General features: G+C 49.9%; 47 protein-coding genes (1 of these 47 running past the window's edge). 30 read left to right on the plus strand and 17 right to left on the minus strand.

The features are described from left to right. Positions 1-86 precede the first annotated feature (86 nt). The 5 genes from hemW (at position 87) to rfbB (ending at position 5,048) form a co-directional block, all read left to right on the plus strand. Positions 87-1,229 carry a radical SAM family heme chaperone HemW gene (gene hemW / locus NGM62_RS10325; protein WP_262247723.1) on the plus strand — a complete coding sequence of 381 codons (1,143 nt, stop codon included), beginning with the start codon at positions 87-89 and terminating at the stop codon, positions 1,227-1,229. 153 nt (positions 1,230-1,382) lie between these two features. Beyond that, on the plus strand, positions 1,383-2,366 hold the full coding sequence (locus tag NGM62_RS10330; protein ID WP_262247724.1) for a UDP-glucuronic acid decarboxylase family protein: 984 nt from the start codon (positions 1,383-1,385) through the stop codon (positions 2,364-2,366). Next, positions 2,367-3,395 (plus strand): UDP-glucose 4-epimerase GalE, encoded by a 1,029-nt coding sequence (galE, locus tag NGM62_RS10335; RefSeq protein ID WP_262247725.1) that lies wholly within the window; start codon positions 2,367-2,369, stop codon positions 3,393-3,395. A gap of 10 nt (positions 3,396-3,405) precedes the next feature. Then, a complete protein-coding gene (locus NGM62_RS10340; RefSeq protein ID WP_262247728.1) occupies positions 3,406-3,987 on the plus strand; it encodes a hypothetical protein in 582 nt (193 codons plus the stop codon). Continuing rightward, entirely contained in the window at positions 3,984-5,048 is a 1,065-nt protein-coding gene (rfbB, locus tag NGM62_RS10345) for a dTDP-glucose 4,6-dehydratase (RefSeq protein WP_262247730.1), read from the plus strand. Before NGM62_RS10340 ends, rfbB begins: the two co-directional genes overlap by 4 nt. Here the strand turns inward: rfbB and NGM62_RS10350 are convergent. Then, entirely contained in the window at positions 5,045-5,668 is a 624-nt protein-coding gene (locus NGM62_RS10350; protein ID WP_262247731.1) for an LEA type 2 family protein, read from the minus strand. The two genes, rfbB and NGM62_RS10350, sit on opposite strands and share 4 nt — an antisense overlap. A gap of 295 nt (positions 5,669-5,963) precedes the next feature. Then, entirely contained in the window at positions 5,964-6,209 is a 246-nt protein-coding gene (locus NGM62_RS10355; protein WP_262247733.1) for a DUF6364 family protein, read from the minus strand. Positions 6,210-6,411: 202 nt separating this feature from the next. On the opposite strand from NGM62_RS10355, the gene NGM62_RS10360 reads away from it, so the two are divergent. The 4 genes from NGM62_RS10360 (at position 6,412) to NGM62_RS10375 (ending at position 9,981) form a co-directional block, all read left to right on the plus strand. Then, positions 6,412-7,575 (plus strand): DNA polymerase III subunit, encoded by a 1,164-nt coding sequence (locus NGM62_RS10360; RefSeq protein WP_262247734.1) that lies wholly within the window; start codon positions 6,412-6,414, stop codon positions 7,573-7,575. Then, positions 7,565-8,902 carry a PSP1 domain-containing protein gene (locus NGM62_RS10365; protein WP_262247735.1) on the plus strand — a complete coding sequence of 446 codons (1,338 nt, stop codon included), beginning with the start codon at positions 7,565-7,567 and terminating at the stop codon, positions 8,900-8,902. Before NGM62_RS10360 ends, NGM62_RS10365 begins: the two co-directional genes overlap by 11 nt. A 3-nt stretch (positions 8,903-8,905) precedes the next feature. Next, a complete protein-coding gene (locus NGM62_RS10370; RefSeq protein ID WP_262247736.1) occupies positions 8,906-9,388 on the plus strand; it encodes a gliding motility lipoprotein GldH in 483 nt (160 codons plus the stop codon). Between the two features lie 80 nt (positions 9,389-9,468). Next, complete coding sequence (locus NGM62_RS10375; RefSeq protein WP_262247738.1) at positions 9,469-9,981, plus strand: GNAT family N-acetyltransferase; 513 nt, start codon at positions 9,469-9,471, stop codon at positions 9,979-9,981. A 9-nt stretch (positions 9,982-9,990) separates the two neighbouring features. Here the strand turns inward: NGM62_RS10375 and NGM62_RS10380 are convergent, their stop codons facing one another. Together NGM62_RS10380 and NGM62_RS10385 are read right to left on the minus strand one after the other, a co-directional pair. Continuing rightward, positions 9,991-10,362, minus strand: coding sequence for a CoA-binding protein (locus NGM62_RS10380; RefSeq protein ID WP_262247740.1), 372 nt, complete (start codon positions 10,360-10,362; stop codon positions 9,991-9,993). 17 nt (positions 10,363-10,379) lie between these two features. Beyond that, positions 10,380-11,600, minus strand: a complete 1,221-nt coding sequence (locus tag NGM62_RS10385) for a serine hydrolase domain-containing protein (RefSeq protein ID WP_262247742.1) — start codon at positions 11,598-11,600, stop codon at positions 10,380-10,382. 178 nt (positions 11,601-11,778) lie between these two features. Between NGM62_RS10385 and hemA the strand changes: the two genes are divergently transcribed. The 4 genes from hemA to hemL all read left to right on the plus strand — a co-directional run bounded on the left by hemA (position 11,779) and on the right by hemL (position 17,325). Continuing rightward, positions 11,779-13,020, plus strand: coding sequence for a glutamyl-tRNA reductase (gene hemA / locus NGM62_RS10390; protein ID WP_262247745.1), 1,242 nt, complete (start codon positions 11,779-11,781; stop codon positions 13,018-13,020). 79 nt (positions 13,021-13,099) lie between these two features. Further along, a complete protein-coding gene (gene hemC / locus NGM62_RS10395) occupies positions 13,100-14,737 on the plus strand; it encodes a hydroxymethylbilane synthase (protein ID WP_262247746.1) in 1,638 nt (545 codons plus the stop codon). A gap of 90 nt (positions 14,738-14,827) precedes the next feature. Continuing rightward, complete coding sequence (hemB, locus tag NGM62_RS10400) at positions 14,828-15,799, plus strand: porphobilinogen synthase (RefSeq protein WP_262247747.1); 972 nt, start codon at positions 14,828-14,830, stop codon at positions 15,797-15,799. A gap of 140 nt (positions 15,800-15,939) precedes the next feature. After that, positions 15,940-17,325 (plus strand): glutamate-1-semialdehyde 2,1-aminomutase, encoded by a 1,386-nt coding sequence (gene hemL / locus NGM62_RS10405; protein ID WP_262247751.1) that lies wholly within the window; start codon positions 15,940-15,942, stop codon positions 17,323-17,325. Here the strand turns inward: hemL and uxaC are convergent. Genes uxaC through NGM62_RS10420 form a run of 3 tightly spaced genes read right to left on the minus strand, consistent with a single transcriptional unit; the run spans position 17,320 to position 20,739 of the window. Beyond that, positions 17,320-18,723 (minus strand): glucuronate isomerase, encoded by a 1,404-nt coding sequence (gene uxaC, locus NGM62_RS10410; RefSeq protein ID WP_262247753.1) that lies wholly within the window; start codon positions 18,721-18,723, stop codon positions 17,320-17,322. The two genes, hemL and uxaC, sit on opposite strands and share 6 nt — an antisense overlap. 14 nt (positions 18,724-18,737) lie before the next feature. After that, positions 18,738-19,910 carry a mannonate dehydratase gene (uxuA, locus tag NGM62_RS10415; protein ID WP_262247755.1) on the minus strand — a complete coding sequence of 391 codons (1,173 nt, stop codon included), beginning with the start codon at positions 19,908-19,910 and terminating at the stop codon, positions 18,738-18,740. A gap of 7 nt (positions 19,911-19,917) precedes the next feature. Then, a complete protein-coding gene (locus NGM62_RS10420) occupies positions 19,918-20,739 on the minus strand; it encodes an SDR family oxidoreductase (RefSeq protein WP_262247757.1) in 822 nt (273 codons plus the stop codon). 253 nt (positions 20,740-20,992) lie between these two features. On the opposite strand from NGM62_RS10420, the gene NGM62_RS10425 reads away from it, so the two are divergent. The 3 genes from NGM62_RS10425 to NGM62_RS10440 all read left to right on the plus strand — a co-directional run bounded on the left by NGM62_RS10425 (position 20,993) and on the right by NGM62_RS10440 (position 24,058). After that, on the plus strand, positions 20,993-21,277 hold the full coding sequence (locus NGM62_RS10425; protein ID WP_262247759.1) for an HU family DNA-binding protein: 285 nt from the start codon (positions 20,993-20,995) through the stop codon (positions 21,275-21,277). A gap of 31 nt (positions 21,278-21,308) precedes the next feature. Then, positions 21,309-22,139, plus strand: coding sequence for a hypothetical protein (locus NGM62_RS10430; RefSeq protein WP_262247760.1), 831 nt, complete (start codon positions 21,309-21,311; stop codon positions 22,137-22,139). 365 nt (positions 22,140-22,504) lie between these two features. Continuing rightward, positions 22,505-24,058 carry an Rne/Rng family ribonuclease gene (locus tag NGM62_RS10440; protein ID WP_262247763.1) on the plus strand — a complete coding sequence of 518 codons (1,554 nt, stop codon included), beginning with the start codon at positions 22,505-22,507 and terminating at the stop codon, positions 24,056-24,058. On the opposite strand, the gene miaA is transcribed toward NGM62_RS10440, so the two are convergent. Genes miaA through NGM62_RS10455 form a run of 3 tightly spaced genes read right to left on the minus strand, consistent with a single transcriptional unit; the run spans position 24,055 to position 27,047 of the window. Beyond that, a complete protein-coding gene (gene miaA / locus NGM62_RS10445) occupies positions 24,055-24,996 on the minus strand; it encodes a tRNA (adenosine(37)-N6)-dimethylallyltransferase MiaA (RefSeq protein WP_262247765.1) in 942 nt (313 codons plus the stop codon). The two genes, NGM62_RS10440 and miaA, sit on opposite strands and share 4 nt — an antisense overlap. Next, complete coding sequence (locus NGM62_RS10450) at positions 24,993-26,165, minus strand: Gfo/Idh/MocA family protein (protein ID WP_262247767.1); 1,173 nt, start codon at positions 26,163-26,165, stop codon at positions 24,993-24,995. The genes miaA and NGM62_RS10450 overlap by 4 nt, the downstream gene beginning before the upstream one ends. 54 nt (positions 26,166-26,219) lie before the next feature. Beyond that, the gene (locus tag NGM62_RS10455; protein WP_262247768.1) at positions 26,220-27,047 is read right to left on the minus strand and encodes a hypothetical protein; all 828 of its coding nucleotides are present in this window, start codon (positions 27,045-27,047) and stop codon (positions 26,220-26,222) included. A gap of 135 nt (positions 27,048-27,182) precedes the next feature. Between NGM62_RS10455 and NGM62_RS10460 the strand changes: the two genes are divergently transcribed. The 3 genes from NGM62_RS10460 to radA are packed head-to-tail and all read left to right on the plus strand — an operon-like array spanning position 27,183 to position 31,454. Continuing rightward, a complete protein-coding gene (locus NGM62_RS10460; protein WP_262247770.1) occupies positions 27,183-28,910 on the plus strand; it encodes a serine hydrolase domain-containing protein in 1,728 nt (575 codons plus the stop codon). 7 nt (positions 28,911-28,917) lie between these two features. After that, positions 28,918-30,075, plus strand: coding sequence for a dipeptidase (locus NGM62_RS10465; protein WP_262247772.1), 1,158 nt, complete (start codon positions 28,918-28,920; stop codon positions 30,073-30,075). Between the two features lie 2 nt (positions 30,076-30,077). Further along, complete coding sequence (radA, locus tag NGM62_RS10470) at positions 30,078-31,454, plus strand: DNA repair protein RadA (RefSeq protein WP_262247774.1); 1,377 nt, start codon at positions 30,078-30,080, stop codon at positions 31,452-31,454. Position 31,455: 1 nt separating this feature from the next. On the opposite strand, the gene NGM62_RS10475 is transcribed toward radA, so the two are convergent. Continuing rightward, positions 31,456-32,637, minus strand: coding sequence for a formimidoylglutamase (locus NGM62_RS10475; RefSeq protein ID WP_262247776.1), 1,182 nt, complete (start codon positions 32,635-32,637; stop codon positions 31,456-31,458). A 29-nt stretch (positions 32,638-32,666) separates the two neighbouring features. On the opposite strand from NGM62_RS10475, the gene NGM62_RS10480 reads away from it, so the two are divergent. Both NGM62_RS10480 and NGM62_RS10485 read left to right on the plus strand, forming a co-directional pair. Next, a complete protein-coding gene (locus tag NGM62_RS10480) occupies positions 32,667-33,674 on the plus strand; it encodes an NAD-dependent epimerase/dehydratase family protein (RefSeq protein ID WP_262247778.1) in 1,008 nt (335 codons plus the stop codon). 9 nt (positions 33,675-33,683) lie between these two features. Further along, positions 33,684-34,976, plus strand: a complete 1,293-nt coding sequence (locus tag NGM62_RS10485; RefSeq protein ID WP_262247781.1) for an HAD-IB family phosphatase — start codon at positions 33,684-33,686, stop codon at positions 34,974-34,976. Here NGM62_RS10485 and NGM62_RS10490 read toward each other — a convergent pair. The 6 genes from NGM62_RS10490 to NGM62_RS10515 all read right to left on the minus strand — a co-directional run bounded on the left by NGM62_RS10490 (position 34,960) and on the right by NGM62_RS10515 (position 44,113). Beyond that, on the minus strand, positions 34,960-35,550 hold the full coding sequence (locus NGM62_RS10490; RefSeq protein ID WP_262247783.1) for a 5-formyltetrahydrofolate cyclo-ligase: 591 nt from the start codon (positions 35,548-35,550) through the stop codon (positions 34,960-34,962). The two genes, NGM62_RS10485 and NGM62_RS10490, sit on opposite strands and share 17 nt — an antisense overlap. Next, a complete protein-coding gene (gene efp / locus NGM62_RS10495) occupies positions 35,551-36,111 on the minus strand; it encodes an elongation factor P (protein WP_262247785.1) in 561 nt (186 codons plus the stop codon). An 89-nt stretch (positions 36,112-36,200) separates the two neighbouring features. Continuing rightward, a complete protein-coding gene (locus NGM62_RS10500; protein ID WP_262247788.1) occupies positions 36,201-39,089 on the minus strand; it encodes a triple tyrosine motif-containing protein in 2,889 nt (962 codons plus the stop codon). Positions 39,090-39,417: 328 nt separating this feature from the next. Continuing rightward, a complete protein-coding gene (locus NGM62_RS10505; protein WP_262247790.1) occupies positions 39,418-41,847 on the minus strand; it encodes a TonB-dependent receptor domain-containing protein in 2,430 nt (809 codons plus the stop codon). 211 nt (positions 41,848-42,058) lie between these two features. Beyond that, a complete protein-coding gene (locus tag NGM62_RS10510; RefSeq protein WP_262247791.1) occupies positions 42,059-43,675 on the minus strand; it encodes a PspC domain-containing protein in 1,617 nt (538 codons plus the stop codon). 84 nt (positions 43,676-43,759) lie between these two features. After that, positions 43,760-44,113, minus strand: coding sequence for a PadR family transcriptional regulator (locus NGM62_RS10515; RefSeq protein WP_262247793.1), 354 nt, complete (start codon positions 44,111-44,113; stop codon positions 43,760-43,762). A 296-nt stretch (positions 44,114-44,409) separates the two neighbouring features. Here NGM62_RS10515 and NGM62_RS10520 point away from each other — a divergent pair, with 296 nt between their 5' ends. The 9 genes from NGM62_RS10520 to NGM62_RS10560 all read left to right on the plus strand — a co-directional run. Beyond that, positions 44,410-45,711: a Gfo/Idh/MocA family oxidoreductase gene (locus NGM62_RS10520; RefSeq protein ID WP_262247794.1), complete on the plus strand. Its 1,302-nt coding sequence runs from the start codon at positions 44,410-44,412 to the stop codon at positions 45,709-45,711. Further along, entirely contained in the window at positions 45,711-46,607 is an 897-nt protein-coding gene (locus tag NGM62_RS10525) for an alpha/beta hydrolase (RefSeq protein ID WP_262247795.1), read from the plus strand. Before NGM62_RS10520 ends, NGM62_RS10525 begins: the two co-directional genes overlap by 1 nt. Positions 46,608-46,707: 100 nt before the next feature. Continuing rightward, positions 46,708-47,301 carry an RNA polymerase sigma factor gene (locus tag NGM62_RS10530; protein ID WP_262247797.1) on the plus strand — a complete coding sequence of 198 codons (594 nt, stop codon included), beginning with the start codon at positions 46,708-46,710 and terminating at the stop codon, positions 47,299-47,301. A 71-nt stretch (positions 47,302-47,372) separates the two neighbouring features. Then, the gene (locus tag NGM62_RS10535) at positions 47,373-48,563 is read left to right on the plus strand and encodes a FecR family protein (RefSeq protein ID WP_262247798.1); all 1,191 of its coding nucleotides are present in this window, start codon (positions 47,373-47,375) and stop codon (positions 48,561-48,563) included. A gap of 258 nt (positions 48,564-48,821) precedes the next feature. Further along, positions 48,822-52,178 (plus strand): TonB-dependent receptor, encoded by a 3,357-nt coding sequence (locus NGM62_RS10540; RefSeq protein ID WP_262247799.1) that lies wholly within the window; start codon positions 48,822-48,824, stop codon positions 52,176-52,178. Between the two features lie 97 nt (positions 52,179-52,275). Then, the gene (locus NGM62_RS10545) at positions 52,276-53,754 is read left to right on the plus strand and encodes a RagB/SusD family nutrient uptake outer membrane protein (protein WP_262247801.1); all 1,479 of its coding nucleotides are present in this window, start codon (positions 52,276-52,278) and stop codon (positions 53,752-53,754) included. 97 nt (positions 53,755-53,851) lie between these two features. After that, positions 53,852-54,994, plus strand: coding sequence for a hypothetical protein (locus tag NGM62_RS10550; RefSeq protein WP_262247802.1), 1,143 nt, complete (start codon positions 53,852-53,854; stop codon positions 54,992-54,994). Positions 54,995-55,009: 15 nt separating this feature from the next. Continuing rightward, positions 55,010-57,169 (plus strand): outer membrane protein assembly factor BamB family protein, encoded by a 2,160-nt coding sequence (locus NGM62_RS10555; protein WP_262247804.1) that lies wholly within the window; start codon positions 55,010-55,012, stop codon positions 57,167-57,169. A gap of 75 nt (positions 57,170-57,244) precedes the next feature. Continuing rightward, positions 57,245-57,671: the beginning of a glycoside hydrolase family 140 protein gene (locus tag NGM62_RS10560; protein ID WP_262247806.1), read on the plus strand. The gene runs 977 nt beyond the window's last position; 427 of the gene's 1,404 nt are visible here — the first part of the coding sequence; its start codon is at positions 57,245-57,247; its stop codon lies beyond the right edge, outside the window.

Genomic DNA, 57,671 nt, shown 5'->3' on the forward strand with positions numbered 1-57,671 from the left:
AATACCGTGAAAAGGTGCTAAAACTTTAAAAGCGAAATCCCTGCCGTGAGAAGGGAATAGTTGCGAAACAACATTACCTTTGCAGCATGGCCGGTATCTATTTCCATATACCCTTTTGCAAGCAGGCATGCCACTATTGCGATTTCCACTTCAGTACATCGCTGAAGTACCGCGATGACATGGTGGCAGCCCTATGCCGCGAGGTGGCGTTGCAATCAGGTTACCTCGTTGGTCAGGATGCCACCATCGAAACCATCTATTTCGGTGGCGGGACACCGTCGTTGCTGGCCGCCACGGACATCAATCGGTTAATCGATGCAGTGGGCATTCATTTTGATATCTGCCCTGACGCCGAGGTCACCATCGAAGCGAACCCCGACGATCTAAGCGACGCTTATGTAAAGGAGCTGCGGGCCACGCTAATCAACCGGTTCAGTATCGGTATCCAGTCTTTTTTTGAAGAAGACCTGCGATGGATGAATCGGGCCCACAGCGCTGCCGAAGCCCACAGCGCTATCCAACGGATTCAAGATGCAGGTTACGCCAACATAACGGCCGATCTGATCTATGGGTACCCGCTCTTGTCCGATGATAAGTGGCAATCCAATATCGGTCGTCTGGTGGAAACAGGTATTCCCCATATTTCCGCCTATGGCATGACCGTCGAACCGCGTACGGCGCTTGCGGCATTCATCCGTAAAGGCAAGCAATTGCCGATGGATGAAGGGCAGGCCGCGACCCAATTCAACCAATTGATGGATACATTAACGGCCGCGGGGTTCATCCACTACGAAATTTCTAACTTCGCCAGACCGGGGAACGTTGCCCGCCACAACAGTAACTACTGGAAAGGGGTGCCCTACATCGGTATAGGCCCGTCGGCACATTCGTTTGACGGCCGATCGCGCCAATGGAATGTGCGTAACAATGCGCATTATATGAGGGCGATACAAACAGATACCGTGCCTTACGAAAAGGAAGAGCTGACTACGCCCGACAGACTCAACGAGTACATCATGACTGCTTTGCGGACAATCTGGGGGCTTGATCTGGGCGTTGTAGAAAGGAGATTTGGCAGCCATTACCGACAAACACTTGATGCTGTGTTGCCCCAATTCGTATCAAATGGCGACATCATGCTCGAAGGGCCGGTGGTTACCCTCACCAGAAAAGGGAAATTGTTTGCCGACCATATCGCAGCCGAATTGTTCGTTGATCAAGAAGCATGAGCGGATAGCTTGTCGTTGAAACGCGACAAAATGAGACGAACGAGCGATAATTTTTTGTTGCAAGGCATTGTTATGCTTGCATCTTTGCGATTATCCTTATATTCGCCTCAAATACATTAAAACTGGCTCCTAGTCGGTTACGCTATCAATAATATGTCGAGAAAACGCATACTCATCACCGGTGCGGCGGGCTTCTTGGGTTCACACCTGTGCGACCGCTTCATCAAGGAGGATTACCATGTCATCGGCATGGACAACCTGATTACAGGCGACCTCCGCAACATCGAACACCTCTTTAAGCTGGAGCATTTCGAATTTTACAACCACGACGTGTCCACGTTCGTGCACGTGCCGGGCAAGCTGGATTACATCCTACATTTTGCTTCGCCAGCCAGCCCGATCGATTACCTGAAAATCCCGATACAGACACTCAAAGTAGGCTCGCTGGGTACGCACCATCTGCTGGGCCTGGCCCGGGCCAAGGGTGCCCGCATCCTGGTGGCCTCCACCTCGGAGGTATATGGCGACCCTACCGTGAGCCCGCAGCCCGAAACGTATTGGGGCAATGTGAACCCTGTGGGGCCACGCGGGGTGTATGACGAAGCGAAGCGCTTCCAGGAGGCCATTACCATGGCTTATCATACCTTCCACGGCCTGGAAACGCGTATCGTGCGTATTTTCAACACCTACGGCCCGCGCATGCGGCTCAACGATGGGCGGGTGCTGCCGGCCTTCATCGGGCAGGCTTTGCGCGGCGAAGACCTCACCGTGTTCGGCGACGGTTCCCAAACACGGTCGTTCTGCTACGTAGACGACCAGGTGGAAGGGATCTACCGCCTATTGCATAGCGATTATCCCCACCCCGTCAACATCGGCAACCCCGATGAGATTACCATCAAACAGTTCGGGGAGGAAATCATCAAACTCACCGGCACCACGCAGCAGCTGGTGTACCGCGATCTGCCCGTGGATGACCCGAAACAGCGGCGGCCCGACATCACAAAGGCCAAGGAACTGCTGGGCTGGGAGCCTAGGATAGGCCGTGCCGAAGGATTGCGGATTACCTACGACTACTTCAGGTCCCTGCCTGATAAAGAGATAAAACACAAGGATTTCACATATTATAATAAAAAATAAATGAGCAAGATATTGGTAACGGGCGGTACAGGTTATATCGGGTCGCACACGGTGGTCGAACTGCAGCATGCCGGCTATACGCCGGTGGTGGTCGATAACCTGTCGAACTCCAACATCGGTGTGCTGGACCAGATTGCGAAAATTACAGGTGTGAAGCCCGAGTTCCACAATTTTGACCTGTGCGATGACGTTGCTGTGCGCCGGTTTGTGGCCGCGCAGCCTGATATTACCGGCATTATCCATTTTGCGGCTTATAAGGCCGTGGGCGAGTCCGTGCAACAGCCGCTCAAATACTACCACAACAACTTTTTCTCGCTGATCAACCTGCTCAATGCATACCGCGACAAACCGGTAAACTTTGTATTCTCGTCAAGCTGCACGGTATATGGCCAGCCCGACGAGCTGCCGGTAACGGAGGCTGCGCCGGTGAAGAAAGCCGAATCGCCGTACGGCAATACCAAGCAGATTGCCGAGGAGATCCTCTCGGAAACTGCCGCCGCCGCTGGCAATTACCAGGTGATATCGCTCCGGTATTTCAACCCTGTTGGGGCGCACGATACGGCATTGATCGGTGAGCTTCCTTTGGGGGTACCGCAAAACCTGGTGCCATTCATCACGCAGAGCGCTATCGGCAAGCGGGGACCGATTACCGTATTCGGCGACGATTACAATACGCCGGATGGGTCGGCTATCCGCGATTACATCCATGTGGTAGACCTCGCCAAGGCACATGTGGCTGCCATAAAACTGCTGGAGCGGGGCAACCCGAACGGCAACTATGATGTATTCAACATCGGTACCGGCCGGGGCAACTCCGTATTGGAGGTAATCCGCGCGTTTGAGGAGGCAACCGGCGTGAAGCTCGACTACCGGATCGGGCCGCGCCGTGCCGGCGATGTGGAGCAGGTATGGGGCGATGTCTCCAAATCGACTGCCGAACTGGGGTGGAAAGCGGAGCTGGGAATCGCCGATATGATGCGGTCGGCATGGAAGTGGGAGCAGTACCTGAAAGATAATCCGCTGACGTAATAGGGGGTAAATGAAACTTAATCAACAACCGGCACTCAAAAAAGCTATCCTCGACCTCCCGCAGGCGCAGAAAGATAGGCTGTTGGTGCGGTTGATTAATAAGGATCCCATGCTGGTCAAACAGCTGCATTTCCAATTGCTGGAAGACGAGAGCGATCTGGATGAACGTACCGAGGTGCTGCTCGGGAAACTGCAGCAGCTGATCGACCGGGTGGCAGGGTATATCCCGAATACCAACCAATCCCGCAACGCGGACAGCCTCATGGGGGAGCTGAAATACGGAAGCGGGCTGATCAATGAGCATGCTGCCATTACGAAAGATAAAATGAGTGAAGTACGATGCCGGCTGTTCCTGGTATCCCAGAGCTTTACCCACTTTGGCCAGCTGTTTGAGCGGCATTTATACAGATGGAATGACCGGCTGCTGAATTACCAGACGGGTCGGCTCAAGTACATCCTCGGGAAATATGATAAGCTGCATGAGGATCTGCAGTTTGAGTTTAGAGACGAATTAAATGATGCATTGGCCTTTGCGTACCAATCGGGCATGGAACCCTATATGGAAGCACAGGGCTTACCTAATGAAGTATGAGTAATCCAACAAAGAAGATCATTGTAACCGGTGGAGCCGGGTTTATTGGCTCACATGTGGTACGTAGGTTGGTAACCACCTACCCACACTATGAAATCATTAACCTGGATAAGCTTACCTATGCGGGTAATCTGGCTAATCTCAAGGATATCGAAACGGAGTCCAATTACCGATTCGTGAAGGGAGACATCACCGATGCTGCATTCATCACCGAGCTATTTACAACAGAAAAGCCCGACGCGGTTATCCATTTGGCGGCCGAATCGCACGTGGACCGGTCGATCAGTAGCCCGAATGAGTTCGTCATCACCAACGTGGTGGGTACGGTGAACCTGTTGAATGCAGCCCGCGGACAATGGCAAGGGGCGTACGACAAGCACCGTTTCTATCATGTGTCTACCGACGAAGTGTATGGTGCGCTGGGGGATACGGGGATGTTTACCGAGGAAACCCGCTACGATCCCCATTCGCCGTACTCAGCCTCCAAAGCGTCATCAGACCATTTTGTGCGGGCGTATCACGACACGTACGGATTGGACATCGTTATCTCAAACTGCTCTAACAATTACGGGTCACACCATTTCCCGGAAAAACTGATTCCGCTGGCCATCAACAATATCAGGAATAACAGGCCGGTGCCGGTTTACGGCAAAGGTGAGAATGTGCGCGATTGGCTGTGGGTGGAAGACCATGCGCGGGCCATCGACGTCATTTTCCATCGGGCTGCTTCGGGTGAAACCTACAACATCGGCGGGCATAATGAGTGGACGAATATCGATTTGATACAGCTCCTATGCCGTATCCTTGACCGGAAATTAGGTAGGGCTGAAGGCGAATCGGCCAAGCTTATCACGTTTGTCAAAGATCGGGCCGGGCATGACCTGCGCTACGCCATCGATGCAAGCAAGCTGCAGCGTGATTTGGGCTGGGAGCCCAGCTTGCAATTTGAGGAAGGCCTCGAAAAAACGGTGGACTGGTACTTAGCCAATGAAGATTGGCTTAACGATGTCACATCGGGGCACTACCAGCAATACTACGAAGAGCAATATACGAAGCGCTAACGGGGAATCAATCCGGCCTTCAGGAGGAATGCAGCATCTACTTGCTTATCGATGGCTATATAACCGGGATAGTTGAGCTGCTTGTTGCCCAGCGCAAGGGTGGGCTTGATGCTGAACGTGAGATTCACCTTTTCGTCGGTAGCCCCATCGCGTGCGCTTTGGATGAAAGCGAGCAGTTTTTGGAGCGTTTGCCGGTCGGAGAGGAACTGATATACATTGGTTTGCAGTTTCACGGGCACAACGACCGTCTCGCCTGCCGGTACTTCGATGGGGAGATCTGAGGTGCCTTCCAGTACTTCCCGGCCCTCCACCGCAATCTTATAAGCAAATTGTTGGATGCCCGCGAGATTGTTGGTGGGGTTGGTGACACGTAGATTCAAGATTCCCGATAGGGGGATGTCGCGATTAAGGAAGCCCAGGGCCACTCCGGGAAGGCGGCTGATATCCACCCGTCCGTTTGCAACGAGTTTGTTGATGTCTGTGCCGGCAAGGTACACGCTATCGGCCGATACAAATGTGTATTGGCACTTTTCAAGTGCCCGCAGGGCTTTCGCTTGGCGGTCTACACCACAGCCGGCTAGCAGGAGTGCCATCCCTGCAATTAACACGATAATTCTCATAAAGCTGCACGCACAACATTGGGGCCAAACTTACTTTTTTGCCTGATTTATCCGACGGATTGTCCATAATGGCGAACTTCCGGTAATATCCGGAATGCCGCTTCATTGTTTTCATGACATATTCCTTTCGTTATACCGCTATAAATTGGCACGGGTTAAGCCAGAATGGTTTTTTATTTTCGGCTCAGGTATTCTTTGGCGGTTAACACGGGCATTTCTTTTTGCCTGAAATCTTTTTTGTTCCGGGTAATGATAACGTCTGTAACGATGTTTGTATCGATGAAAAGCTTGTCCACTAGGAGTATTTTTGGTTCAAATACGCGTGGTAGTCCTTTCTGTAATCTGTTTCCTCTTCATTTGGAATTACACCGGTCAGGCTCTCCACCAATGCACTTACCTTCGTGTCTTTTTCTTCCCTTTTTGTCAGGGAACTTATATAGTTTTCGATGAGTTGCGATAAGCTAACCTTATGGTTTTTCGCATACTCTTTTGCACTTTCAATGATGTGCTTATTTAAATTCAACGTTAGTTTGTTGTTCATGTCCGCGTTGCTATACGTGTTAAATTGAAGAATAGTTGCGTGATGTACAAATTCTTCTGAGTTAAAAGTCACGTGTCAGCTCAGTCAATTTTTCGAAGCCTTAACCATCAAGCATTCCCTACCTTTTACGTACCTTTGGAAAATCGGATTCGAGGCATGGATGGTGCCGGTATTATGACGACACAAATACAGTAGAGAAGGCATGTTATTTAAGGAAATCGTTGGCCAGGAGGAGGTCAAAAAGAACTTGCTCAACACGGTGCACGAAAACCGGGTAAGCCATGCGCAGCTTTTCCTTGGCCCGGAAGGGTGCGGCAGTTTGCCACTGGCGGTGGCCTACGCCCAATACCTCAATTGCGAGAACCGTCAACCTAACGATAGCTGTGGCGAATGTCCTTCGTGCCGTAAATACAACAAGCTCATCCATCCCGACCTCCACCTGTCCTATCCCTTTTTTGCGAAGCATAAGGAAGATACCGCGGCTACCTTCGCCGACACGTGGCGCAAAGCATTCTTAAGCAACCCATACATGGGGATGGGGTATTGGCGCGACCAGTTGGAAGCCGAAAACAAACAGGCTAACATCAATATTGCTGAAGCCCACCACATTATCAAGAAGCTGAGTCTAAAGGCGTTTGAGGCGAAGTACAAGGTGCTGATTATGTGGCTGCCCGAGTATTTGGATACGCAAGGCAATGCCTTGTTGAAACTCATCGAGGAGCCCCCGGCGAACACGTTGTTTCTCTTAGTAGCTGAAAATTCGGATAAGATATTGAATACGATCATATCGCGCACCCAGCTGGTAAAGATAAACCGGCTGGACAACGAAAGCGTGAGCCGTTATTTGGCCGATGCCTACCGTGTAAATGAACAACAAGCGGCAGAGATTGCTTTCATCAGCAATGGAAACCTGCAACAGGCCATCGATTTATTGACTGAAGATAATAAAGGCTATTTTGATGTGATGGTGCGCTGGTTACGGTATTGCGTGGTGGATGCCGGCGTAGACGTGATCAAGATTTGTGAGGATGAATTGTCTAAATTAGGCCGTGAAAATCAAAAAAGTTTCTTACTTTACGCCATTAATATGATGCGGCAGGCGGTACTGTTTAAGGCCGATATGTCGCAATTGATCCACTTGCCGGAGGCGGAGTTGGGCTTTGTGAGGAAATTTGGCGGGCATTATCAACTGAGGCAGGTGGAAGAGACGGTTCGCCTGCTTGAAGAGGCGTACTATCATATTGAGCGCAATGCAAATCCGAAATTATTATTTTTAGATTTATCTTTGCAGCTCGTTTTAATATACAAGTATCAAACGTTCCCGGCAAGTCGGGACTCTATATATAGCGATAATTATGGGATGTAGCGGTTGCTCATCCGGCGGCGGGTGCGGTACCGGTGGTACTCCACCGGCAGGTTGCGAAAATCACGGTACCTGCGGCACGAGCGGATGTAATAAGTTGAATGTATACGATTGGCTGGCCGATATGGACATGCCAGCAAACTATAAACCTTTCGATATTGTGGAGGTCCGGTTTAAAGGATCTCGGAAGGAATTTTATGTAAACCATGAGAACCTCTACCTCGAAATGGGTGAGATGGTCGTGGTTGAACCCAATACGGGAGGGTATGATATCGGCCACGTATCGATAACGGGCGAGCTGGTACGCTTGCAGTTGAAAAAGAGTAAAGTAGCCCCCGAAAGTGTAACCAAAAAGATATACCGCAAGGTAACCGATGCTGACATCAAAAAATGGCAGGCAGCGAAAGACCTGGAATGGGAAACCATGCACCGTGCACGGAAGCTAGCCTTGGATCTCGGCTTATCGATGAAGATCAGTGATGTAGACTATCAGGGCGACAAGACGAAGGCCACGTTTTATTATACGGCCGATGGCCGCGTCGACTTCCGTGAACTCATCAAACGTATGGCGGAGGCTTTCCGTATCCGCATCGAGATGCGCCAGATAGGTATGCGGCAAGAAGCCAGCCGGCTGGGGGGGATCGGTTCGTGCGGGCGGGAGCTATGCTGTTCTACGTGGCTCACTGATTTCAAAACCGTATCCACTTCGGCGGCACGTTACCAAAACCTGTCGCTCAATACCCTGAAGCTGGCCGGCCAGTGTGGCAAGCTCAAGTGCTGCCTAAACTACGAACTGGATAGCTACATGGATGCGCTCAAGGATATCCCCAATAACATCGAGCGGATAGAGACACAACGTGGAACGGCATTCCTCCAGAAAACGGATATTTTCAAAAAGCTGATGTGGTTTAGCTATCCCGGCGAAGAAAGCTGGATCCCACTGACAACGGACCGCGTAAAGGAAATCAACCAGCTGAATAAGGAAGGGATAAAACCGGAAGAGATCGGCGCAGTGGAGCTGGAAGAAGTAGTGGAAGAGAAACCTGTTAGCTACGATTACGAAAATGTGGTGGGACAGGATAGCCTCACCCGCCTGGATGACCGCAACCGGAAGAAACGGCGGGGGAATAAGGGCAAGCGGAAGCCCGACGGCATCCGGCCTGAGCCGAAAGCGGAGGGCAAAGCCCGTGCTGCTGGGCAGGGTGGTCCCAGAAAGAGTGATGCGCCCGATGCGGAAGCGAAGCAGAAATCAAAACGGCGTTTCCGCGGTAATAACCGCAGGGGGAAGCCGGGTGGACCGCAGCAACCGGGAGCCACACCAAACCAGTAAACTATGCGACTCGGACACACAGTTTTGCAGTTGAGTCTTTCTTTGGTGGTATTGGCCGCATCGTGTACCGACACGGCCGTTCTCGATAAGAATATGGCCATTGCCGACAACACGTGGTATTACGACAATCAGCCCGAGCTCATTGCGCACATTACCGATAACACGCGTCCATACAATATCTATTTGAACTTACGCCATACACCAGACTATCGGTATTCGAACATATTCGTATTGATACACCGGTCGGGACCGGCCATGGCCGATACGACCGCGCGTATTGAGCTGCCTCTCGCCGAGCCTGATGGACGTTGGCTGGGCCGTAGCACCGGCAGTATGTATGCCTACCAGCAGCTCATTGACGAAAATGTCCGCTTCCCGGATACGGGACAATATTATTTTATCATCGAGCAGAATATGCGTGAAAACCCACTGCGCGAGATTACCGATGTGGGTATACGTATTGAACCGATGATGCCCAACGAATAACCGTAGAAACTGCGTATAATTATCGGTCCCCTGACCAGGTAATCGAGTACATGTCGGGGAATCAGCAATCATAGCAACAGATGTGTACATTTAGAAAAGCACGACCCGACGACCTGGCCCAAATATGGACAATTATCCAGCAGGCAATTGCCCTGCGGAAGGCGGATGGCAGCGACCAATGGCAGGATGGCTACCCCAACCCAGAGGTTTTACGCAACGATATCGATAAAGAATCGGGGTTTGTATTGGCCGATGGTGGCACTATTGCCGGCTATTGTGCCGTGATGATCAACGACGAACCGGCGTATGCCAATATCGAAGGAAAATGGCTTTCTGACGGTGATTTCGTTGTATTCCACCGCATCGCTGTTTCCAAAGACCACCTCAGGAAAGGATTAGCCAAGAAGATGATGGAGCATATCGAAGCATTCGCTGTGAGCAACAACATATATAGTATAAAAGCGGATACAAACTACGATAATGCCGCGATGTTGCGGATTTTTGAATCGATGGGATACGTGTACTGTGGCGAGGTGTACCTGCGTGGAAACCCTAGAAAGGCATTCGAGAAACTGCTTCCGGCAACCGGTTGACCACAAACATCAATACTGCCCTGTGCTCAACAATACCAGCGTACAGGCTTGCACGGTCTCGATACCATGTTCCTTTGCCAAAGCTTGCAGTTCGGGGTTTTCCGTGCCGGGGTTGAAGATGATGCGCCGAGGGCGCGTTTCCACGATATAGTCGTAGTATTCGGGTTGGCGCGGTGGACCAATGTATAGGGTGATCGTGTCAATATCAGGTAAAGCGGCCGCTGCACGCTGTATTTCCACACCTGCCGAAGCTCCTTTTTTTATACCGATATTGACAATCTCATGCCCGGCGTCAACCAACCGGTGCGCGGCCAAGTAGGCATAACGTGCCGGATTGGTGGTGGCGCCCAAAATCAATGTCTTCTTTTTTTCTGTACCCATACCTTGCAAAGGTACAGCTATTCTGCCATATACTCCCCTTCAGTAGAATAGGCCCCCTGCCGGATTACCGGCATATCCACGATGTGGTAGAGCTCATCCAGGTGGAGTAGGCTGCCGTTGGCCAGGTTGGTCAGCAGCACGATGGTAATATCTTTGGTGATGTCTCTAACATAAATGTTCCTGAAACCGTGCCACCAGCCCGTGTGGTACACTACCTGGTGGTTGTCCGTTTCATAAGTACGCCAGCCGAAACCGTAGTTAAACACGTTCTTCGTGGGCTTGCTATAACCAGCATAGGCCGAGTCGAGCGTCTCGGGTTTAAGCAGGCGCCCATCGCGCAGTGCCCGGTCAAAAAGGTATAGGTCTTGTACGGTACTATATATCCCCTTATCGCCTACGGGGCCGTCCTGGAAATTCTGTACTACCGACCGGCGCCATACTTTGTCGTGCCCAATCACCCCCGTAGGTATCTTTTCATATACAGCCTTGGAGTAAACAGCAGTGTGCTTCATACCCGCAGGCGCAAACACGTTTTCTTTCATGTATACGGCAAAATCCTGGCCCGTGACCTTCTCGATGATAGCGGCCAAGACCATGTAATTAGTGTTATTGTAAAAAAAACGCACATCGGGGTTAGCGTATTTTGCCGGTTTGTGCGCCGCCAGCAGTGCCATCACCTCCGCATTGGACATCCCCTTTCGCTGATCGGGCCAAATTTCTTTCTTGTCTGTAAAGTAGAGGTAGTTCGTAAGTCCCGACCGGTGCGTAAGCAGCAACTTGATGGTAACATCCGGGTAGGGAAAATCAGGGAAAAACTCATCCACCGTTTGGTCCAGCCGGATCTTACCCTCCTCTACCAGGCGGAGTATACCCGTAGCCGTAAGCGGTTTCGATACCGAGGCCAATTCAAACTGGGACGTAATTGCCAAACTATCTTTCATCAGGTAGTCCGCCCAGCCGAATGTGTTCTGGTAGAGCACCTTTCCCTGCTTCGCTACCAATACATTGCCGTTGAAGCCCGACCGGCTATGGAGCCGCTGCATGAAAGCATCGATACGGCCGTCGGCCTGTGCGGGGTCATACACCAACGCCAGGCTGTCGAGTTCGTGCTGCTTCCGCTCGGCTTTCGCCCGCTTCTTTTCAGTAGAAGTGCACGACACCATGGATGTGCCGGCAAACGCAATTAGCAATACAAAGAAAAGGCTATGTTTGAACAACGGTTTTACAGTAACTTCCATACACGGCCGCTAAGGTATTGCAATCAACTTGCAATAGCAACTATTTTAACATTGGAAATGAAAGTCGCGAGCATTTATTTATAACCATTCTAAATATCTGTGTTTTACACAGTTCTGACAGAGGTCGGGAGTGAGATGTTGTACTTTTGTTTCCGAAATTAGTGAGCATAGTATAGCCTTGAAGAATCTTAAAGTCATAGCATTTACCCACAAACACGTGGACCTTAAGGATTTAGGAAGCCTTGTCATTTCCAATGAAGAGTTGGAAAGCAGGTTGATTACCTTGAAGAATAGCCTTGACATTCCTGAAGTTTTTTACCTCGGTACGTGCAATCGTGTGGAGTTCGTGTTTTATGGTGCTCATGAGTTGAAGCCGGCGTTCATCAAGGAATTTATGCACAAGCTCAACTTCTGCGTTCCCTCAGACCAGTTGGAAGGCTATTTGGATCAGGTTAACACGTACGAGGGTCTCGAGGCATTGAACCACTTGCTACGGATGTCGTGCTCGTTGGAAAGCTTGGTGGTGGGTGAAAAGGAGATCCTGGCACAGGTGCGTAAAGCTTACGAGCGCTGCCGGCAGAGCGGCTTCACGGGTGATTTTCTGAGGATGGTGATGGACCGGCTCGTGAAAACGGCTAAAGAGGTGTATACGCATACGCGCATCTCCCGCAATCCGGTTTCGGTGGTTTCACTCGCCTACCGGAAACTGCGCGAAATTAAATTGGAAGACAACCCGCGTATCCTGATCGTGGGTGCTGGAGAGACCAACCAAAACATTGCCAAATACCTCCTGAAACACCGGTTTTCTAATTTTGCGGTATTCAACCGTACACTCGAAAACGCGCGGGCACTGAGTGCCGAATTAAACGCAAAGGCCTACCCGTTGAGCGAACTTCCACATTACAAGGAAGGCTTTGATATCCTGATAACCTGTACGGGTTCGCCCGAAGCGATTATCGACAAGGAGCTATACCGGTCACTTCTCAATGGTGATAAAGATAGGAAGGTAATCGTTGATCTGGCGATTCCCAACGATGTTCATCCCGAAGTATTAGAAGACTATCCGGTGCACTACATCGAGGTAAGCAGTCTACAGGCCATCGCGTCAAAGAATTTACAGGAACGTTATGATGAGCTGGCTCATGCTGAGCAGATCATCGCCGACAACATTCGCGAATTCCTTCCCATCCTCAAACAGCGCCGTGTGGAGTTAGCTATGCGGGAGGTACCTGAGAAGGTAAAGGAGATTCGTTCTTTTGCACTCAATGAGGTCTTTGCCACAGAGGTCGGTGCGCTGGATGCTAATTCGAGAGCAGTGCTCGAAAAGGTAATCGACTATATGGAAAAAAAGTACATCAAGGTGCCCATGGTTATGGCTAAGGATATCCTGGTCAAAACAAACCATTCGGATATCCATTAGCTCCACCACCTGGTGTCCGAAACATGCAATCTTTTAATTTATCCGTTCGGATAACGCCCGACATTCGTTAAGTTTGTGTATGCTAACAGATGAACCCCTGACTAAAACGGCTTCTACAGCGACAGAGATGGTAGACCGTACACTCGTTATCGGCACCCGTGGGAGTGAATTGGCCTTATGGCAAGCCAACTATGTGAAAGACCGATTGGCCGAGATTGGCGTGAATGCAACGCTCAAAGTGGTGAAGACCCAGGGCGATATCGTGCAACACCTACGTTTAGACAAGTTGGAAGGAAAGGGCTTTTTTACCAAGGAATTGGAAGAGGAGCTCATCAACGGTACCATAGACCTTGCTGTGCATTCGCATAAAGATCTCCCTACGGTGCACCCTCCCGGCCTTACCATTGCTGCGGTGACAGCCCGCGAAGACCCTTCCGAGCTGCTCATTATCCATAAAGATTGTGTAGACCCGAAGAAGCGCCTGGTGCTCAAGCACAACGCTATCGTGGGTACCTCTTCAAATCGGCGCAAGGCACAGTTACTGGGGATGCGGCCGGACCTGGAGTTTGATGACCTCCGCGGGAACGTGTTGAGCCGTGTCCAGAAACTCCGCGATGAGAATTTCGATGCAATCATGCTTGCAAAGGCGGGGATTACCCGCGTGAACGTTGACCTCAGCGACTTCCACGTGGAAGAGCTTCCGCCAGTAGAAATTATACCGGCCCCCGCACAGGGAGTTTTAGCCGTACAGATCCGAGAGAATGACACCCAGCTTGCAGACGTGCTGCAAGCCATAAATGATGGCGCCGTGGCAGAAACCATTGCCGTGGAACGCAAAGTGCTGAATCTTTTTGATGCCGGCTGTCACGCACCGCTGGGGTGCTACTGCCGTAAACAAGATGGAATATATGAGGTATGGACTTCAATAGCTGACGACAGTGAAGAGTTCCCAGACCGTCTTTATGTTGCTTCTGAAAGCACAGAGGGCCTCGCGGAGCGGATTGCTGCGAAATTTGATAAAGATAGAAAGCTACCGGCAAATGTATTCATTACACGTGATGTATCGGAAGCTAGCTATTTTTACCGTGCCATGGCCAAACACGGCATCAAGGTAGATGGTCGTTCACTCATCCGCATATTTCCGATGATCAATAAACTCGATCCGTATATCTTGAAATATGTTGATTGGATATTTTTCGCCAGTAAGAATGGCATTGAAAATTTCTTCAAACTGCAACCGCGGTTGAGCAAGCGTACCAAATTTGCGGTCATCGGCAGGGGTTCTGAAGAGATGCTGAGACAATTTGGCCATACTCCCGACTTTTCGGGCGAAAGGCTGGGTATCAATATGGAGGAAATCGCCGCGGAGTTTGCAAAAATAGCCGACGGGACCACCGTGCTTATCCCCCGGGCCAAAGATTCATTGGAAACCATCCAGAAATCACTTACGGCCGATACCAAGGTCATCAATTTGCCGGTTTACCAAACACGAATCGATACTGACGTGTCCAAGTCGAATGCTGATGTGCTGGTATTCACCAGCCCATCAAATGTAGAGGCTTATTTTGCGGACAACCTGGTTGATCCCGGCCAGCAGATTATCTGTATCGGCCGATCCACGGGCAAAAGAATAGAAGAGCTCGGGCTATCCTATACATTGCCCTATTCGCCCGATGAAATCGGTCTTGCGGAAGCTGTGTTCGGATTGGATTATTAAGGATTGTGAACAACTGAGATTAGACACAGATACAAGCAGATTCCCGGCGGTAATGAACGTACTGCGCGGTAGTCCAGTAATGATTTTAATATGTTAAGAAGACCTAGAAGGAACCGCAAATCTGCGGTGATACGGGATATGGTGCAGGAAACGCACATCACTGCGTCGAACCTGATTTTCCCCTTATTCATTATCGAGGGAAATAACCTCAAAACGGAGGTCGCGTCGATGCCGGGTATTTATCGCTACACCATCGACAACCTGCTGCGCGAAGTGGAGCAATGCATGGAGCTGGGCCTCCGGGCATTTGATTTATTTCCGAACATCGACGAATCGCTCAAGGATAAGTATGCGGCCGAAAGTACCAGGGAAGGTAGCCTTTACCTCCGTGCTATCGCCGAGGTAAAGCGGCATTTTCCCGAAGCATGCGTGATTACCGATGTGGCGATGGACCCCTATAGCAGCGATGGGCACGATGGGGTGGTGGAAAACGGCGAAATACTTAACGATGAGACCCTCGTTATCCTAGGCCAGATGGCACTGGCACACGCGCGGGCCGGAGCCGACATCGTAGCTCCATCCGATATGATGGACGGCCGGATTGGGCATATCCGCAATGTGCTTGACGAAAACGGGTATACCAACGTGTCGCTGATGTCGTATACGGCCAAGTACGCCAGCGCTTTTTACGGCCCCTTCCGCGACGCGCTCAACTCGGCGCCGAAGCACGGCGATAAGAAAACGTACCAAATGGACCCGTCAAACCAGCGTGAAGCACTGATTGAAGCAGCGTTGGATACGCAGGAGGGGGCAGATTTCCTGATGGTCAAGCCCGCCCTCGCTTATTTGGATGTAATCAAGCTGCTCCACGATGGTTTTGACATGCCGATTGCCGCTTATAATGTGAGCGGTGAGTATGCCATGATTAAGGCTTCTGCGCGCAACGGTTGGCTCGATGAGCGCCGGGCCACGATGGAAGTCCTTACGGGAATCCGCAGGGCCGGAGCCACGGCGATACTTACATACCATGCCAAGGAAGTGCTGGAAAATAAATGGCTTTAAAAGGATTGATGATCGATGATTAACCATTGACAATTAACAATTGACAATTAACCATTAACAATTAACAATTAACAATTAACAATTAACAATTAACAATTAACCATTGACCATTAACAATTGACCATTAACAATTAATAAAGATGTTAGATGCATTGAAGAAAGCCTTCGGCGGAAATGACGAACCTCAATCGCCGTCTGGCAAAAAAAACGATATTACCCGAGAAAAATCGGCCGAACTTTATGAGCGGGCGCAGCAATACTTCCCCGGAGGTGTCAATTCGCCGGTACGGGCGTTCAAATCGGTATATGGCGTCCCCCTATTTGTCGACCGGGGCGACGGTTGTTACCTGTGGGATGCCGATGGCAACCAGTTCATCGACTACTGTTGTTCCTGGGGGCCGCTGATATTGGGCCATAACCACCCCAAAATCCGTGAGGGTGTTACCCAGGCTCTCGGAAAGGGTCTCAGCTTCGGTGCACCTACCGCGCTGGAAAACCAGCTTGCAGAGTTGATTCTCCAGCATAACCGGTACATCGAAAAAATCCGGTTTGTCAGCTCCGGTACGGAGGCCGTAATGTCTGCCATCAGGTTAGCCCGGGGTTACACAGGTCGCGACAAAATAATCAAATTCGAAGGGTGTTACCACGGCCACTCCGATTCGTTGCTGGTAAAGGCTGGTTCCGGACTGGTGACTTTCGGTGAGACCTCCTCTTCCGGTGTCCCTAAAGCATTTGCCGACGAAACCATCGTTATCCCCCTGAATGACCGGACTGCTGTGGAAACTGCGTTCGCACAATTCGAGGGGCAGATTGCAGCGGTAATCATCGAGGGCGTACCAGCAAACAATGGTTTGCTTATCCAGGACCGGGAATACATCCATTTTCTCCGGGATATCACCCGCCAGCACCAAGCGCTACTTATTTTTGATGAGGTCATCACCGGGTTCCGCCTTGGGTTTGAGGGTGCAGCTGCTTATTACGAGGTGCACCCGGATATCATCACCTATGGCAAGATTATCGGCGGCGGCATGCCCGTAGGTGCCTACGGTGCGTCGAAGGCACTAATGGGTCACATCTCGCCGGATGGGGCGGTTTACCAAGCTGGCACCCTGTCAGGCAACCCGGTAGCCATGGCGGCAGGGATTGCCCAATTGACGGTGCTTAAAGGTAATAATTTTTATAAGAACCTCCATACGAAGACGACCGAGTTTGTAGCGGCTATCCAACGGTATGCCGCGGCGAAGAACTACCGATTCAAGGTATTCCACATCGGTTCTATCTTTTGGTTTGCATTTACCGACAAAGAACGCATTGCCGCTGCAAGCGACATTGACCACGGTAGCATGGATTACTACAAAGCGTTCCACCGCGAGTTGCTTAATCGCGGTATATACCTCGGTCCCTCGGGATACGAAGTAGGCTTCGTATCAGCAGTGCATACGAAGGTGGAGCTGGAAAAAACCAAGCGGGCGATTTTCGAAAGCTTGGATGAAGTATTCCGGGTTATGGCAGCCCCGAAATCATAAACCGAAATACTGTTTGGCGTTATAATAGCAGATATCCTGTATCACCTTGCCTGTCCACTCGATATCATCGGGTAGCAGGCCCCTGTTGATATCCTCGGCAAACAGGTTGCAAAGCAACCGCCGGAAGTATTCATGCCGCGAATACGACAGGAAACTGCGTGAATCGGTTAACATACCAACGAAACAGCTCACCAGTCCGATATTCGATAGGGTATTGAGCTGTTGGGTCATACCATCCAACTGATCCAGGAACCACCAGCCCGACCCGAACTGCATTTTACCCTTTACCCCGGCCGCTTGGAAATTACCCATCATTGCTGCGAAAACAGCATTGTCGGCCGGGTTGAGGTTATAAACTACCGTTTTGGCCAAGCGTCCGTCTTCTTCCAGGGTATTGAAAAAATGCTGCATGGCTTGTGCTTGCTGGAAATCACCGATGGAGTCATACCCGGTGTCGGCGCCGAGTTCACGTAATTTGCGGCTATTGGTATTGCGGAGCGGACCGAGGTGAAACTGCTGCACCCATCCTTTATCGTGGTACACTTTGCACAATTCGGATAATACCACGAAGGTGAAAGCTTCTTCATGCTCGGCAGCTAAACGGTCATCGCCTGCCAGTACCTGTTTGAACACGTCGTCTAGCGAAACGGCTGTTTCCAGTTGTCTAGGAAGGGAGTTCAAGCCATGGTCGGCGATGCGGCATCCTTGGCTATGGAAATAATACAGTCTGTTCCATAGCGCATCCAACAACGTATCCAGATCTACAATGGCTATGCCGCTGCTGGCCTGCAACTGTTCGATATAACGACGGTAATCGTCGCCTTTACTGAGCTGGAACACCTTGTCTGGCCGGAATGTCGGCAAAACCTTTGTTGCAAACCCCGATTCGCTGATGGCCCGGTGATGGTGCAGATCGTCTACCGGGTCGTCGGTTGTCCCCACCATCTTCACTCCGAAATGCTGCAGCAGTTCGCGGGGGGAGAACCCCGGTGTTTGTAATTGTGCCGACGCTGCATCGAAAATACGGTCGGCATTGTCAGGCCCCAGCAACTCGGTGATGCCAAAAGGATTTTTGAGTTCCATGTGGGTCCAGTGGTACAGCGGGTTACGTAGTGTGTAAGGAACCGCTGCTGCCCATTTCTGGAACTTTTCCCGATCGGTGGCGTCGCCGGTTATGTACCGCTCGTCCGTACCCAGCACCCGCAAGGCCCGCCATTTGTAATGGTCGCCGGCAAGCCAGATCCGGGTGATATTTTCGAACCGATTATCGGATGCGATAGTATCCGGGGGGAGGTGCGAGTGGTAGTCGATGATGGGCAGCTCTTTTGCATAGTCGTGATAGAGCCGTACTGCTTGCTTTGATTGAAGCAAAAAATTATCTTGAAGAAAATAAGCCATAGTTATGAGGTTATTCAATTGTTTCCAACGATGCCGAGTTCCAGACCGCGGAGTTCGGCCAATCCACGTAGGCGGCCAATAGCCGAATAGCCGGGGGCGGTCGTTTTGGCCAGATCATCCAGCATCTGGTGCCCGTGGTCCGGCCGGAAGGGGATAGCTTCAGCACGTTGCTGGTTTTCTGCCACCAATGCCCGCACCACTGCGTACATATCGACATCGCCATCCAGATGGTCGGCCTCGTAAAAATTGCCCTGCCGATCTTTTTTAACATTACGTAGATGGGCAAAATACACACGTGATTTTACGGCATCGAAAATATCCGGGAGATCGTTGCCTGCACCGGCACCCAACGACCCCGTACAGAAACATATCCCGTTGAAGGGTCGGTCTAACGAATTGATGATATATAAGAAATCATCCTTATTGCTGGCGATGCGTGGCAGGCCGAGGATGGGGTAGGGCGGATCATCTGGGTGTATCGTCATCCGTATGCCCTCTTCTTCACACACATCTGCGATAGACGATAGGAACCAGATCAGGTTTTTGCGCAGTCCATCAAAGCCGATGTCGGCATACTCACGGATACTTTCCCGCAATTCGTCCAACTCAATGCTCCGTTCGCCCGGAACACCCATCAGCACATTGTTTTTGAGCCTTTCAATCGCCTGCGGCGTATATGTTTCAAACCTTTTTTGGGCTTCGGCACAGATTTCTTCTGGATAATCACGTTCGGCACCTTCCCGCTTCAACACAAACAAGTCGAATACCGCCAAGTCATTCCAGTCGAAATACAGGGCTTTGGCCCCATTTGCCATCTCCAGGTCCAGTTGGGTACGGGTCCAATCCAATACGGGCATGAAATTATAACAAACGGTCTTGATGCCCGCTGCTGCCACATTCCGCAGGGTTTGCCTATAATTGTCTAAATAATGCTGTGCATCTGTACGCCGGGTTTTGATTGCTTCATGTACCGGGACACTTTCCACCACGGCCCATTTCAACCCGGCAGCTTCAATAAGAGCTTTACGGCTGCGTATAGCCTCTAACGGCCAAACCTCGCCGTGGGGGATGTCGTGCAGCGCCGTCACGATTGCTGTGGCGCCAGCCTGTTTAATATCCTGCAACGAAACGGTATCGGCGGGGCCATACCACCGCCATGCCTGTTCAAGTTTTTCTGCCATTTCCATATATTGATCACACCCCACTCCAAGCGTTGAACCCGCCGTCTACCAGTATGGTTTCGCCCGAAATAAAGCCGGAGGCATCGCTCAGCAAGAAAATCAGCGTGCCGGTGAGTTCCTTCGGGTCTCCCAATCGTCCGAATGCGGTGTTATTGACGAACCGTTGGGCGCGATCGGTGTATGATCCATTGGGGTTGGTGAGCAACGTGCGGTTTTGTTCTGTGAGGAATACGCCGGGAGCGATTGCATTCACCCGCACTTTATCACTGTACCGCTGGGCCAATTCCACGGCCATCCACTTGGTATAACCCTCAATTGCACACTTGGCCATATTGTAGCCCATTACACGGGTAATGGCTTGCTGGGCTGCCAGCGACGAGATGTTTACGATGGAGCCTTTCCCTTTCTCAGCGATTACTCTACCGAAAATGTGGGTAGGAATTACCGTACCAAAAAGATTAAGCTCCACAGCTTTCTGCGTATCGGTTATTTTAGCATCGAAGAGGTTCTGGTCGGGTCCGATCGTTGCGCCGGGGATGTTTCCCCCGGCGGCGTTCACGAGGCCATCTATTGTACCCCAGGTATCTAATATTTGATTTTTAGCTTGGTTTACGGCTTGCTCGTCCAGCACGTCGGTAAGTACCGCGATAGCTTCGCCGCCATTCTTTTTAATGGCTGCCACGCGCGCGTCCGCTTTTTCCCGGTTTCGGCCCAGCACCGCCACTTTAGCACCCGCCGCAGCAGTAGCCAAAGCAAACGATTCCCCCAAAACCCCTGTGGCGCCTGTAATCACTATCACTTTACCGCTTAAAGAAAACTGTTCTATTCCATCCATAGTTTTTAGAAATAAGGTCTATCGTCCATTTAATCCCCAATATTAGTCAAAAATGGATGGAATGATGACACCTTTTCACAGAAATATTCACGAAAACGTTGTAGGCAAACCGGTATACCGATGCGCCCAACTACGGCATTTACAAAAATTTAACAAAATTATTTTAAGTTGTCGTTTTAAAGCGATACTTTTGCATCCCCAACATTGGAAGGGCTTACGTATTGAAAAATAATTAATTACAAAAATTATAGATATGACTAAGGCAGAAATTATAGCAGAAATCGCAAACAAAACTGGACTGGAGAAAGTAGACGTTCAAGAAACGGTTGAGGCTTTTTTCAAGGTCGTAAAAAACGCAATGATTGGGGGTGAAAACGTATATGTTCGGGGTTTCGGTAGCTTTGTCGTAAAGAAAAGGGCGGAAAAAACTGCGCGGAATATTTCAAAAAACACCGCCATCATCATCCCTGCGCACTATGTGCCGACTTTCAAGCCTGCTAAAACTTTTGTTGAGAAGGTAAAAGCTGGCAACAAGTAATTTTGCAAGCAAGCAATTCACATACATACCCATGCAGCAACAGGCCAAACAGGTAATCGCCATTACATCCGTCGTAATTTTGATGGGCGTGTTGTTGGCGCAGCCTATCAAAGGTTTGGTCAATGAAAACAAAGAGGCCGCGAGTAGTGCCGCTGGCCCGCAGGTAACGCTTGAATCGGTGTCGCAAAGAGCCAAGGAGGGACTGAACCCCAGTATCATCCAGGAAATAACCGCTATAGAGGCGGAGCTGCAGCAAGCAGCTGATGCGGATAAGCGTAGCCTCTTGCGCCAACTTGCCACCAAGTGGGACGATGTGAATAAACCTGCCCCGATAGGTTTCATCTATGAAGAGCTGGCTGGACTCGATGGACAGTTCGACGATTGGCTGAAAGCTGGCGACGCTTACCGGGAGGCCTATGCCAATCTGCAAGATACCTTGGTGGCTGGGGCGCTCAACGAGTACGCGATCCATGCATACGAAAGGGCCCTGGAACTCGATTCTGCGAACTTGGACGCCAAGGCGGGGCTGGGCAGTGCTTACGTAACGGGCACAGCAAACCCCATGGCAGGCATCACATTGCTCCGTGAAGTAGTCAACGTAGATCCCACGCATATCGGTGCCAATAAAAGTTTAGGTTTATTTTCGATGCAGTCGCGCCAGTTCGACCTTGCCATCGACCGGTTCAACACTGTTGTATCTCAACAACCCGATGCTGAATCTTATTTTTACCTGGCAACAAGTTACGAAAACATTGGGCTGAATCGTGAGGCTATCGCCGCTTTTGAAAAAAGCAGAGATTTAGCAGCCGATCCGACCCTGACCCAGTTTATCAACCGTAAAATTGATGAACTGAGTAAATAATCATTAATATTTATTCATTTAAAAAAATTAAGCTATGCCAAGCGGAAAGAAGAGAAAAAGACACAAAATGGCTACCCACAAACGTAAGAAACGTTTAAGAAAAAATAGGCACAAGAAAAAATAAGCTGCCTAGCATAGTCCCACTTCCGGGATGGGGTATATAAATGAGCGTGGTGGCATCACCGCAGGTGCATCCACAATAGAACTCTGCCCCGAAACCGTTTTCGGAAGATCGAAATGGGATATGGATTAAACGTATTTTATTGTTTTATTCAAAGCAGGTTATTATCCTTTCACACATGACCACGACGAAGCTATTATTGTACCGTTTACGATGATTGCCTGCTTTGCAAAAGGAGTAGCTGTTGGTAAAGGAGTTAATTATCGATTCGGCTCCCGAAAGGGGGGTCACTATCGCTTTACTTCAAGACAAACAGCTTGTAGAGCTTAATAAAGAACAAGCAAACAACAACTATGCTGTAGGAGACATTTACCTTGGTAGGATAAAGAAAATCATGCCGGGCCTTAATGCTGCCTTTGTAGACGTTGGTTATTCGAAAGATGCGTTCTTACATTACCTGGACTTGGGCCCCCAAGTGCAGTCGCTCATCAAGCTCACCAAGTTAGTAAAGAAAGGCAGTTACAAAGAGAAACTGCTCGATAGTTTAAAATTAGAAAAGGACATCAATAAAGCCGGCAAGATATCCGAGGTGTTGACCCGGAATATGCTATTGCCTGTTCAGATAGCCAAGGAACCTATTTCTACCAAGGGACCACGGTTAAGCTCTGATCTGTCCATTGCGGGAAGGTATGTTGTACTGGTCCCGTTTTCAAGTGCGGTGTCGATTTCCAAGCGAATCAAAGGCAACGCTGAGCGCAACCGATTAAAGAAGATCGTAGAGAGCATCAAGCCTACGAACTTCGGTGTGATTATACGTACTGTCTCAGAAGGGAAAGGCGTTGCCGAACTGCAAAAAGATTTATTGGATCTTATTTCAAAATGGGAAGTGCTTACCAGCCGTCTGCGGACGGCGGAACCGTCGCAGAAAGTCCTTGGCGAAATGGACCGGACATCGACCATTTTGCGCGACATCCTCACCGATGAGTTTTCGCATATCTATGTCAACGAGCAGGCTATTTACGAAGAAACCCGCTCTTATGTGCAAGAGATTTCGCCCGATCTGGAGAAAATCGTCAAACTATACAAACACCGCGAGCCGATTTTTGAACACTTCGGGGTTGAACGCCAGATTAAGGCTGCCTTTGGTAAAACCGTCAACTTACACGGTGGCGCTTACTTGGTTATTGAACATACCGAGGCGTTGCACGTTATCGACGTGAATAGCGGCAACCGGACGGCCAATAAGGAAAACCAGGAGGAAAACGCATTGCAGGTCAACATGGAGGCAGCCAAGGAAATCGCCCGGCAGCTTCGCCTTCGCGACATGGGTGGCATTGTGGTTATCGATTTCATCGATATGCATAAGCCTAACCACCGTAAGGAACTGCATACCTACCTGAAGCAGTGCATGGCAGCAGACCGTGCACGGCACACCATACTGCCACCTAGTAAATTTGGCCTGGTACAGATTACGCGGCAGCGTGTGCGGCCCGAAATGACCATTGTTACCAATGAGAAGTGCCCGGCATGCGATGGCACAGGCGAGATACGATCTAGTATCGTACTGATGGACGACATCGAAAACAACCTGAGTTTCATCTTGCAGGAACAAAACGAAAAAGATATCACACTGTGTGTGCATCCGTACATTTATACGTACCTCAAATCGGGCTTTATCTCGCGGCGGCTGAAGTGGTATTTTAAGTTCGGTCGTTGGATCAAGTTGAAATCGGTTGCTTCGTATTACCTTACCGAGTTCCATTTCTTCAATGGAAAGGAAGTCGAGATCAAACTTTAATTACTATGGGGCGGCATCATTGGCCGCCCCTTTTCTTTTAACTTCGCCACCACCTCGGTGGCCATCTCGGCTACCGATCCATTAGCCAACCAATGGATTTTAAGCCCGTCTCTCTCCATTTTGCGGAAATAAGTCATCTGCCTTTTGGCAAATCGGTGTATCTCCGTATTCAGGCGCGCAAAGAACCTTGGATAATCCAGCTCGCCCAATAGATAACGCGTTGTATACTTATACTCCAGTCCGTAATACATCAGCCGCTCGGGAGGCACCCCCTTTTGTAGCAACTGTTTCACCTCTTCAACCAGCCCTTCGTCAAGCCGTCTTTCAAGCCGCTCGGTAATGTGTTTGCGTCTAATTTCCACAGGCGGATTAATGCCAAAAATCACTGCGGGGACCGCCACATGCTGATTTGCTGGTAGTGCTTGGTATTGGCACCATTTGCAGATCTCAATTGCCCGGACAAGCCGTTTCTTCGTGCTTGTATCGGCTTTGAACCCGGGTGGTCTGTTAAGCTTCTGGAGCATCCCGATAAGGTCTTCCCTCGGAAGGGCTTCAAGCCTGCTCCGCTCCGACGCATCGACCGGAATATGGCTGAAATCAAGCCGTTGCAGCACCGATTGGATATATAATCCGGTACCGCCGCACAGGATAGGCCGTTTGCCATGTCTTTCAATATCTGCCAGGGCTTCCTGGACGTCGCTGCGGTACTGGCTTACATGGTAGGTGTCGCCGGCCTCGCGGATATCAATCAGAAAGTAAGGGACAGCCCCATAGGCGTCTAGGTCTTTCCCCGTGCCGATGTCCATGCCACGGTACACCTGCCGGGAGTCGGCACTGATTATCGCCCCATCAATTTGCTTGGCTACCTCAACCGCCACCCGGGTTTTCCCGGAGGCGGTGGGGCCAAGTATCACGATGAGATCCGAGGAGGGGGTCACACCACGAATTTAGTCCATTTCTCGGATGTGCCGTTGCTGGCTACTACATTTTCGATGAATGCCATGCCTCTTACCCCTTCATCGACCTGGGGGAAGTCCAGCATCTCAGCAGTCGGCGTTTCGCCATTGATTTTCGCCGACACCGTAAGCACAAAATTGCGGTAGATATTCGCGAATGCCTCCAATAGCCCCTCGGGGTGCCCGGACGGTACGCGCGTATTATGTACGGCGAAGCTGCTCAATGCATACGGCGCGGCATACGCATTGCCTGTACGAATATACTGGCGTGGCTGGTCGAGCATCTTTACAACGAGGTTATTGGGGTCTTCTTGTGCCCAGTCTATCCCGCCTTTCTCGCCGTACACACGGATACGCAGTGCGTTTTCCTCGCCTGCCGAGATTTGTGAGGCTATCAGCACACCCCGGGCTCCATTGTCGAAGCGCAGCAGCACGTTGCCATCATCATCGAGCATCCGTCCTTCTACCAGTGTAGACAAGTCGGCGCAAAGCTCCGTGATTTTCAGGCCAGTCACATATTCGGCTAGGTGGGCAGCGTGGGTGCCAATATCGCCCATAGATCCGCTCTTTCCCGATTTTTTCGGGTCGGTGCGCCAAGCTGCCTGGGCATTGCCCTCTCGCTCTGACAGCCGACTCAACCAGCCCTGCGGATATTCCACTACCACTTTCCGGATTTTTCCGAGTATGCCATCCTTAATCATTGCCTTGGCCTGCTTCACCATCGGATAACCACTATATGTATGGGTAAGACACAGCAATTTGCCGGTACGTTCAACAATCTCCTTCAGCTCTTTGGCCTCTTCGAGCGTAAATGTCATCGGTTTCTCGATGACCACATGGAACCCGTTTTCCAAAGCGAGCTTGGCTGGTTCAAAGTGGACGAAATTGGGAGTTACGATGGTTACAAAGTCCATGCGCTCACCCTCCGGAAGTTGGCTCTCCTTTTCGATCATCTCTTGAAAGGTAAGATAAACCCGGTCGTCCGGGATGAATAGCGCCTTCCCCGAGTCGCGCGCGATATCCGGATTGATGCTAAATGCGCCACATACCAGCTCCACTAAGCCGTCCATATTAGCTGCTATGCGGTGTACCGCACCGATGAAGGCGTCTTTACCTCCTCCAACCATGCCCATACGAAGTTTTCTGTTCATCTGTTTTCTATATTAAGGGTTAATAGTTTCATAAAATAAAATCTGCCGAATATACTAAAAATCTAATATTGCCCCCGGTGTATACAGTGCTTTGACCAGTTTGATGCTCCCGCTGTTCGAAACCGGTACGTACCCTTCTTCCACGCGCTCACGGGCAGACTTATCCTTGATTTCCGGTGGCAATGTACTTTCATAATACCGCCGCATCGTATGCCCATCTACCCAGAATACCTGTGGCGCTATCTCCCCCGCAATCGTAAATCCTACTTTGTGATAACTAGATCCATCCGACCAGTCTTTATCGGCATACGTCATGATATCGCCGGGGTTAAAGTCCCGCTGGAAGCTCTCGAGTAGCTTGCTGAAGCCACCCACCACATGCACGCCCTGCTTATGGCAAAAACGGAGCAATTCGAAAGACCGGTAATCGGCTGGTTTGTCTGCCATGTGCCTGCCCCCACTGAATATAGCTACCGCTACCAGATCGCCTTGGTGGTAAAGCCCATAACGGTATTTACCCGGCAACGCCACTTGCAGGTGGTGTTCTTCTAAAAAAGATATGGACACGTGTTTTTCTATCCTTGCCACCACGGTATCGCGTGCATGGATACGCTGTGTTTGCCCAAACAGGGCTGCAATGCGGTTGATTAGCAGATTTGGCCGTGTAAGCCACGTATCTTCATCTATATGGATACACCGGCCATGGCCACCGACCGGTACACGCTGTTTGGCACCGTATAGGTAATACGCAACACGGATGCCATCCCTTTCGGGATATAGCAAGCATACCTTTTCCGATAGGGCCATCAAGTTGAACTCGCACTTAAGCTTATCCTGCAGTGCTGAGAGAAACCTATAAAAAGAAGCATTTACTTGAAACATAAGACATAGGTAAATGGATTACGAAAATCAGAAAAAACACAAGATATAACTATTTCTTGCGCAAATTACCGATATTCGTCTACTATGAAAAGAAATATTATGGTGTTGTGCATTTTGATTGGTATGCACGCAAATATGACTATATATGCTCAACCAGCCATCCGCATGCGCACAAACCATACCGTCTTACTCAACAACCAACTTAATACCATCCCGTTGCGGGGCCTGGCCGAACGCCATACGGCACTGATAACCCACCTTGGTGATCCTATATCTATAGTTTTCGGCAACCAGCTCAGCCGATATGCACCCATCGACCATTTTGATATTGCCGCCTCGGCCGACCAATACCAAACCCTTGACGAGCAGGTAAAGTTCTACAACACGATTATTTTCGCTTTGCCAACCGATGATCTGGACGACCGCCGCCTGTTGCGGTTTATCACCACTCAGGCTGTGGGTAAACAGGTGATAGTGGTGTTGTTTGGCGATGGAACACGGCTGAACACCTTGGATTTCGTTCATTTCCCAATCTTATGGAATCCCGAAAAAACCGAAGCATCGGCGGCGGATGCCGCGATGTCTGTTTTTGGCGGGGTGGCCTGTACGGCTAAGCTGCCACGGTCGTTTTCCCCACGGTATGCAACCGGCGCGGGCTATACCACTGCACAAACCAGGTTGGAATATACCGATGCCGCCACACTGGGTATCGACCGGGCACGCCTCGAGGCCGATATCGACGACATCATGCGTGAAGCCATCCGTGAGCGTGCCGTACCCGGGGCGGTGGTGATGGCCGTCAAAAGAGGCAAAGTCATTTTTGAGAAATCTTACGGTTACCACACCTATGAGCAGGACGAGCCGACAAAAATATCGGACATCTTTGATATGGCTTCCATAACGAAAATCACGGCTACTACCCCCACCGTCATGCGCCTCACCGAACGTAACATCATCAACCTCGATAGCACCATGGGCTACTACCTGTCACAGGCACAGGCTACCAATAAAAGCGGCACGGTCTTACGGGATGTGATGCTCCACGAAGCCGGCTTTATTCCCTACATACCGTTCTATCGAGAGCTCAAGCCCGACGACCTCAGCACCGATTCATCGGCAGCTTATTCGGTAAAAGTGGCCGACGGGTGCTATATCCGCACCGGGTATTACGAAGAGGTGATGTGGCCCATCATGCTACATTCTAAGCTTAATGCTACTGGTGAATACGTATATAGCGACATCAGCATGTATGTGATGAAAGAAGTGGCCGAACATCAAACAGGCATCCCAATCCAAGATTATATACAGCAGGAATTTTACCGCCCCCTGGGTATGCAGACAGCAGGTTATCTCCCCCGTCTGCGCTTCCCGAAGGATCGCATTGTTCCCACCGAGTACGATAAAACCTTCCGGAAAACCCTCCTGCAGGGGTATGTGCATGATCAGGGCGCAGCCATGGCCGGGGGCATCGCCGGCCATGCTGGGCTCTTTGCCACGGCAAATGATTTGGCCATTTACGGACAGCTACTCCTCAACCGGGGTAAGTATGGAGGCGATCGGTACTTCAAAGCAGGAACGGTAGATACCTTTACTTCCAAACAGTCGGCAACCAGCAGGCGGGGGCTGGGGTTTGACCGGGCCGATCCGGATACGAGTGCCGCCTACCCGTCTAAACTCGCCTCGCCCGCCACGTTTGGCCATACCGGCTATACCGGTACTTGTATATGGATAGACCCCGAAGAGCAGTTGATTTATATCTTCCTTTCCAACCGGGTACACCCGGTAGTAAGCACCAAATTGTACGAGTTAAATGTACGCAGCCGGATACAAGACACGATTTACGAAGCAATCCGCGCCAAATGAGCTCGCTATGAATAAAAGTCTGTTGTTAGTTGCCGCTATGCTCTGTACAAACGAACTGCTTGCACAGGATGCCCGACGCATCCACGAGGCTGCCTTGGTTATCGATACGCACAATGATGTCCTTTATCAGTCGGTTATGCGGGGAAAGGATATCGGCAAGCGGATAAACTCGGGCCATACCGATCTTCCACGGATTAAGGAAGGCGGTATAGACGCGCAGGTCTTCGCCGTGTGGTGCAGCGGGAAGTTCGGCAAAGGTACAGCATTCGCTTATGCCAACAAGCAAATCGACGGGTTGATGAGTGTCATCCATAACCACCCTGATGTAATCGCCCTCGCGACGACTGCGGAGGACATACGGACCCTTGCCGCACAAGGTAAAACCGCGGCGGTGATCGGTATAGAAGGGGGCCACATGATCGAGGACCGTATAGACTACCTGGATAGCCTATTTGCGCGGGGGGCACGCTACCTAACGCTTACCTGGAACAACAGCACCGAATGGGCAACGTCGGCAACCGATGAGAGCCGGAACCCGGGCAAACTTAAACATGAGGGCCTTACCGATTTCGGGCGGCAGATCATCCATAGGATGAATGAATTAGGTATGATGGTGGATCTGTCGCACGTGGGCAGGCAGACTTTTTCCGATGCGATGAAAACCACCACCAAACCGGTACTTGTATCGCATAGCAATGCATATGCGCTGATGGCCCACCCGCGCAACCTCCGCGACGACCAAATCAAGGCAGTAGCCGAGAATGGCGGGGTAATCTGCCTCAATTTTTATTCGGGTTTCCTCGACCCGATGCATTATACGAAAATCAACCGCTTGTACGAGAAATACGTCACAGCGGACGACAGCATAAAGCGCTCAAGTGATACCAAATTCGACCTGCTGCCCGCTGTGGCTAAAGAGCAGCTACGACCGCCGTTGTCGTTGCTGCTTGATCATATCGATTACATGGTAAAAACAGCAGGCATAGACCACGTGGGTATCGGCAGTGATTTCGATGGGATTTCATCCACCCCGTTAGGACTTGATGATTGCAGTGATTTTCCCCGCCTCACCGAGGGTCTCGTGCAGCGGGGATATTCCGAAGCGGATATACGCAAGATACTAGGTGAAAATGTATTGCGTGTGATGGCCGCCCAAACAAATTAACGATGGCAAAGACCAAGACCACTTTTTTTTGTCAAAATTGCGGATATGAATCGGCCAAATGGCTTGGTAAATGCCCATCGTGTGGCGAATGGAACACATTTGTGGAAGAGGTGGTGGCACGCTCCGGTTCGCGTACCCCCGAATGGCGGACATCGCCGGCTATGAAAAGGCCGTCGCGTAAAGCAGCTGTGATACATGAAATCGAACACGTAGAGGAGAGTCGGCTGGTTACCCCTGACCAAGAGCTGAATCGCGTATTGGGCGGTGGTATCGTCCGCGGTTCGCTGGTACTCATCGGTGGTGAACCGGGCATTGGCAAATCCACGCTGATGTTGCAGCTTGCCCTTACCATGAAGGCTAAAACCTTGTACGTATCGGGCGAGGAAAGCGAGCAGCAGCTGAAAATGCGGGCTGAGCGCATTTCCCAGGCCTCCCGGGCCAACTGCTATATCCTTACCGAGACAGCCACGGCAAATATCTTCAGCCAGATCGAGTCGGTTGCCCCTGATATGGTCATTATCGATTCCATCCAAACGCTGCAGTCTGCCCATGTGGATTCGGCGCCTGGCAGCGTGTCGCAGGTACGTGAGTGTACTGCAGAGCTCCTACGTTTTGCCAAAGAAACGGACGTACCGGTATTCATTGTTGGCCACATCACCAAAGACGGCAGCATCGCTGGGCCCAAAGTATTGGAACACATGGTTGATACGGTCTTGCAGTTTGAAGGCGACCGCCACCACGCCTACCGCATCTTGCGGGCGGTTAAAAACCGGTTCGGGTCGGCTTCCGAATTGGGTATCTATGCGATGCAGGGTTCCGGCTTACGTGAAGTGAGCAACCCGTCGGAAATCCTGCTTTCGCAACGGGAAGATGGTGCCAGCGGCACTGCGATAGCCGTACTGTTGGAAGGAGTGCGGCCCATGCTGATTGAAGTGCAGGCGTTGGTGAGCAACTCAGCATACGGCACACCACAACGTTCATCTACCGGATTCGATACCAAGCGGATGAACATGCTGCTCGCCGTTCTCGAGAAGCGCTTTGGTTTCCGCCTCAGTGCCCAGGATGTATTCCTCAATATCGCGGGTGGTTTGCGGGTAGAAGACCCGGCGATTGATTTGGCGGTCATCATGGCAATCATCTCTTCCCAGCAGGATATTGCTATTGCTACCACAGTCGCTTTTGCCGGCGAGGTAGGGCTTTCCGGTGAGATACGGGCGGTAAATCGTATCGAACAGCGAATAGCAGAGGCGGAGAAGCTCGGTTTCGAGGCTATCTATCTTTCCAAATATAATACCAAAGGGCTCGAACCCCGAAATTACCGTATAGCCATTAAACCCGTGGCCCGGGTGGAGGAGGTGTTCCAGGCCATCTTCGGGTAGCTCAGACCAACTTTTGGTGTGTTTTCCACCAAAGGTCGGGCATTTCACCCGAAACGGCTGTTTGGTAATCCTCATACCGGCAGGGCACCAGGTGGTACCGTTCGTTGACTGATTTCGATCCCGAGTAAGGGACCTGCATCCACCACCGATCGGATTTCTTGCTTTTCACAAAAACCAACTCATAGGCGTCGTTGTGTACACTGGTGCGGTAGGTGATGTAAGCCGACTTGGGAATAAGCGGGGCATCGTGCTTGCGGTTATAGAACCCCTCGATAAAATACCACACCATCTGGGCTAGCAGCATAGCCGTCTGGCCGCGGGTATCGTGTAGGGGGTTATATTCATAAAAACCAATCGATGTGAGTTTGTCACTCATCCCTGCATACCGGCAAATCTGGCACGCCTCGTCACCGAATAACCCATTGACCGTGGCATAGGCATTCCCGGGCGCATCAGAAAACCGTATTGCCCCCACATCGAAGCTCATCATATCGGCTGAACGGATAACGGGTTCAACCTGATCGACCTGACCGGCGATCATCCCAAGCCGTACCGCATTGAAATAGAGCTTCTCATACATGGCAATCGATTCCTTGCTCACGAAATAGGTCTGGTACGCCAGGTTATTCAGGTTGAATAGATAATCCGGCTCGTGTAAGATAATGTGGTTGATGTAAGTCTGCGCGTTCAAGGGTGCGCTTTCGGTTTGCTCCTGGTCAATGTCAAACCGGGAATCAACGATGGATACTTCTACCCGCTGTTCGAGCTTTTCATAAGCCAGGTACTGAGCGTATGTGATATCCTGTCCGCCACCGATGATGATGGGGAGGATACCCGACTTGATAAGTTCCTCGCATACCGTTTTCACAGCGGCATACGTATCGGTTACGTTCTCACCTGCGCGGATATTTCCCAAGTCGGCCAGCCGCAACCTGTAGTCGCCTTGGTAAAGCCCGTATAGGTGACCCCGGATGGTATTCGCCCCATCGGCACAACCAAGGTTGCCCACGGCCATCCGGTCGTCCATTACGCCAAACAATGCCAAGTCCGGTTTTTCTTCTTCCAAATCGGGGAACTCTTGGTCGAATATACGTATGGAAGCGCCGATCTGCGATCGGAAGAACCCATTGGAGGGTGTAAAATCCTGGGGAGTAACGGGCGAAAAGAAAACTGATAAGGACATGCGGCAAATATCCATTTATTACCTTACTTTTGAAAGCATTATTACCAAACTATACTGAGTCGGTGGTTTTAGTAACAGGCGGAACAGGTTTTCTTGGTTCAACACTCATCAAACGATTACTCGCATCGGGCATAGCCGTCCGGGCTACCAAACGTGAAACGTCGACGGTCCCCGCAACGCTTATTGGCCTCCCCGCGCTGCAGTGGGTAGATGCCGATATCAATGATTTCTTTGCGTTGAGCGACGCCTTTATCGGTGTCAGGGAGGTTTACCACTGTGCGGGGATGATATCTTACGACCCGGCCGACAGGAACCGGCTCATCACCGTAAATGTAGCCGGGACAGCAAACGTGGTCAACCTCGCTTTGCAACACCAAGTGCGTCTGCTGCATGTCAGCTCCATTGTAACCATCGGCCTGCCGAAGCACAAGGATGAAGCGGCGGAAGACGACCTATGGGAATATTCATCGCATCAACCGGGATACGCTGTTTCGAAATATGAGGCTGAAATGGAAGTATGGCGGGGAATTGCTGAAGGGCTTGACGCGGTTATTGTAAACCCAGCCCTCATCATCGGGGCTTCTGCCCGAGCAGAAGGGGGCGACAGCAGCGGGGCAATTTTTACGATGTTGCGTAAGGGGCTCAATTTCTATCCCGATGGGTCGGTCGGGTTGATCGATGTCGAAGACTCGGCCAAAGCCATGATATTACTCATGGGCGACCGGGCGCTAACGGGGCAGCGCTTCGTATTGAGTAATGTCAATATGACGTACCGTGAGCTGTTGGCCCGTTGCAGCGTCTATTTGGGCAGGCCAGCACCGAAATATCGGGCTACGCCGTGGATGCTCAGCATTGCCTGGCGGGCAGCCGGCATACTGGCCCGCTTCACTGGTAAACGTCCGCTCATAACGCGCGAAACCGCTAACTCCGCACGCCACCGACTTCGTTTTTCAAACCGGAAAATCATTGACACTACGGGTATCGTATTCAAGCCGATAGACGACACATTACAAGAAATTTGTACCACTTTGAAATAATAAATAAAATTGAAAAACTATTATATCATTGATTTTGACAGTACCTTCACCCAGGTGGAGGCATTAGACGAACTGGCCCGTATTTCGTTGGCCAACCACCCAGCCAGGGAACTGATTTATGAAGAAATCGAACGCCTCACCAACTTATCCATGAATGGGCAGCTGTCGTTCCGGGAGAGCCTTGCCGCTCGGGTTAAGCTGCTGGAGGCCAATCGTGAGCATCTTGCTAAGCTCATCTGGGTGTTGAAAAAGAAAGTGTCGCCGTCTTTTTCCCGAAACAAGGAGTTCTTCAAAAAGAATGCAGATAGTGTATTGATTGTCTCTGGAGGGTTCAAGGAATTTATCTTTCCCGTGGTGATCCCATATCATATCAAGAAAGAAAATGTATATGCCAATACCTTCACATTTGATGAAGCTGGTAATATTACGGGCTATGACGACGGCAACCCGCTTTCGGAGGAAGGTGGCAAAGTGAAGCTTTTACAGCAACTGCAACTGCCAGGTAAAATCTATGGCATTGGAGATGGCTATTCCGATTTCCAACTGAAAGAATCAGGCTTGATTGAGCGTTTTTATGCGTTTACTGAAAACATTGAACGCAAAAGTGTGTCGGAAAAGGCAGACCATGTAACCCCTAGCTTTGATGAATTCCTGTATGTCAATGACCTTCCACGGGCAATCTCCTATCCAAAAAACCGGATTCTGTGCCTCATTGTAGGCGACGTGCCCGAGATTGCGGCACATATCCTTAAGCGGGATGGTTTCTCTATCCGTGTAAAGGATACTTTTGAAGAGAAATACGTCAAAGACGTCGGCATGCTGTTGTTGGGTAATGATGTGGTCTTGGCCGACGAACAGTTGGCCAGAGCCGACAAGCTGAAGGTCATTGGCTACCTTGGCGACAGTAAACACCGTGTGAACCGCGATATATGCAACGACAAGGGGATCGTACTTTTCGACGACAAGAAAAACAAGAAGCGTAATGGTGAATTCATCCCGCGCCGCATGGCCGACTTTATCAATAAAGGCGACACTTACCTTAGCCGCAACTTTCCCAACCTGCCGTTGCCTAAAATGGAAAGGGCCCATCGGTTGCTGCACATCCACCGAAACGTACCCGGGGTTATGGCTCAGATAAATAAAGTCTTTGCTGAAAACCAGATCAATATCGTTGCCCAGTTCTTGATGACCAAGGGCGATATCGGTTATGCAGTAACCGATGTGGATACCCGGTACGACAAACAGCTGCTCCGGCAGCTGCGGCAAATAGACAATACCATAAAGTTCAGGGTGCTGTATTAAATGCCCATATCCGGGCGGGTGTGATGCACTTGTCCAGTGGGATATCGTAAGGAGACACATCACTGATTTCCTCCACGGCGTCGAACAGCGAGATGCCGATTTTTAACGTCGTGGTGGGGCATTCTGCCAAGAACCGGTCGTAGAATCCCTTTCCGTACCCAACCCGGTTCCCGTACTTATCAAATGCGAGCAGGGGCACAAATACAGCATCGATCTCCGTGGGTGGAACAGCCGTTCCGCTATCGGGTTCGGGAATACCCCAATGGTTGAGCGCCAACGTTGTGTCTGCTTCCCAAACGTAGTGTGTCATACTGTTGTCGCCGCGTACTGTTTTTGATAGCACCAGCCGGATGTAGGGATACTGCTGCCGGAGCCAATCGGCAATTGCATACGTGTCAGGTTCGTGGTTGCCGGCGATGGGGAGAAAAAGGTGTATGGTCCACTGGGGGTGCAATTCCAATGTTTTCACCCGAGCTATCAATTGCTCATTTAACCTCTGGGATTGCTCAGCCGAAAGTGCAGCCCGTTTTTCCCGGAATAGGGTTCGTAGTTCTTGTTTTGTAGATGGGCCCACTTATTTCACCCGCTCCACGTAATCACCGGAGCGTGTGTCTATCTTCACCCTATCCCCTTGGTTAATGAAAAGCGGTACCTTGATTTCCACTCCGGTCTCGACGGTTGCATTTTTCAATGCATTGGTTGAGGTGTCACCCTTTACCGCGGGTTCGGTATACGTTATTTCCAACTCCACCGTTGTAGGTGCCTGTGCCATGATCGGCTCGTCGCTTTCCATCGCCACCAACACCTGCATACCCTCTTTCAAAAAACGGGCTGAGTCGCCGAAAAGTTGCTTCGGGATGTTGAACTGCTCGAATGAGTTATTGTCCATTACCACAAACATATCCCCATCGTCATAAAGATATTGGTAATCGTTGGTCTCCACCCGGGCAATCTCCACCTCTTCGTCGGTCCTGAAACGGTATTCCACCAGTTTCCCCGTTTTGATGTTCCGCATCTTAGCTTGGTAAAATGCCCGCAGGTTTCCGGGGGTGCGGTGGATGTACTCGTCTACCGTCACCAGTTCACCATTGAAGCGTAAAATATTACCACTTTTTACTTCTGAAGCTTTGGCCATAATCCTATTGTATAATATGTCGCAAACTTAGATAAAGTTGCTTCGAAATGCAAACGTAACCGCAATGAAATGAAAATACGGCACCCTATTCAGACCCCCATCAGGAACTCGGTAAGGTTTTTATCGGGCGTTAGGTTTAACTTCTTCCGCAGCCGGTATCGCCTTATTTCCACTCCCCGCGTGGTGATATTGAGTAATGAAGCAATCTCTTTACTGCTCATATTCATCCGTAGGTAAGCACAAAGCTTCATGTCGTTGGGTACCAGCTCCGGATAGTCTGCTTTGAGCTTTTTAAAGAAGTTTTCGTGGGCTTCGTTGAAGCTCTTCTCAAAGATATGCCAATCGCGTTCATCACTCCGTGCATCTTCGATGATTTTGTTGATTTTGCGAAGCTGGTCGTTCGATAATTTTCGCCCTTCGCTATCGTGCAGCTGCAGTAGTTCATCGTATACATTATTCAGCAGCTCATTCTTGTAGACGATACTCATGGTTGTATTGGCAAGTTCACGGTTTTTACTGGCTAGCTCCCGCTTCAACTGCTCATTCTTGAGCTTGATTAAGCGTTGCTCATTTTGCTCAGCCTCTTTAGCCAGTATTTCGTGTTGCTTTTTCGCCATATTGGCCTGTATCAATTCCCGGTGTTTCTTGATCTTACGGGTATACCACGCACGGCCAGCAAATAATGTGGCTATAAATAGCAGTGCATATATCAGCCACGCACCCCAAGAGAGCCACCAAGGAGGCAAAATCGTGAATCTCAATGTGGCAATTTCTGACACTGCCCCATCGGCGGTCCGTGCGCGTACTTTAAAGATATATGTGCCGCGTTTTAGGTTTGTAAATTCTTTTTGGGCGGCCTCGCTCCATTCGGACCAGGTGCGCGAATACCCTTCCAGATAAAACTGGTACTGCAACGGTATGATGCTATACCAGGGTAGGGCATAACTGATGCGGATATTATTGTGCTTATAGGTTATCTCCGGATCGGAGCCAACGGTATACCACCGGTCAGAAAGACTATCAGTAATATTGCTCATAGCCCGGATGAGCGGTGAGGGGAGGTCGTGCTGCCGGGTTGCCACTGTATCGGTAGCAAGGTATATTGCAAAGCCATCATCAAGGCTAATCAGGTAGAGCCTGTCCGCCACCCGGTTAATGCTTTCATAAAATTTCATCATGCGCCCATTGAGTGCTGCAAACCGGGTAGAGTCTACTTGCACCTCTCCCCCCGGGCCGAAATGCACAAGTGCAATACGCGCTCGGTTGATAAACCAATACCGGTTGCTATCTGCGTGGATTACCTTATTGGAAAATGCGAACGAGCCTAGTTGTCCATTCAGCTGGTAGTAGGGGTAGAATCTGTCCGTAATCTCATCATGGTGATAAAAGCCGCTGTCGGTAGCGAATATCGGGTTACCCGCCAGTTCGAGCACGTTTACAAAGGTACTCGGTGGTAGTCCACTCGTCGTATCATACGCCTGGACATTGCTTACCTGCTGGAGCGATGCATCTATTGTCACGTGGCGCAATCCTTTGTAGCCGCTAGCCCATACTTCCGTGGCTGAGACAGGCATGATGAACTGGGTCGGATCGTTGTAGCCACCAATGCGGTTTGAAAATTGCCACCCTTGGGCTGCCCGTTTAAAAACGGCCAGTCCCGTGTAGGTTCCCTGAAGTAACGTGTTTGGTCGCCCCGCGGCACGCCGCAGTGTCCAGCCACCAGTGATGGGCGAGAGTTTTGTGATCCGGTTGCCCGATACTTTAAACGTGCCGTCGTTATGGCCACACAAGAGTTCGCCATCCATTACGGTTAGATCCCATACCTGGCCCTGCGACCCTTCCACCAGGGAAAAGGAAAAGGGATGGTAGCTGTTATCTACGGACCACGGGCTATAGAATAGACCTTGGTTGGTGCCAAGGTAAATATTGCCTTCGAAAATGCGCGCTGCATACACCGTGCCGATGCTACCTGTATTGTCGGCATAATAATACAATGGCGCATTGATTTCGATCCGATCTATCCCGTTATCAAGGCCTACCCATATATTGCCCTGGTGGTCTAAATGCATTCCAAGCACCGTATTATTCTGTAGTCCATTGCCCTTATGAAGGTGCTGGACGATGTGGCCGGCTTCATCGATGACCACCACCCCCTGGAGGATCGTGCCGAATGCATAGTATCGGTCCAGCACTTTCAGCCCATTGTTGAGTTGGGCAGCTCGGAGCACCCCGTCGGCCGCGTTTCCCCATTTGCGGATGGCGGCCGTACTGTCCATCAGATACAGCCCCGATTTGGAGGTGCCGATCAATATTTCATCCGTGCCGAACGGTAGCATAGCTAGGATATTCGCATGCTGTAAGGCACCCTTGTCTTTGAGCGGGACTAATTCATTGCCGACCAATTCATGCAGGCCCGATGGAATCAACTCGATAAAGATACGCCCCCGCACCTGGTGCAGGAAAAGAAAGGGCTGGCCACCTCCGCGTATGGTATAAAGGCTGTTATCTTCATAGATATATATGGTAGAAAAAGTCTGGAAGAGCACGCGGTCGCCGTCCACGATAATCTTCCACACCTCGTCGCGCGTCCGTTGCTCCTTATCAAGCAACTGGCTGATCGACTGGTAGCGCATCTGGTCATAACCGGCATCTTCCCAATAACCGAATTCACCCAAGCCACCGGTGTAGATGCGGCCGGTACTGTCTACGGCCACACTCCGTACCGTGCTTCTATTGGGTAGGGGGTGCAACGCCCAATACTGGCCATCAAACACCAACAGCCCATCGGCGTTAGCCACATACATGATCCCGTTTTTCCCCGCAGCGACCGCCCAATTCTGGTTGCCTGCTTTATAGTCCGTTTTACTATACTGCTGCACCAACGGTGAGCCGATTCGCTGGATCTCCTGTGCTCGGGCAATGGTTCCTGAAGCGAGGCAGGTAAGTGTAAAAATGGCGACTATTAGCGGTTTAACCATATCCTTCCGGCATCATGCATATACGCAAACATAAGGATTTCGGGTGTGAACAAAAAGGCCATCGGAAACCGGGCCAATAAATGGCAACTGACTCCCCTCCATTCCGCTATATTAATGGGGTATAATAGGGACATAATAGGGTTTTAATAGGGACTTCATAGGGGAAAATACGTATAATCTACCTTTTATATATGTATAATATATTATTAATATATCTATTACATTAGGTGTCGATGGGAAAATGGCTGCGGAATGGTAGCTTAATGGATAAAAAGCCGTCCCGCCTGAGGCGGGACGGCGAACCACAAATTTTATATGCCCAAACACACTAAGGCATATTGACACGGCTTTTCTCCTCACTCTGGGCCTCCCGGCGGGCGCCGTTCTTGAGGTTTCCAAAGTTGACGGTTAGGGTAAGCCGCGCAACCCTTGTTTCATTTTTCTGATTAATGATGGCATGCAAGCCTCCAAAACGGGTCCGCACATCCTGTATACGGGTATCAAATATATCGGTGACCGAAAATTTCAGGTTTGCTTTCTTATTGTAGAATGATTTGTTCAAGCCTACATCGACAGACCATTGCGCACCTATACGGTACACGCTGTAAATCAATGATGACTGGTAGTTGGCCGAGGCCTCTGCCGTGAAAGTTGGCCATAGCGTAAAGGTATGGTTGCTACGCAGCTGCCATGCAAACTGTCCTTGATGGAGGTGCTGGCCATTCAGTGGCCCCTCGAAAGCCATGTAAAACGCGTTTAGATTAGTGTTGGTATCCCACCATTTCGCCACTTTCACAGGTGCATTTACATTCGTATACCAAATATCTTGTTTAGCTAGGTTATCCCGCGATACCCAGGTTTGTTTGGTTTCATCGTTCTGGTTCATGGACTCGGCTATCACGTCGTTCGTTCTGCTGTAGCCGGCGCTTATATTGTACCGTTGCAACAGCGTATACGACAGGTCGAACGCGTGGGTATATTCCGGCCGCAGGTACGGATTACCCCGTTCGAAGGTATACTGGTCGAGAAAATATTCGAAGGGATTAAGATTCCCATAGTTGGGTCTATTGATACGTTTGCTGTACGAAAGACCCATCTGATGATTGTCTGAAAGATTATAGTTCAAAAACACACTGGGAAAGAAGTCGATATAGTCGCGCTTGATGCGGTTCGCCAGCGTAATGGAATAGCCGTCCGAGACCGTATATTCGCTGCGTAGCCCCGCCTGGATACCCCATTTCCCCAATTGCTTGTGATAGTTGATATAAGCTGCGGCCACCTGCTCTTCATATACGAAGTGGTTGGAACGGTTCCCGGCATTCTGCCACACCCCGTCCACTTGGTTTTCAAAACGCATATCGTTGTCGGAGGCCACGTTGCTGTACTTTATGCCGGCCTCCAGTTTATTGTCCTTACCGAAAGGGTGGGTGTAATCCGCCTTGGCCACCCGGATATCGATGATGGTGGGCATGTCACTCCGTGACAGCAACGGCTCGTCTTTCATGTCGCCCGAGGGGAGGAAGAGCGTATTGTTATAGTTGGCTTTGTTACGATTCGAAAAGCGGGAAATATCGACATCGGCCACCAATTTACGGCCATTGGTGTCGATGGTAAACTGGTTGTTTAAATTCACCGCCAAGCTGGTGTAACTACCGTCGAAAATGGACGAGGTGGTGAGTGTCGAGTCGGGCGATAGGACGGTTTGGCCAATGAGGGTGTGGCTCGAATTGTCGTTGTCATTACCGCTCGCATATCCATTGAATGATACGCCAATCACATTCCGGTCTGACGTTTGGTAATCAACACCTGCCCGGTAGGAGTGGCTCGAATTATGCCGTATAAAATCAGTGTACTGCTGGAAATCGGTGTTGGCCCCGCCGGGTAAGGAAATCGACCGAAAAATATCAAACTCATTACCGCCCCTATTATTCATGTAGCTATAGGTGCCATATACATTCAACGGGCCTTCCTTGTGGTTTAGGTTGAGCGACGTATTAGCTTTATGTCCAAATCCATAGCCTGCCCCGAGCGTTAGCGAACCATTGGTGCCGGCGAGGCGATTTTTCTTAAGTACGATATTAATCATGCCGGCGGTGCCGGAAGCATCGTATTTGGAAGAGGGATTAGTAATCAGCTCAATGGATTTGATGGTGTTGCCATCGGTATTGCGGAGGAAGTTGGCCAGTTGCTCTGCCGAAAGGTGTGTTTGCCTGCCATCTATCATCACGGTAACACCCTGTTTGCCCATCAGACTGATGTTGTCATCTTTATCCACGGTTACGCCGGGTGAGCGTTCGAGGATGTCCATTGCGGTATTTCCCGCTGCCAATGTTGAATTTTCCACGTTAACCACCAGCATGTCCGCCCGTCGTTCTACCAATGGCCGCTGGGGTGCTGCTACGGTTACCTCAGCCAGCACGGTATTGGAGCTACGGAGTACTAATGCGCCGATATCTTTGGCTGTGTTGTTGTCGGCTATGGTTACTGCGTCACTGACCACATCGTCGTAACCGACGAGTATGGCCGACACGAGGTAGCTGCCCTGGGCCATTCCGGCAAATGTAAACCCGCCCTGTCTATCCGGGAAAACGGTGCGCACCACCGACGAATCGCGGGCATTCAGTAGGTGCACGGTAGCCAGGTCGAGCGGGTTGTGCTGTCCGTCGACCACCTTTCCGCTAATGGTTGCTTGTTGGGCGTACAGCGGTGTGCCAAAGACTACAAGTACGGTGGTTATCCAGATATAAATATATTTCATTTTATTTTCATTATCGCATAACGCACCCCTCTTAAAAAGCTTATCTCTTTTTAACCAATTGTAAATATGCGTGTTATGTATTTTTTACTTTTTGATGCCCTTTTGTTGTTTGTGAACCTGGGTACTGTTTGTAAGACGCACCGACCAGTTGAAACGTTGCATCACTGCTGGAATAATTTCAATTTTATACAATACGAAACTGCCATTCCTGTCAATTTGCTGGGACGGTATCGATAACCGTGGGCGATTCATCCGCTGGGGCCGGTGGGGTGATAGCACATTTCAGCCCGGAGACGGTCATCACCCATCCCGTTTTATCGGGCCGGTCTGAATAGCCGTAATTTTCTTCGCATTGGTTGAACGGCAGATCGTAGATATGGCGTTGCAGATCCCTATCGATAATCAGGTGTGCGCCTACCGGGATATTCAGCTTCAGGTGCAGTTGCTGGTCGCGCATCAGATCGTTGTTCGCAATATTAAAATGGCTTCCGAACCAGAGGGTGTCACCCTGTTGCTGGAAATCGTAGTCTATTTCTCCGGCACGTTCGGCTGCACGTTCGTATGTGGCGCCATGGGCCGAATACTCATAGGTGAGCGAGGGTGATTGCAGGGAATCTACTTTAACGATGCGCATGCGCATACGGCTCTGTCCATCGAGAATATTCCGGTTGCGGATGACAGCACGCTGGCGTATACTGGATACCCGGTCTAGCGAATCCTCCTGGAGCCTGATTACTGTCATATCATTCCGCTTAAGGTGATAAACGGGATGTAGCCCCAACGGTTGTTCTTCTACTACCGTACTTTCTTCTCGGAAGTCATTCAGTGTGCGGGTGGCATATACCGTGGTAAACCCTGCGGCAACCAGCCATACGATCAGCAGCGTGAACCCCGTATATTGGCCCATGGCACTTCGATTGAACAAGATCCGGATAATCAGGGCTACCAAGGCGATGAACGGTACCACGGCTACAATTAGGGCACTGATCAGCATTGGCGTGCGGAAATCGGGCTGGATTACATTGAGCGGGAACATGGCCATATCGGCATCTGCGCCGAAGAAGCCGAAGCTAGCGACAATAGCGATTACGAGTACGATCAGCCCGGCACATAGCCCCACAATGAAGACCACACCGATTACCTTAACCAACACCACAAACGCGCGCATCAAGAAATTTCCAGCCGAGTTGAGCCCCTTTCTAATGCCCTCCTCGGCTCCTGTAAAATTTGAACGGAGGCCCTCCATCTCCTCCTGAAAGCTACGTTTGAAATTCTGCAGGTTAGGAGCTTCTCCCCGCATAGCCATCCGGTCGGCGCGCGTACGGGCCAGTGGCATCACAATCCAAAGGATAATATAGAGGAGAAAGCCGGTGCCGCCGAATACAAACAGCAACACAAGGATGAGCCGCACCCACCGGGCTTCGATATTGAAATAGTGGCCCAGCCCGCTACAAACGCCACCGAATACCTTGTCGTCCGGGTCGCGCATCAGTTTACGTTCACTGCTCAACGGCGGATTGTCGTAGTTTCCTTCAGTTGTATACCCCTCTGCATCCTGTCCGTCGGTCTCAAAATCACTCACCTTCCCCATTTGAGCTATCACGTCGTTGACATCCTGCATTGTTATGACTTCTTTTTTACCCTGCACAATACGGTCGTTGAACATCTCCGCAATCCGGTTCTCGATATCGCCGACGATCTCATGGCTGTCTGCGGTATTTCCGAAATGTTTCTTCACCTCGATCATATAGGAGCGCAACACGTCATACGCGTCCTCCTCGATGTGGAAGACGATACCGTTTATGTTAATGATGATGGTCCTGTTCATTTTCTTGTGGTTTTTATAGTCTCTTGTCTAATGTCTAATGTCTCTTGTCTAATGTCTCTTGTCTTGTGTCTCTTGTCTTATGTCTCATTCCCCACCTGTTGTCGTTTCTGGTCGACCGGCAGTAGCCGTTTGCACGGCATACACCAGCTCCTCCCAGGTGCTATCCAATTTATTGAGTACATCTGTTCCGGCGGGGGTGATTTGATAATATTTACGTGGTGGCCCCGAGGTTGATTCCTTCCATACATAGCTAAGCAGGCCATTATTTTTCAACCGTGTAAGCAAAGGATATAAGGTACCCTCTACCACCAGCAGCCTAGCCTTCTTGAGCTCGCCGATGATGTCTGAGGCATATATCTCGCCCCGCGAGATAATCGACAGAATACAGTATTCCAGTATCCCCTTCCTCATTTGGGTTTGCGTGTTATCTACTATCATAATGCAAAGATATATGTTTTAGTTTGTACTATGCAATACATAGTAGTGTATATTTTTTTAAATTGCTGTTAATCAGCGACAAAAAATGCAGTCTATCATAAATAATATCGAAAAAATTACTTGAATCAGCAAAAGACGATAGCTTACTCGAAGCTCTTTGGTACACAAATCATTTGATAAGATTGAGGTGAGATACTTAAAATTAGCTATTTCCGAAAGGAGCATCTCTCATTAGTAAACCGCAAAAAAAATAGTTATAATTGTAGCGATTTATTACAGTTATAGATGCATTTTTTATGGATAAAAATACAGTTGGCGGTTATTCGCGTCGTAGTTTTCTGAAAACAGGGGCAGCTGCAGCGGCAGGTTTTATGATCTTGCCACGTCATGTACTTGGAGGAAATGGTTTTTTGGCACCCAGCGACCGCATCAATTTGGGGTATATCGGTACCGGTAAGCAAGTGTACACCCTATTGCGAAATATCGGCAAAGTGCCCGAAACAATGGTGGTTGCCGCCTGTGATGTAGACCGAAAGAAGCTCGCCAAGTTTGTGGGCGAGGCTACCCAGCTCAACGCGACGAAGGCTAGCCATGCGGTCGAATCGTACGGCGATTACCGCGAACTGCTTGCCCGTGCGGATATCGATGCGGTGGTAGTGGCTACGCCCGACCATTGGCATGCGCTTAACGTCATCGATGCTGCGAAAAGCGGAAAAGATATTTACTGTGAGAAACCGCTGGCATTGACCATCGAAGAGGGGAGGGCCATGGTGGATGCGGTGAAGAAATACAAACGTGTGCTGCAAACCGGCAGTATGCAGCGTTCGCAATATAACTTCCGGCAGGCGGCCGAACTGGTTCGCAACGGCTATATCGGCGAGGTGCAAGAGATTAATGTATCGGTAGGTGAGCCGGTGAAACAATGCGACCTGCCCACTATGCCCACTCCCGATTACCTGGACTGGAACATGTGGATCGGGCCCTCGCTTTACAGGGGATACCACCCTATCCTGTCGCCACCCATCGAAGACAATAAATGGGCTTGGTGGCGCGGTTACCGCGGTTTTGGCGGCGGCTACATCACCGATTGGGGGGCACACATGTTTGATATTGTACAGTGGGCATTGGATATGGATAATTCCGGCCCGGTTTCGTTTGTGCCGCCCGCGCAGCCCGGAGCTGAAGAAGGGCTCTATTTTACGTACGCCAATGGTGTGCGGGTAAACCACAAGGCGTGGGGCAGACCCAACGCCATCCAGTTTATCGGTACCGAAGGAAAGATCGAGGTATCGCGGGGCTTCCTCGATACGGATCCGGTGGGATTGACCCAGCAGCAGCTGAAAGCATCCGACAAACGGCTTTATCATTCGGACAACCACTACCAAGATTGGGTAGATGCTATCAAGAAAAGGAGTAAACCCGTGGCTGATGTAGAAATAGGCCACCGGACGGCATCTGTCTGCAACGCAATCAATATCGCCTATGAGCTGCAGCAACCACTGAAGTGGAACCCGAGAAAGGAAGTGTTTGACAATCCGTATGCTAATATGATGAAAGGGCGGCCCTACCGCAACGGCTGGGACTATTTAGGGCGTTGATGAGGGAACTCTTCATTATCTGTATGCTGTTGGTTTCATATAGCCAAGCGCAGCAGCGCTTGGCGCTTTATGATGGGGCCGTGCCCAACTCCAAACCAGCGGCGAATCGTGAGCGGGACGAACCGAATGCGGAAGTGGATACGCTGACTTTTCGTGTTTCCACACCGAGTTTGACCGTTTTTCTGCCGCCACCCGATAAAGCCACCGGGACGGCCGTGATTATCTGCCCGGGTGGTGGATATCATGTATTGTTGACGAAACGCGAAGGCTCGGATATCGCCAGGGAGTTCAATAAACTTGGCATTGCGGCATTTGTACTTCGATACCGCCTGCCTGATGATGAAATAATGGTGGATAAATCTATCGGCCCTTTGCAGGACGCCCAGCAGGCTATTCGCGTAGTGCGAGAAAATGCGGATATGTGGGGTGTAAATCCGGCTAGTATCGGAATCATGGGGTTTTCCGCGGGTGGGCACCTAGCTGCCACTGCAGGCACTCATTTCGATAAAGATTATATTCCAAATCCTGGGGAAACAAGCTTACGGCCGGACTTTATGCTGTTAATAAATCCGGTGATCAGCATGGCCGACCCCATAGGGCATACCGGCTCTCGGAATCACCTGTTGGGTGCGGAGCCATCAATGGATCGGATCCAGCTTTTTTCAAATGAAATGCAGGTCAGCTCACTGACACCACCGGCTTTTCTGGTGCATTCGGATGCGGATGCCGTGGTGCCTGTGGAAAATAGTGTTTCTTTTTACGAGGCTCTCCATAAGAGCAAGGTTGCCGCGGGACTACATATTTATTCCAAAGGTGAACACGGTTTTCTGACTGCTCCGGCATTCGGCGAGTGGTTCGGCCGATGTGTTTATTGGCTGCGGGAGCAGGGGTATTAGATACGTTAAGCGTGTCAATCCAACTAAAGGAGTTGCTCCCGGAGAAGCGGTACGATGTTTGGAAATATTCCCGCCTCCGTGTATCTTTGCCTAAACCATTATGGACACCTCACGTAAATCAGCAGCATACTGGGCTTCGGAGTTTCAGAAAGGAAACCCTGCGGCGTTTACGCATGTATTCGATTTGCATTATCGTTCGCTATGTTACTTTGCGGGGACAATCCTCGATGATACCGGGGAAGTAGAAGACGCCGTGTCGGAGGTGTTCGTTAAGCTGTGGCAAAAGGCAGCCGATTTCGATGACTTAAACAGTATCAAAGGCTTTCTTTACATCAGTACGAAGAATCGCTGCCTAGACCGGCTGAAACAACAAAAGCGACAGCAAGCATCATTGGATGACTACTCCTATTCGTTGGATGAGGCGGATGATGGAGTAGATTATGACGTTCTGGAAGCGGAAGTGCTGGCGCTGGTGTATGACGAAATTGAGCGGCTACCCACCAAAGCACAATCGATTTTCAAACTGATCTTTTTTGATGGCCAGAAAACCGATGAGGTGGCCGCTCAGTTGGGTATTTCCGTTAAAACTGTGCGCAACCAGAAAGCCCGTGCCATCCAGTTGCTGCAAACGGCGTTGCTTAAGAAGGGACTTCCCGAGTTCCTGTGGGTGTTTTGCTGCCTATGGCCTCGTTAAAAAAATAAAATCAGATTTTTTTGGGCGTTTCCCTAATGTAGTCGTTTCTATATCGATATTAGGAACTAATTATGCCCGATCGCTACGAATACCTTGCTTATCTTATTGCAGGCTACCTTAGGGAGAATCTTACCACAGCGGAGCAGACTGCATTAGATGCCTGGCTGTCCGAACGTCCCGAAAACCAGCGGTTTCTCGACGAGATGGAAGATACACAGCATTTGCAGCATAAGCTGCAGGCGTTTTATGAGGTAGACCGCGAAAGGTTGTGGGTATTGACGCAATCGAAGTTGTCCGACTTGGGGTACGAGTCAGCCGCCCGCCCGATTCGCCGTATAGGTAGGTGGTTGCCCTATGCTGCGGCATTATTGGTCGGCGTGGTTGCGGTTGCATGGTTGCTTCTTGATGAACAGCGTGCCCAAACACCCCGAGTCGTTGACCAGCAGATTGCAGATATCGCTCCGGGTGGTAACCGTGCTACACTCACCTTGGCCGACGGCCGAACCATCACCTTGGATGAAGCCCGAGACGGCATCGTTATCGGCGGCGATGAGATTACATACAACGATGGCATCCCGCTGGCCGTAGTAGAAGAAAATGACGAAGTCACGCTCTTGGAACTGAGTACGCCAAAAGGGGGGACTTACAAGATCACGTTGCCGGATGGAACACAGGTGTGGCTTAATGCGGCATCGGTCATTAAATATCCCACACGTTTTTCGGGAACGGAACGTCTAGTAGAACTCGTTGGCGAAGCCTACTTTTCAGTGACGAAAGATGCAAAAAGACCATTTAAGGTGGTGAGTGCCGGACAGGCAGTTGAGGTGTTGGGTACCGAATTTAATGTTTCGGCCTATCCGGACGACCCGGAAGCGAAGACAACGTTGGTGGAAGGTAAAGTGCGACTTTCTTTGTCTGGCGAGCGAAGCAAAGTGGCTCCAGAAAAAGACAAATATATAGACTTACGGCCCGGAGAACAGGGTATCGTCTTTGGCGAAAATCTATCTAAAACCAATGTCGATACAGCCTTATATACCGCGTGGAAGTCGGGCTACTTTTATTTTAAGCAAACGCCATTCGACGGTATGATACGCCAGGTTGCCCGATGGTATGATATTGACGTTTCATATCTGGGTAAAATACCACAAGAGACGTTCACAGGTAAGATGCAGCGGGAGCTGACGCTGGCAACGATGTTGGATTTGCTTAATATCTCCGATGCGAAGTTCCGATTGGAAGGTCGTAGATTAGTTATCCCATGATTAACGGCTAAACGTACAATTAACCCCTAGTTATCAATAAAAAAAACAGAAGATATGAAAAAAACATGAACCTAGGAAGCAGGAAAGGGAAGCGCTACCAACACCTCCCTTTGTTGTTCAGAAAGCACTAGCATTAAACCAATTAATTAGAAACTAGCCATTGAGCTAACCAAACGTACAAACGTAATGATAAATTATGTATTTTACCCATCGGACACAAAGAAAAAGTCCGGGGTGCTTAACCAACTCTTCCGGATTATGAGAATGACGTCGCTGTTTTTAGCGATTGCTTGCATGCATGTAAGCGCTGCATCGTTGTCGCAGACCGTTACGCTAAAGGTTAAACAAGAACCGATTACCGAGGTCTTGGCAGCTATTGAAGCACAAACCGGTTATGTGATTGTGTATAATGACAAGTATGTGAAGCCTGATTTATTGGTGTCTTTGAATGTAAATAGCCAACCCTTAGAGGTGGTATTGGACAAAATTCTGACCCCCAGTCATTTAGTATACCAAATTAAGAATAAAACGATTGCGGTTAGGGGAGGTGCCAATGAGGTCGAAAACGAATTGGAACTCCCTATGATTTTGCAATCACGGACCATCAGCGGACGTGTGACGGACAGCCGAGGAAATCCACTTCCGGATGTTACGGTATCGGTAAGAGGTACTACTGTTGCTGTTATGACGGACAATCAGGGTACTTACCGAATTACCGTTCCTCCAAAAGGCACTTATTTGGTGTTTACATTCGTCGGTTTTGAATCCGTGGAAAAAGCGATCGAAAATCAGAGCAATATCGATGTTTTGATGGTTCCATCCATAAGCGATTTGGATGAGGTGGTCGTTGTTGGGTATGGAACGGAGCGAAAAGAGGATTTGACTGGAGCGATAAGCTCGCTTGACGCAAAGGACCTGAATGCTGGTGGTACCGTCAGCAACGTTGCACAGGCGTTGAGGGGGCGTGCTGCCGGTGTCCATGTCACGCAAAATTCAAGCGCACCCGGCGGAAGTATTTCCATCAGGATTAGGGGGAGCAATTCCATCAGTAGTGGCAACGACCCGCTATATGTGGTAGATGGGTTTCCCATGGAAAGCGGATTGGACATTAACCCCAATGACATTTCAAATATACAGATATTGAAAGATGCATCGGCCACGGCGATTTACGGGTCGAGAGGGGCCAATGGCGTCGTGATGATTACCACAAAGCGAGGTGAGGCCGGTTTGAGCAGGATAACGTATAATGCACAAGCGGGCGCACAGCAGATTAAGAGTCCATTTGATATGCTGCAAGGCAGGGAATACATGGAATTAGCCAATGATCTTTTTAGAGAAATAGACGGTCAGGAAGATCAGGAATATGCTGTTTTCGCACCTGCGGACCTGGAGTCTAAGGTAAATACGGATTGGATAAAAGAAACCATGCGGTTAGGTGCCGTACAAGACCATTCGCTGCAAGCGTCATCTGGCGGAGAGAACACCAAAGTGTACACAAGTGTGGGCTACTTTGACCAAGTTGGGGTATTGAAAAACACCAATTGGAAAAGGTTTTCCGGTTTGGTCAACGTTGAACAAAAAATAACCTCGGCGTTAAACTCAGGAGCCTCCATATCCGGTAGGCGCGAAATGTCGAATGTTCAGGAATACGAAGGGAACATCGCGGAATCCAGCGTATTATATATGATCTTGAATTATTCGCCCGTATCGCGGGTTTATAATGACGATGGATCGTTTGCTCGGCCAAGTGGCGGTAACGGTGATAACCCCCTATCCAACCTGCTTGCCCGAACAAATGATGTGCAGACCGACATCTTTAACGGAAGTGTGTTTTTAGAATTCAAACCAATTGATAAATTAACCATTCGTGCGGATGCAGGCAGCAAAACCAGGCGTTTTACCATGGGTACCTATTTGCCGCAATCGACTTTTCGGGGTAGCCTGGATGGTGGACGAGCAACGTTAGTCAATGCGTCTGCAAACCAGGAATTGTTAAGCACCTTTGTGACCTATGAAGATCGAATTGCTGAAAACCATTCGCTCAAGGTGATGGGAGGATATTCGTGGGAGCGGTTTTATGGGGAGTATCGAACAATGAATGCATCGGGTTTTTCTACCGATCTCTTTACCTACCATAACATTGGCGCCGCTGCACAGATTGCCGGTATCACGTCTAGTAAAAATGAGCATTACCTGATATCCTTTTTTGGACGCTTGAATTACTCCGCTTTCGATAAATACCTCTTTACATTTAATATGCGGCGAGATGGTTCTTCAAGGTTTGGAAAAGATAACCGTTGGGGCATCTTTCCTTCGGGGGCGGTGGCGTGGCAATTGGGCAGGGAGGCCTTTATCCAAGATCTTAATATCTTTTCGCACCTTAAACTTCGGTTCGGATTCGGCGTAACAGGGAATGAGCGTATCGGGGACTATGCTTCCTTTGGATTAGTCTCTACATCGAATTATACCTTTGACGGGTCGACCTTTACGCCCGGTACGATCCTGAATCCGGGTACGCCGGCAAACCCCAAACTAAAGTGGGAAACAACCACCCAGTATGATCTGGGCTTGGATGCTGGGCTTTTTGATTCTCGTTTACAGTTGACCGTGGACCTATACCATAAGCGGACATCCGACTTATTGGTCAATGTTCCGCTTCCCCATTATTCCGGTTTTGTTTCAGGGATTAAGAACAGTGGGGCTATTGAGAATAAGGGCATTGAATTGGGTATTGTATCGCATAATCTAACAAAACGATTTATCTGGGATACCGGATTGGTCTTTTCGCTCAATAGAAACAAGGTGCTGAATGTGGGTCAGGAGAACGCGATTTTCATCGAGTCGAATAAACCGATAGGAAGCGTTTCGAATACTGATTTTGCTATCGTCACGGATGGTGCGCCTTTGGGGTCGTTATACGGCTATGTATATGATGGGGTGATCCAGCAAGGCGAGCAGTATGCTCCCCAACCAAACTCCGTGCCCGGAGACCCAAAATTTAAGGACATCTCCGGCCCAGATGGTGTGCCAGACGGCCAAATCACCGCAGATGACAGGACGATTATAGGCAACGCGAATCCTAAATTCTCGTACGGCATCAGCAATTCCTTTACCTATAAGAATTTCGACTTAGGGGTTTTTGTCTATGGCTCTGTCGGAAACGAGTTGTTGAACATGACGCGAATGCGGTTAGAGTGGCAACGGACAAAAGACGCGTTGAACCGTTGGACACCCCAAAACACCAATACGGATATACCCAGAAACGGATTTTTCTACACCAAATATGCCGACTACCTGAACAGCCACTTTGTTGAAGATGCTTCGTTCTTAAGGGTGGAGAGCGTAACGTTAGGCTATACGTTTAGGCCAAACCGAATCTTTAACTCCCTACGGATGTTTGTGAAAGGCCAAAACCTGTTCTTACTCACCAACTACTCGGGATGGGATCCGGAAGTCAGTACGAAAGCATTCGAAAACGACCCGTTGAGCGCTGGGCAATACATCGGCGAACGGATAGGGGCGAGCACACTGAATTCGAATGCCGGCCTTGGGCTTGATTTTAATTCTTACCCCACACCTAAGGTCTTTATGTTTGGGTTGTCAGCAACTTTTTAAATTGATTGCTAATTAAAAATACGATAAGATGATCGCTAATATGAAATCAACTTGCTATATACTCCTGTTCATTTTTATGTCCTGGGGGTGTACGAAATTGGATTCGACGATATATTCTAATTTAACAACGGGGAATGCATATTCCACCGAAGCCGATGCGCAAGCCTCGGTGGTTGGGTTATATTCCATTTTGGACGGAGAGGGTGAGTTTTTTGGATACTACAATGGCATGTTTGCATTGGTGACGGAATATGGAACAGATGTTGGATACTCCACGAAGGCCGGAAACCCATCGCAAATGACGACGTTTTCCTATCAGCCCGGCAACGGGTTGCTGCTTACGAACTGGAACTCGCAATACCGGTTGGTAACTGGTGCCAATACGCTTCTTTCCAAAATCGCTGACTTGGAAGTCGCCGAAGAGGCGAAAAACCAAATGATTGGGCAGGCCCGGTTTTTACGGGCGTTGGCCTACCGCGACCTCACCGACGCCTGGGGCCCCGTTCCGTTTATAACCGAAGAAATTGACCCCGATCTGGTGGAAGATATGCCGTTAACTCCCGTTGACGAAATTGAATCGTTCATGATTGCGGATTGCGAATTTGCCATCGAGCACCTCCCCGAGCAATGGGGAACCAGCGAAGGCTTGACAAGGGCAACAAAAGGTGCTGCACTTACCCTTTTGGGAAAGATCTATATGCGAAAACATGATTATGCCAATGCGAAAATATATATCGATCAGGTATTGGAAATGGAAAGCAGGGGGATATATCGTTTAAATCCTGATTTTAAAAACGTTTGGTCTGGCAGCAACAAACTCGACGAGGGAATGGTTTTTGGCATCTTGCACGATGCAGCACGCCGCCCAACGTTTACCTCGCTTCATTTTGGCCCTGCAGACAACAAGGACATTCCCAGCAGGTGGTCCTATTATGGAATTTCACTTGATTTTTGGCGGAAATATCACGACGACGATCCCCGGAAGGCATTTTTCTGGTATGATTATGAAGGGTCGACCCCCAGGGGGGACGGCTCCGGATATGGATTGTTTTATAAAATGCCCGATCCGGGTGAAAATACACCACCCAACGATACCACCATCTTGCTAAAAGACGTAACAACAAAAAAGTACACCTATGAAATGAACTCCAAGTCGGAGTGGGACGATCGTACCATCATCATTTTCAGGCTGGCAGACGTGATCTTGTGCAAAGCCGAAATTGAAAACGCATTGAACGGTCCCGCTGCTGCCCTACCTTATTTAAACCGGGTACGCGAACGTGCAGGGGCCCCCTTATATGGTGTTGATGCACGTTTTCCAGCACCCGGTAATCAAAATGAGATGGCAGACCGTATATTGGATGAGCGCGGCTTTGAATTGGTGTTCGAATTTCAGCGGCGGCCAGACCTAATCAGGTTCGGAAAATTATTGGATGTTTGTAATGCCTATATTGAAAATTACCTGGGGCTGAATGTGAGACTGACCGAGAACAACATCTACTTTCCATATCCGTTCCAAGATACGCGTTACAATAGCTATATGCGGGCCGAGAATGAAAAGCGGATCGTTAGATAGGGTCTTTCGAATACGATAAAATCACGTTACCATAAACAGCATTATTTACAACACCCACGGCAATGCCAAGCGTTGTCGTGGGTAGAAAGGAGAGCTTATGTTAAATTTTTGGGTAAAAAGTCGGTATACGTTATGGATAGTGGCCCTCGTCTGGGGCAGCTTATCCTGCAGCAAAGATGGCGATGGTCCTGATGCAGGCCAGGGTCAGCAGGTTATACCCCGTTTTTTCTCTGCTGAATCGCCTTGGAATACGCCTATCCCGGAAGATGCGGTTTATTCTCCCGAAGGCGATGCTAGGACACAGAAGCTGGCCAATCCCTCACTCGTATTCCAGGTAAAAAAAAGCGATTGGACGCAATGGGTCTACCATGCGAAAGAATCGGATCCCACCGTGACATTTTTTATCTCTTCCACCCATCTTCCGGATAATACGGATAATTCAAGGGACGGATATGTAGAAATAAAGATGCCAGCGGAGGCAGTACCCGACCGGGGCTGTTCCACGTGCCCCGGTGGCTTCAGGAACGGTTGGGATGACGACTCGCCCGGGTTTGATGGCCACATTACTGTTATCGACCCAGCGGGCGAATATTCACATGAATTCTGGCATACCGGTTTTGATGAAAATACCAGGAACTACACGGCGGTTTCTTATGCACGTGTTCCGTTGGACGGCAAAGGGGTGAATATCCAGGGCCAGTTGACGGAAAAGCTGACGGGTGAATACCGCAACCCGGACTTTCTAACCTATGGGTGGGGCTCGTCCAGGTCATATGGAGGGTCCAACCTGGGCGGATTGATCATGAAAGGCGACATCACCGAAGGAAAAATTGATCATGCATTGGCCATACTGATGCCTTTTTCCTTTATCGGCTTCCCCGAATCGGGCTATCCGTTATATCCGGCTACGAAGGCAGAGTATGCGTGTGCCGAAACCGGGCCGATCGTGATGGGTACGAGGTTTGCCATCCCGCGGGATATCGATATCAACTCACTCGGTTTATCCGCTGCTAGTAAAGCACTTGCCAAAGCGCTGCAAGAATACGGCGCTTACTTGATTGATTCGGCCGGAGAAGGGAACGTTAATTTAAATGCGGATGGGGTAGGCGCACAAGGGGAGGCAGAGGCCCTCAATGCGCGTTCCGATGAGATGAAAAAGTTACTGTCTTTATTACGTGTCGTGCAGCCCGAGGACCCGGCAATCAATACGAACACGTTACCCAAACCTCCGGGTTGTTAATACGAGTTATTCCAAATGCGCTCACGGCTACTGATTTATACATATCTTGTTTTTCATTTTTTCTCTTGCCAAAATAATACGGCCGAATGGCCTGTTTATCTGGGCGATAAAGGAAGTTCGCACTATTCATCCTTACGTGGGATAGATACAAACAACGTCTCTGCATTGGAGGTTGCTTGGGTATACCATACCGGTGACTTGGATACGAACCGAAATTCGGAAATACAATGCAATCCTATAATGGTAAACGGCATGCTGTATGGAACCTCTCCCCAGTTGAAGTTGTTTGCGTTGGACGCAGCCACCGGTAAGGAAAAGTGGGTTTTTGACCCATTTGAGAATTCGGAAACGGAAGTCCAGATCAACGTAAATAGGGGGGTAACCTATTGGTCTGCGGGCGAGGGAGGGCGGATATTCTATAGCGCCGGGGCCTTTCTTTATTGCGTCAGCGCCGAAACGGGGAGATTGATGACATCTTTTGGTAATAATGGCCGCATAGACCTAAGGGATGGGCTTGGAAGGGACGCAAGCCGGTTGTATGTTACAGCCACCTCTCCGGGTATGGTGTATAGGGATTTACTGATAATGGGCAGTCGCGTCGCTGAGACCAATCTCGCGGCCCCCGGAGACATAAGGGCTTACAATGTCCATACCGGTAACATTGAATGGGTATTCCATACCATCCCCCGGCCCGGAGAACTAGGGAATGATACCTGGGAGGACGACGAGGCTTGGAAACACACGGGGGGAGCTAATAATTGGGCTGGCATGAGCTTGGATGAGGAGCGCGGAATGGTGTATATCCCTACCGGGTCTGCAACATTTGACTTCTATGGGGGCAACAGGAAAGGGGAGAACCTATTTTCCAATTGTGTTTTGGCCCTCGATGCGGCCACCGGGAAACTGGTTTGGTATTACCAAACGATACACCATGATCTATGGGATCGTGACCTGCCCGCACCGCCCAACTTGGTAACGATTAAACGGGAGGGAAAGGAAAGTGACGCGGTTGTGCAAGTAACCAAAACGGGATATGTATTTGTATTGGACCGGGACAGCGGGAAGCCGTTGTTTCCGGTACACGAAAGGCCCGTTCCGCATAGATCCTCATTGATTGGAGAGCAACCTTGGCCTACCCAACCAGTGCCGGAACTGCCTGAGCCGTTTGTAAAACAACGTTTTACAGCAGCAGACATCAATGATTTGGTCCCCGATTCTTCACAAAAGGCTGTCCGTGAAAGGTTAGCTCAATTCGAGACAGGACATATGTTTCTTCCACCCAGTGAACAAGGGATGGTCATGTATCCCGGTTTTGATGGCGGTGCGGAATGGGGCGGGGCAGCGTATGATCCCACAACAAACTTTTTATACATCAATGCAAACCAGGTTCCTTGGACGTTGCAAATGGTAAAAACGGGCGCTGAAAATAAGGCCGACGGCATCACCATGGCCGAGCATGGCAAGGCGGTATACACCAATAGCTGCATGTCGTGTCACGGCATTGATAAAAAAGGCAATGGAGATTTCCCATCGTTGATGCAGCTGGATCAGAAATACAAGAAACACGACGTATTACAAATTATAAATAACGGATCACGAAGAATGCCGTCATTTGAACAGCTATCACCGGTGGATAAAGAAGCCTTACTCGCGTTCTTGCTCGACCTTGAAGAAGGTGGACAGTCGTTCTCTGCTAGAAATAATAAAAAAGAACCCGGCTATGAAACGGAAGTCTCCGAAGCGATAATGCCTTATACAATGACCGGTTATCAAAAACTGCTTACTCCGGAGGGCTATCCGGCGAGCAAACCCCCTTGGGGCAATTTGACTGCAATAGATTTGAATTCAGGAAAGATCGTATGGCAGATACCGCTGGGTGAATATCGCGAATTGGTTGAGAAAGGGATCCCGATTACCGGGACGGAGAATTATGGCGGACCGATAGCAACTGCCGGCGGACTGTTGTTCATCGCTGCAACTCCCGATGGAAAATTCCGTGCTTTCAATAAAAATTCAGGTGAATTACTTTGGGAGACGATGCTTCCGGCGGCTGGATTCACTACGCCGTCAGCCTATATGGTCAAAGGCAAACAATATATAGTAATAGCCTGTGGCGGAGGAAAATTAGGTGCCCATTCGGGGGATACCTATATGGCTTTTGCGTTACCCGACTGATGGCGTTCCAGAAAAAATGGCGTGAAATAAGTGAATAGTTAATGTTAAAAGGATTTGAACCAAAAAATATAAGTTATGAATAATCGATATCGTTACGCGTTGTGCTTTCTGATGGTAGGCATATCATTGGGCATGGCGTGCAATCCGGGAGGCGAGCAGTACGTGCAAAACGAAGTGGGCAAATTAAAGATAGCTGACAATGGCAGGTATCTCATGATGGAAGATGGCAAACCATTTTTTTGGTTAGGTGATACCGGATGGAAACTATTTCTAAGGCTCGATCGGCAAGAAGCGGCCCAGTACCTGGAAGACCGGCATCAAAAAGGGTTTAATGTCATCCAGGTGATGGTTTCATTCTATAATGTATCCGCAACCAACGTCTATGGGGATTCCATTTTTGTGAATGGTGATGTTTCCCGACCGAGGGTCACGGAAGGGAATGAATACGGTGAGGGCGATCAATATGATTACTGGGACCATATGGACTACATCATTGATTTGG

This window comes from Parapedobacter soli, assembly GCF_025460835.1.
GTDB classification, from domain to species: Bacteria; Bacteroidota; Bacteroidia; order Sphingobacteriales; family Sphingobacteriaceae; genus Parapedobacter; species Parapedobacter soli.

Excerpts from the sequence above, each read along its gene's own strand:
- hemW (WP_262247723.1), top strand. The coding sequence starts at position 87 with ATGGCCGGTATCTATTTCCATATACCCTTTTGCAAGCAGGCATGCCAC.
- NGM62_RS10330 (WP_262247724.1), top strand. The coding sequence starts at position 1,383 with ATGTCGAGAAAACGCATACTCATCACCGGTGCGGCGGGCTTCTTGGGT.
- galE (WP_262247725.1), top strand. The coding sequence starts at position 2,367 with ATGAGCAAGATATTGGTAACGGGCGGTACAGGTTATATCGGGTCGCAC.
- NGM62_RS10340 (WP_262247728.1), top strand. The coding sequence starts at position 3,406 with ATGAAACTTAATCAACAACCGGCACTCAAAAAAGCTATCCTCGACCTC.
- rfbB (WP_262247730.1), top strand. The coding sequence starts at position 3,984 with ATGAGTAATCCAACAAAGAAGATCATTGTAACCGGTGGAGCCGGGTTT.
- NGM62_RS10350 (WP_262247731.1), bottom strand. The coding sequence starts at position 5,668 with ATGAGAATTATCGTGTTAATTGCAGGGATGGCACTCCTGCTAGCCGGC.
- NGM62_RS10355 (WP_262247733.1), bottom strand. The coding sequence starts at position 6,209 with ATGAACAACAAACTAACGTTGAATTTAAATAAGCACATCATTGAAAGT.
- NGM62_RS10360 (WP_262247734.1), top strand. The coding sequence starts at position 6,412 with ATGTTATTTAAGGAAATCGTTGGCCAGGAGGAGGTCAAAAAGAACTTG.
- NGM62_RS10365 (WP_262247735.1), top strand. The coding sequence starts at position 7,565 with ATGGGATGTAGCGGTTGCTCATCCGGCGGCGGGTGCGGTACCGGTGGT.
- NGM62_RS10370 (WP_262247736.1), top strand. The coding sequence starts at position 8,906 with ATGCGACTCGGACACACAGTTTTGCAGTTGAGTCTTTCTTTGGTGGTA.
- NGM62_RS10375 (WP_262247738.1), top strand. The coding sequence starts at position 9,469 with ATGTGTACATTTAGAAAAGCACGACCCGACGACCTGGCCCAAATATGG.
- NGM62_RS10380 (WP_262247740.1), bottom strand. The coding sequence starts at position 10,362 with ATGGGTACAGAAAAAAAGAAGACATTGATTTTGGGCGCCACCACCAAT.
- NGM62_RS10385 (WP_262247742.1), bottom strand. The coding sequence starts at position 11,600 with ATGGAAGTTACTGTAAAACCGTTGTTCAAACATAGCCTTTTCTTTGTA.
- hemC (WP_262247746.1), top strand. The coding sequence starts at position 13,100 with ATGCTAACAGATGAACCCCTGACTAAAACGGCTTCTACAGCGACAGAG.
- hemB (WP_262247747.1), top strand. The coding sequence starts at position 14,828 with ATGTTAAGAAGACCTAGAAGGAACCGCAAATCTGCGGTGATACGGGAT.
- hemL (WP_262247751.1), top strand. The coding sequence starts at position 15,940 with ATGTTAGATGCATTGAAGAAAGCCTTCGGCGGAAATGACGAACCTCAA.
- uxaC (WP_262247753.1), bottom strand. The coding sequence starts at position 18,723 with ATGGCTTATTTTCTTCAAGATAATTTTTTGCTTCAATCAAAGCAAGCA.
- uxuA (WP_262247755.1), bottom strand. The coding sequence starts at position 19,910 with ATGGAAATGGCAGAAAAACTTGAACAGGCATGGCGGTGGTATGGCCCC.
- NGM62_RS10420 (WP_262247757.1), bottom strand. The coding sequence starts at position 20,739 with ATGGATGGAATAGAACAGTTTTCTTTAAGCGGTAAAGTGATAGTGATT.
- NGM62_RS10425 (WP_262247759.1), top strand. The coding sequence starts at position 20,993 with ATGACTAAGGCAGAAATTATAGCAGAAATCGCAAACAAAACTGGACTG.
- NGM62_RS10430 (WP_262247760.1), top strand. The coding sequence starts at position 21,309 with ATGCAGCAACAGGCCAAACAGGTAATCGCCATTACATCCGTCGTAATT.
- NGM62_RS10450 (WP_262247767.1), bottom strand. The coding sequence starts at position 26,165 with ATGAACAGAAAACTTCGTATGGGCATGGTTGGAGGAGGTAAAGACGCC.
- NGM62_RS10455 (WP_262247768.1), bottom strand. The coding sequence starts at position 27,047 with ATGTTTCAAGTAAATGCTTCTTTTTATAGGTTTCTCTCAGCACTGCAG.
- NGM62_RS10460 (WP_262247770.1), top strand. The coding sequence starts at position 27,183 with ATGACTATATATGCTCAACCAGCCATCCGCATGCGCACAAACCATACC.
- NGM62_RS10465 (WP_262247772.1), top strand. The coding sequence starts at position 28,918 with ATGAATAAAAGTCTGTTGTTAGTTGCCGCTATGCTCTGTACAAACGAA.
- radA (WP_262247774.1), top strand. The coding sequence starts at position 30,078 with ATGGCAAAGACCAAGACCACTTTTTTTTGTCAAAATTGCGGATATGAA.
- NGM62_RS10475 (WP_262247776.1), bottom strand. The coding sequence starts at position 32,637 with ATGTCCTTATCAGTTTTCTTTTCGCCCGTTACTCCCCAGGATTTTACA.
- efp (WP_262247785.1), bottom strand. The coding sequence starts at position 36,111 with ATGGCCAAAGCTTCAGAAGTAAAAAGTGGTAATATTTTACGCTTCAAT.
- NGM62_RS10500 (WP_262247788.1), bottom strand. The coding sequence starts at position 39,089 with ATGGTTAAACCGCTAATAGTCGCCATTTTTACACTTACCTGCCTCGCT.
- NGM62_RS10505 (WP_262247790.1), bottom strand. The coding sequence starts at position 41,847 with ATGAAATATATTTATATCTGGATAACCACCGTACTTGTAGTCTTTGGC.
- NGM62_RS10510 (WP_262247791.1), bottom strand. The coding sequence starts at position 43,675 with ATGAACAGGACCATCATCATTAACATAAACGGTATCGTCTTCCACATC.
- NGM62_RS10515 (WP_262247793.1), bottom strand. The coding sequence starts at position 44,113 with ATGATAGTAGATAACACGCAAACCCAAATGAGGAAGGGGATACTGGAA.
- NGM62_RS10520 (WP_262247794.1), top strand. The coding sequence starts at position 44,410 with ATGGATAAAAATACAGTTGGCGGTTATTCGCGTCGTAGTTTTCTGAAA.
- NGM62_RS10525 (WP_262247795.1), top strand. The coding sequence starts at position 45,711 with ATGAGGGAACTCTTCATTATCTGTATGCTGTTGGTTTCATATAGCCAA.
- NGM62_RS10530 (WP_262247797.1), top strand. The coding sequence starts at position 46,708 with ATGGACACCTCACGTAAATCAGCAGCATACTGGGCTTCGGAGTTTCAG.
- NGM62_RS10535 (WP_262247798.1), top strand. The coding sequence starts at position 47,373 with ATGCCCGATCGCTACGAATACCTTGCTTATCTTATTGCAGGCTACCTT.
- NGM62_RS10540 (WP_262247799.1), top strand. The coding sequence starts at position 48,822 with ATGAGAATGACGTCGCTGTTTTTAGCGATTGCTTGCATGCATGTAAGC.
- NGM62_RS10550 (WP_262247802.1), top strand. The coding sequence starts at position 53,852 with ATGTTAAATTTTTGGGTAAAAAGTCGGTATACGTTATGGATAGTGGCC.
- NGM62_RS10555 (WP_262247804.1), top strand. The coding sequence starts at position 55,010 with ATGCGCTCACGGCTACTGATTTATACATATCTTGTTTTTCATTTTTTC.